Genomic DNA, 45,275 nt, shown 5'->3' on the forward strand with positions numbered 1-45,275 from the left:
ACGACCAGGACATCGCCTTCGCGCAATTCGCCGAGGCATGCCTTCAGACCCGGCCGGTCATCACGCGCTCCGGAAGCGCGATCCTGATGGAGATGGCGCTCATCGACCCCGGCCGCGAGCAGGGCATCGCGCTGCAAGGCAACCGACTGGCGCTCGTCACTACTCGATACCCGCATGTAACCGATCAACATGTGCGACAAACCTCAAATCAGGTGTTGCCGCACAGCCTAACATTCCGACAGGGTTTGTCGCGCAAAAAATGGCCCTATTGCGTGGCCAGTTTGCCCCGCGATCACGGTGAGCGGAAATCATGTGTTTCCCGTCACCTGCAAAATGCCCTTAGCGTGTATTAATGTAGAAATGACCACAGAGCCCCGGATACGGCATCAGATGCGGCAAGGCGGAATTTCGCGGAGAGCTTCGGTCGCCTCGCGGAGCAAACAATCAGTCGCAATTTCAATGTCCAGCCAACACTGAAGATTCGGCCCGGCTACAGGTTCAACGTTCTTGTAGATCAGGACATCATATTCCCAGGGACATACCGAACCTAGACTTCGACGGTCGGCAAGCCGTGCGTGGTCCATGGCCGGAAGTGGAAGGACCGTTCCCTTATGCGAGTTCAGACATTCACGGCGACTATCAAAATGCGCCGCGCCTCGGCAAGCGGCTGGACGCTTTAGCCGACCCGCTCCACGGCCAGCGTCGCCGCTGAAAACGACCTGATTAGCGTCTTCACAAAACCGTTGGGTCGAGCAAAACGTCCCAAACGCTGCGCTCAAGGATCACCTATCGACAATCAGTAAATCAAGAGCCGAAGCGTTCGCTGATTTTAGGGGCGGGCGAACGGGTCGGTGGTTCGAATCCTGTCAAGGCGATCGATGATTTTAGAGTTCCTTACTCATCGACCAAGAGGTGCGCTCGGCGATGAATTCCGCGAACGGTTTGACGTTCATATGGACGCTCGCCTGTTCGAGGCCGGCCAAATAAGTTGACCGATCCTCAACCCTAACCACTGCCCATGGAAAACCACCCGAGGCGAACATGGCATTCATCAGGAAGCGCGCCATCCGTCCGTTGCCGTCAGGATAGGGATGAACATAGCCTATCAACCAATGGCCAAGGACTGCCCTAACCGCCGGCTCGCTTTCCTTCTCCAGTAGATCGAACAGGGTCTCCATTCCATCCGGAACTGCTTCGGAACGCGGTGGTACATGCCATGATCCGCGGAGATATACAGGGTGGTTTCGATAGCCCGCGAGGGCGCTGGGTTTCAGGATACCTGCGGCTACGGAGGGACCGAACAGTTCGCGGTACCAATCCCTATGTTGCTTACGGATAACGGCTCCAGCCGGTGCACCGCGGAGAATCTCCGCAACAGATTCCTTCACGCTCTGAAATGCCTGCCAATAACCGCGTGCTGCCAGGGCGTCCCGGTTTTGCCTATCCTGCTGATCCACATCCGGATCCCACGTACCAGCGCGCACGCGATCAATGAGTTCCGGAGTAACGCTGTACCCTTCGATCGAAAGTGAATGGTATGCGTCGTTCTTGTATATGTCCTCGACCGATTTCATGAAAGCGACGGTGTCCGAGGGAAGTCCGGGTGCAGCAGGAAAAACATCGAGGACCGCCTGACGCTGGCTTTCCCATATAGCATTGAGACGCGCCACAATGGGAGATCCACCGACAGCTAAGGTGGATACTCGCTGGTTTTGATCGAACGGGTCGGTCTCTCTAACGTCGTACATCGCGCCTTTCATCGTTTTCAAGATATCGTCGGCGAACTCGCCTTTTCCTATGCGCCGAAACGCCCCGGCCAGACGGCCTGCCACGGCCGAATGCCCTCCGTCGAGTAATCGACCGAGGACACCCGGCACATCGCGCATGGAGTTCAGCACGATCTGGGCTTCGATAGGTGATCTTTTGAAAAACGCTTCAGCAACTTTTACCAGGGCGGCGTCCGCAGTATAGAACCTCAATCCGTTTTTCTCGACAAGATCCTCGCGCGGTGGCATTTGCTTGGTCTTGAGATCGTAGATGGATGTGCCAAAAAGCAGTGATAAATTGTTGCCCATTGCCTTTGGGCTGTTGACAATCACCTGGGGCGGAATCGCAGTTGCTTCTGCGTGGAGTAGCATCGATTGTTCCGGTGACAGATGCCATTCCCGTCCAAAGCGGTCGTTGCAGTAGAGGGAGCAGAACTCCCAGAATGAAGCGTACCAAAGGGTTGTGTCGCCGTCTTGGGACTGGGGTCCCGTTGACATTTGCCATCCGCGGATGACTTCTTGGAGAAATCCGCTCCGTGTAAGGCGCTCTCGGTGTAGTCGGCTGAACTCGTCGGACTTGAATATTCGACGCCCGCCATCCTGCAATGTTTTGAGGGCTTGCAGGGCGTCAGCCAACTTTTCATTTGGTGTAGCCATTTTGGTTCTCACGACCTCGGTGTTCTTGCGCAAACTCACAATGCCGCGTCTCATAAGGCAATGCCTGCATCATTGCACGTTTTTGATGTCGTTTATATGCGCGTTTTGAACGTCGACTCAATACACGTTCAAGGTGATGATTTAATAAACGTTTTTGATGATGAGTCATAACACGTCTTTGGTGTCGTGACTCATCACAGCATTTCGTGTCGAGCTAAGCAGCCTGCATCAAGATGCAAAGGTGAGTTGGTGGTGATTGGATTCTTACGGCAGGATCGAACATCGGCGAGCTATCCGCCGCCGTTGGCGGGCAGATGCTAGGCGGCTTGCCGCAACGGACCCGGTTGGTGCCTATTACGAGGCGCAGCGAAGAGCCGCCCGCAGCCGAGCGCAAGGTAATGTCGGTGAATACTGGCATTGGGCCAAGGTTGCCAGCGAAGTCGCCCGCATCGAACCGCATGCCGAGATGGACTTCGAGGTCGTCAAGGCGATTGCCGATCAGGAAAGCGCCGGTCGCCGCTAAACACCTGCATGGCGCGTGATGGAAAGAACGCCGGGTCGTGGCTGTCGCTGCGGAACCGGTGAAAGATCTGTGCCGGAAAAACCGCCTGGCCCTCCGAAGCAAACCAACCCCGCTCTTTATGGATGGCGTCCTGGACCAGGTCCGGATCTCCGTCGATCAACCCGTTGAGGGTCGGCTAGCAAGCTGCCGCCGCTCGGCTTCGCCTTCGCGGTGATCGCGACCGTCCCCGGTCCTTCGAGGAGCCATCGAGCGGGATCGGCCCGCTCCGGACGGAGGTTTCTCACATGGCACAGGATCTTGCACTCGCTCAACGCCACGCATTCGCACTTGCCCGCACTCTGATGGTCCCGGTCACGCTCTTCAGGTCCGGAAACGAGTTTGGCGTTCTCCCGAGCGACGAACTCGATGACGGCGAGGTCGAGACCATCGCCGAATTCGATCCCTTCGAATACGGGCCGGCTCATTGAGCCGGCTTTCCCCTTTTTAGGTGCCGCTTGCGAGCGGCAGGCGGCAAGGGAAGCTTCGCCGCGGCTGGCACGGCCAGCTCGGCAAGGTGCAGATCTGCACCTTGCCGGCCGCGCCCTTGCCCCCTTTGCTCTTCGCGGGCCGCCGGAAAGGGGTCCCGCAAACTGCGGGGAGAAAGGAAACGGACAAGAAGGGCGGACGTGCGAGCGCCGACAGAAAGCATGGAGAAAAAAGAACTGGAAGACTTGCGGGACCGTGTTCTCTGCGGCGTCGTGTTGGAGCAGTCCGGCTTTGCGGTCGACGTGAAGGAGAGCACCCGCAAGGCGGTCAAATATCGGCGCGGTGCGGAAATCGTCATCGTCATCCATGACGGGCGGGGTTGGTTCGATCCCCTGTCCGACGCGAAAGGCGACGTCTTCAGTCTCGCCGCGCATCTCGAAGGAGTGTCCTTCGTCGAAGCGCTCGACCAGGTCGCCGCATTGGTCGATTTTGTCGCCAAAGAGCCGGTGTGGACCCGAAAAGCTCGAGATCCCGTTCCGGCCGCGACCATCCCCGAGCGGTGGGCAAAACGCCGCAAGCCTTGGCGAGGGTCGATGACGTGGCGCTATCTGCGTGCTGAACGCTGCCTGCCGGAGACCATCATCCGTGCCGCCCTCCAAAGCGATGTGCTGCGGGAAGGTCCCTACGGCAGCATGTGGGCCGCCCATGTTGATGCCGATGGCGGCGTCACCGGCTGGGAGGAGCGCGGCCCCGACTGGCGTGGCTTCTCGACAGGAGGGTCAAAGGTTCTGTTCCGGTTCGGCGCCCTCGACGCCTCACGCCTCTGCGTCACCGAGGCGGCGATCGACGCCATGAGCCTGGCCGCGTTCGAAGGAATGCGAGAGGGAAGCCTCTATCTCAGCACAGGCGGGGGATGGTCGCCGACGACAGAAGCCGCGGTTCGCGTGCTCGCCGCGCGCCCCGGCGCGCAGCTCGTCGCCGCCACGGATGCCAACAGTCAGGGCGAGGCCTTTGCCGGCCGCCTGCGCGACATCGCAGAAGATGCCGGCTGCGACTGGTTCCGCCTGACGCCGCCGGCTGAGGACTGGAACGACGCATTGCAGGAGAGAAAAGGAGAAGAAAAGGAAAGAAGGGTGGGTAGGGGAGGCCTGCCGCATGCCCGCCGGCCGCGTCAAGGGTGAAGCTTCGCCCGGCTGAAGCCGGCCCTTGACCCGACCGGACGGAGAGGCGGCCGCGGGGGAGGGGTCAGGAAGGGCTGAAGAGAAGATGGAGTCATCGCCAAGATGAGCCGCGCTTCAGCCCGACGAGGCTGAAAGGAGCCCGCTCATGAACCTCTCTCCCATCCGTAAAGTCTATCAGGGCATCGCCGATCGCCGCCAGATGTTCCGCATGTTCGACCGTCATGCGCAGCGCCCGAACCGATGGGAGTGCGACGACAGTGCGCTTTATCGCGGCGAATGGTTCGAGATCGGGGAGGCTTGCCACGATTACATGTTCGAGATCCTGCCGCCCCTCTGGATGCGGGGTGAGATGTTCGCGATGCGCGAATTCCTCACCGGCTCGATCACCAGCATCTTTTTCACGCTGTCGATCGACGGGCGAATCCGGCACTTCCACGGTTATTGCGACCTCGCCGACAAGGGCTCGCCCCAGCGCATGCGCACGGCGATCATCGAGCGTGAATCCCGTCCTGTCCGGGCGATGACGCGCGAGGAGCGTCTGGAGCACATCTGGAGCAGCACGGCTGACGACTATCGCGGCTATGCCGGCGAGCGTTGGCCAGAGGATGATCGTGGCAAGCGCACGGTGATGTTCTTCGCCAGACCAGGCGGCACCACGCTCAAGGTGCTGGAGGATCTGACCGACGCGGAGGTCGCGGCGAAGCTGCCGGTCCATCTGCGTTACCTGCCCGACGCGATCGCAGCGTGAGGGAGAGCGGCATGTTCACCTTCTCCCTCACCGACATCGGCGCTGTGCTCGCCCGCGGTCGGGCCGACGCGGCCGCAAACGGCGGATTTCGCCTTCCGTATCAGGGAATATCCCCTGAAGCCGAGGCCAGAGCCGGCCTGTGGCTGGTCGGTGACGAGAGCGTATATGTTCTCTCGAACGGGCAACTCGCCGAGGGACAGCGTCCGCTCGTCATCTATGCCGAGGAGTGCGATCCGAAGACCAATCCGGATTACTGGCATTACAAGCGACGATATTTCGGTGGCGATGACGGGGTCGAATTCATCGACGCCGTCGAACTCGAAAAGCTCGTCCCGGCTCAGCCCGACGCGACGCATCTGCAGATCGTGATGGACGACGCGTCCATATCCATCAGCCTGATCCGCCGCTGACGCGGCGTTTGCCGCACCCTTCCAACAACTTCGCGACCGCCCCGCCCAGAGGCTCATCTCCAGCGGAACGATGGCGCTCGCCACTTTTCCAAGGAGAGCATTTTCATGTCCAACGATCCATTTTCGCTTGATCCGTCTGGCACCCTCGACATGTTCGGGAATACAGCCCTGTCGTCCGGGCTCGGCCTTGGCGTCACGGCCTTCGGTGATTTTGCACCCGAGACGGCCCCCGAACCTGCGAATGACGACGATCCCGATCCGACGCCGCCGGCGCCCGCACCGGCGCTGCCGATCGCGCTGCCCCAGAGGTCAGCACCACGCCGGCAGGGCGACCGTGCAAACTTCTATTTCGATGTCGGCGAGGATCGCGGCCTTGCTGCGTCCTGGAAGGAACGCGCCAGATTGAACGTGGCGGCCATTTTGACCGCGAACGAGATCGAGCGGCACAACATTCCGGTCACGCGCGAGCATCAGAAGCGATTGATCCGCTTCACCGGCTTCGGCGCCTCCGAGCTGGCCAACGGCATGTTTCGCCGTCCGGGTGAAGTAGAGTTTCGGGACAGCTGGGACGATCTCGCCCGTTCGCTCGAAAGTGCCGTCTCGGAGAGCGACTATTCCAGCCTGTCGCGTTGCACGCAGTATGCGCATTTCACGCCGGAGCTCATCGTTCGCGCGATCTGGTCCGGATTGCTGCGCTTGGGCTGGCGCGGTGGTCGCGTGCTGGAACCGGGCATCGGCACGGGCCTGTTTCCGGCGCTGATGCCGAGGGTGTATCGCGACAACAGCTATGTCACCGGCGTCGAGCTCGATCCGCTCACGGCGCGCATCGTGCGGCTGCTTCAACCGAAAGCGCGGATTATCGAAGGGGATTTCGCGCGAACCGATCTCTCGCCGATCTACGATCTCGCCATCGGCAATCCACCGTTTTCCGATCGCACCGTGCGCTCCGACCGGCAATATCGCTCGCTTGGTCTCAGGCTGCATGATTATTTCATTGCCCGGTCGATCGACCTTTTGAAGCCCGGCGCCTTTGCGGCCTTCGTCACCAGTTCCGGCACGATGGACAAGGCCGACGCGACAGCCAGGGAGCATATCGCCAGGTCCGCCGACCTGATCGCGGCCATCCGCCTGCCCGAAGGCAGCTTCCGCCGGGACGCCGGTACGAACGTCGTGGTCGACATCCTGTTTTTCCGCAAGCGCAAGGTCGCCGAGCCGGAGGGCGACCTGTCGTGGCTCGATCTGGAGGAAGTACGTCCGGCGACAGAGGACGAAGGCGCTATCCGCGTCAATCGCTGGTTCGCCGAACATCCCGGCTTCGTGCTCGGCGCCCACGCGCTGACGTCAGGCCCCTTCGGCGAGACTTATACCTGCCGCGCTCGCGCCGGCGTCGAGCTCGAAACGGCACTGAAGGCCGTCATCTCTCTCCTTCCGGAAGACCTTTACGACGGCGAGCCGACCAAGATCGACATCGACCTGGAGGAGGAGCTCGGGGAGATCGTTGATCTTCGGCCCAGAAACGAGAAGGTTCGTGAAGGCAGCTTCTTCATCGACACCAGGCACGGCCTGATGCAGATGGTCGACGGTTCGCCGGTCCAGATCAAGGTGCGCAAGGGTCGCACTGGCGAAGGTCTGACGGAAAAGCACGTCCGCATCATCAGCAAGCTGATCCCGGTTAGGGATGCGGTGCGCGAGGTGCTGAAAGCGCAGGAGCAGGACCATCCCTGGAGGGATATGCAGGTCCGCCTGCGCATTGCCTGGTCGTCGTTCGTCCGCGACTTCGGTCCGATCAACCACACGACGGTTTCGATCTCGGAGGACGAGGAAACCGGCGAGGTCCGGGAAAGCCACCGCCGACCGAACCTTCAGCCCTTCCTCGACGATCCCGATTGCTGGCTGGTCGCTTCCATCGAGGACTACGACCTCGAAACGGATACGGCCAGACCGGGGCCGATCTTTTCCGAACGGGTGATCTCGCCGCCTGCCGCGCCGGTTATCACCAGCGCCGCTGATGCACTGGCGGTCGTGCTCAACGAGCGCGGCCGCGTCGATGTCGACCACATCGCCGAGCTGCTGCACCGCGATCCGGAGGTGGTGATCGCCGACCTCGGCGAGGCCATCTTCCGCGATCCGACCGACGGTTCGTGGCAAACGTCCGACGCCTACCTCTCCGGCCCGGTCCGCACCAAGCTTGCGGCCGCGGAGGCCGCCGCTGCGCTGGATCCTGCTTTCGAGCGTAATGTCGCGGCACTTCAGGAGGTTCAGCCGGCCGATCTGCGTCCGGCCGATATCACCGCACGCCTCGGTGCGCCGTGGATCCCGGCGTCCGATGTCGTCGCCTTCGTCAAGGAGATAATGGGGACAGACATCCGCATCCATCATATGCCGGAGCTTGGATCATGGACGGTCGAGGCCCGGCAGCTTGGTTACACTGCCGCAGGCACCTCCGAATGGGGCACCAGCCGCCGCCATGCCGGCGAACTTCTGGCAGATGCGCTGAACAGCCGCGTGCCGCAGATCTTCGACACCTTCAAGGACGCCGACGGCGAGCGCCGGGTGCTGAATGTCGTCGACACGGAAGCGGCCCGCGACAAGCTGCAGCGGATGAAGGAGGCGTTCCAGAATTGGGTCTGGTCAGACCCTGATCGCACCGACCGGTTGGCGCGGGTCTATAATGACCGCTTCAACAACATCGCGCCGCGCAAATTCGACGGCTCCCATCTGAATTTACCCGGCGCCTCTGGCGCCTTCGTTCTTTATGGGCATCAGAAACGCGGCATCTGGCGGATCATCTCCTCCGGCTCCACCTATCTCGCCCATGCCGTGGGTGCCGGCAAGACGATGACGATGGCAGCCGCCATCATGGAGCAGCGGAGGTTGGGCCTGATCGCCAAGGCGATGCTGGTCGTTCCCGGCCACTGCCTCGCACAGGCGGCACGCGAGTTCCTGGCGCTCTATCCCTCGGCGAACATCCTCGTCGCCGATGAGACCAACTTCACCAAAGACAAGCGTCAACGTTTCCTGTCGCGGGCTGCGACGGCTGTCTGGGATGCGATCATCATCACGCACTCCGCGTTCAGGTTCATCGGCGTGCCATCCGCCTTCGAACAACAGATGATCCACGACGAGCTGCAGCTCTACGAGGACCTGCTGACCAAAGTTGAAGACGAGGACCGGGTCTCCCGCAAGCGGCTCGAGCGGCTGAAAGAGGCCTTGCAGGAGCGGCTGGAATCTCTCTCCACCCGCAAGGACGATCTTCTGACCATCTCTGAAATCGGCGTCGACCAGATCGTCGTCGACGAGGCGCAGGAGTTCCGAAAACTCAGCTTCGCAACCAATATGTCGACGCTGAAGGGCATCGATCCAAACGGTTCGCAGAAGGCCTGGGACCTCTATGTGAAATCCCGTTACATCGAGACGAAGAATCCGGGCCGGCCGCTCGTGCTTGCCTCCGGCACCCCGATCACCAACACGCTCGGCGAGATGTTTTCGATCCAGCGCCTGCTCGGCTACGAGGCCTTGCGTGAGCGCGGGCTTCACGAGTTCGACGCCTGGGCGAGCAATTTCGGGGATGAACGCACCGAACTGGAGCTTCAGCCATCCGGCAAATACAAGCCGGTCAGCCGCTTCGCCAGTTTCGTCAACGTCCCCGAACTGATTGCTATGTTTCGGGCCTTCGCCGACGTGGTGATGCCGGAGGATCTTAAAGCGCACGTCAGGGTGCCGGAGATCGCGACGGGCAAGCGGCAAATCCTGACCGCCGCGCCAACGCCTGCCTTCAAAGCCTACCAGCAGATCCTCGAAACCCGCATCAAGGCGATCGAGATGCGCGAGGGGCCGGTGCAGCCCGGTGACGACATCCTGCTGTCCGTCATTACCGACGGCCGCCATGCCGCGATCGACCTCCGCCTGGTCATGCCGGCCATGGATGACGAGGCGGAGAACAAGCTCAATCTCCTCGTCCGCAATGCCTTCCGTATCTGGAAGGAAACTTCGGAGAACAGCTATCTGCGCCCGGACGGCAAAGCCTACGACCTGCCCGGCGCCGCGCAGATGATCTTTTCCGATCTTGGCACGATCAATGTCGAGAAGACCCGTGGCTTCTCGGCTTATCGATGGATCCGCGACGAATTGATCCGCATGGGCGTGCCGGCGACCGAAATCGCCTTCATGCAGGATTACAAGAAGACCGAGGCGAAGCAGCGCCTGTTCGGCGACGTCCGCGCCGGCAAGGTCCGCTTCCTGATCGGCAGTTCCGAAACGATGGGCACCGGCGTCAACGCCCAGCTTCGCCTGAAGGCCCTGCATCATCTCGATGTGCCGTGGTTGCCGTCGCAGATCGAGCAGCGGGAGGGCCGCATCGTGCGTCAGGGCAACCAGCACGACGAGGTCGATATCTATGCTTACGCCACGCAGGGAAGCCTCGACGCGACGATGTGGCAGCAGAACGAGCGCAAGGCCCGGTTCATCGCCGCGGCACTCTCTGGCGATACCTCCATCCGCCGGCTCGAAGATCTGAACGAAGGTCAGGCGAACCAGTTCGCCATGGCCAAGGCGATTGCCAGTGGTGACGAGCGCCTGATGCAGAAAGCGGGCCTGGAAGCCGATATTGCCCGACTTGAGCGCCTGCGCGCCGCCCATGACGACGACCTGTTCGCCGTGCGCCGGCAGCTTCGCGATGCCGAGCGTGAGATCGAGACGGCAAACCGCCGTATCGGCGAAATCGGCCAGGACATCGAACGGCTGGTTCCGACCTCCGGCGATGCCTTCACCATGACCGTGATGGGCAAGCCATACACGGAGCGGAAGGATGCCGGTCGGGCGTTGATGAAGGAGATCCTCACCCTCGTCCAGCTCGGACAAGAGGGCGAGGTTCACATCGCGTCGATCGGCGGCTTTGATATCACCTATGAAGGCGAGCGCTTCGGCCGGGGTGACAACTACCACTACCAGACCCTGCTTCAGCGCACCGGCGCGGATTATGAGATCGATCTGCCGGTGACCGTCACGCCGCTTGGGGCCATCTCCCGCCTCGAGCATGCACTCGGCGGGTTCGAAGAGGAGCAGGAACGTTATCGCCTGAGGTTGGATGAGTACCAGCGGCGGCTTTCCTCCTACCAGTCGCGTCAGGGTGGCACCTTCGCCTTTGCCGACGAACTGGCTGAGAAGCGCCAGAAGTTGCGTGAGGTCGAGGAGGCGCTGGCGAAGTCTGCGCGCGGTGATGCCGAGGCCGAGGAAATTGCCGCTTAGCACGTTTCTGACGTGGCTTCTGACCTTGCCCTGTCTCGCTCTCGAAGGATAAGGATGGGCAACGCAGGAGCGCCTCAACGGAGAGCGGAAATCTGCTGTCAAGGATGCCAGGATCAGTCAATGGCGTGGATAGAATATTCGAAACTCGGCTTCTGCGACGCACTACCCGAGGAAATTCGCGGGACGATCGAGATGATGGCGCCGCAATTCCTTGCCGAAGCCTGGCCCGTGCGGTTTGTCGCGCTGCTGTCGATGTTGGAGGAGATCACAGCTCAGGTGGAAGAGGCTGGTCGTCCGTTTGTCGTCAACAATTGGGTGATCATCGTCAGCGGCTTGCTGGAACATCTGCCACGCGATCTGTCGTCGCCTGAATGCCTGGCCCTGATGCGCCACAGCGCCCTCGAGTCATTCCGGCAAAGTGCTATGCGAGAGTCACCGTGCGTGGACCAGCACGATGAACTCTTGCGGAGCAAATATCCGCAGTGGTCGGTAGTCGAGGACTTCCTCCGGGAATATGAAACATGGGCTGCGAAACAATCGCTGATAAAACCCCACTAGCAGTGATACGGATACGCAGACAGGCAAGGTCAAGTGGTTCCGACGTCTTCCTGCACCTGAGCAATAAAGCCGATCCCGCCTGCCCGGTAATTCAGCCCGGCTTTGCGCCTTCAGTATGTGGTGGAGTGCAAGGACAGCACGGTCACAGCTAAGGATGTCCGCTCTTTATCGGCCACCATGCCCGGCATGGAGACGGATATCAACGACGAATCCGAGAGGGGATAAATCCCTACACCATGGGCCAGGCAGAACCTGCAGGCGCCTTCGATTGTCCGTGCTGCCTCGCGTTTCCCTCACCCGTCTGAAAAAGTAAGAGGAGGAAAGCAAGGAGAAAACCCTTTCGCAGACCGGTCGACCCGTCGCCGCTGGCGCTCAACCGCCCCCTCCTCATCCCTGCCGGTCGTTCTCGCAAGGCTTCGCCCCGCTCGCCCTGACCGGCAGGGCCGCTCGGGCGCAGTTGCGCCGGTCTGCCCGCCCTGCGGTCCGGGAGATGTCTTCGGAAAGAACTGAAGGCGGACAAGAGCCGGCGATGTGCCGGTTCCGAAACCCCGGAAGGAGCAAATCCCATGCAGATCCTCAAACTCGATCCCCGCGCGCTGAAGGACAATCCCGACGACGCGCGCCGTTCCAAATCGTCGCCGCAGGCCGACGCACTGCTTCTGGCGACGGTGAAGGCGGTCGGCATCATCCAGCCGCCCATCGTATCGCCGCAGACGGATGGTGGGAACGGCTATATCATCCAGGCTGGCCATCGCCGTGTCCGGCAGGCGATCGTCGCCGGCCTCGAGGAAATCGAGGTGATCGTCCGCGAGGCGGCCAACGATAACGGTGCCATGCGTTCGATGGTCGAGAACATCGCGAGAGAACCTCTCAACGGGGTGGACCAGTGGCGCGGCATAGAACGGCTCGTTGCGCTGGGCTGGACGGAGGAAGGGATCGGCGTTGCGCTCGCCCTGCCGGTTCGCCAGATCAGGAAACTCAGGCTACTCGCCAATGTGCTGCCGGCCATGCTCGACCATATGGCGCTCGGTGACATGCCGAACGAGCAGCAGCTCCGCACCATCGCCGCAGCCTCGCTCGACGAACAGAAAGAGGTGTGGAAGGCGCACAAGCCGAAGAAGAACGAGCGGGCGGACTGGTACAATATCTCCCGGGCGCTCTCGAAGACGCGCATGTATGCGAAGGATGCGAGCTTCGGTGACGATCTCGCCGCCGCCTACGGCATCGAGTGGGTAGAGGACCTGTTTTCGCCGGCTGACGAAGACACGCGCTATACCACCAATGTCGAGGCTTTCCTTGGCGCCCAGCAGGAATGGATGACCAACAACCTTCCGAAGAAGGGCTCGATCGTCGAGGTCAACAACTGGGGTCAACCGGAACTGCCGAAGAAGGCCGAACGCGTTTACGGCAAGCCTTCGAAGTCCGACCATGTGGCCATGTATCTCGACCGCGACGGCAAGGTGCAGTCAGTTGCTTTCCGCATGCCGGAGGACAGGCAAGCGAAGGGCAAGTCCGGCGTCTCCGCGACAGGCGGGCAGGGCGATGTCCATGACGGCAGGATCATCGACACGCCGAAGCCGCGTCCCGACGTCACGCAGAAGGGCCATGACATGATCGGTGCTTTCCGCACCGACGCCCTGCACGAGGCGCTCGGCCGCGCGCCGATCGAGGACGACATGCTCATGGCCTTGCTCGTTCTCGCTTTTGCCGGCCAGAATGTCCGCGTCGACTCTGGCTCCAACGACGCCGTGTTCGGACCGAAGCGTTTCCGGCGCCATGCCGCACGTCTGTTTTCCCAGGACGGAAAGCTCGCCTTCGATACGGAGACGGTGCGCGTCGCCGCCCGCTCCATGTTGATCGACGTCCTGTCGTGCAGGCGCGGCATGTCGAACAGCGGTGTCGTTTCCCGCATCGCCGGTGAAGCCATCGGCGCCGACGGGTATCTCACGAACATGGGCTCGGAAGATTTCCTGTTGTGCCTGTCGCGGCAGGCACTGGAAGCGGCGGCGAAGGAGGCCAATGTGCTCCCCCGCCAGAAGGTGCGGGAAACCCGTGCGGCCCTGGTCGACCACTTCAAGGAAGGTCATTTCGTTCATTCGTTGGCGCTTTTCGCGCCCGATCCGAATGATGTCGCCGATCTGATCAAGCATGCCGACACCCTCGACGACGAGGAAGCCCAGGTTGACGCCGCAGAGGATGGCCTCGACGCGCCCGTTGAGGGCGCCGCGGTCGATACGGAGACGGGTGGAGATACTGGTGAAGGCGCTCCGGGCGGTGGCCGCCCCGCCGCTGAAGGTGACGGTCTCGGTCCGTTCGAAGGCGGGGACGATCTGCCCGACACCTTCGACGATGCTCCGGCGACAACCGATCCCGACGATGAGCAGGCCGCCTATCGCGTCGCGGCGGAATAGCCGCACGCCCCACTTTCCTTCCGAATGATGTTCCGCCGCCGGTGATCTCCATCGGCGGCGGTTTCGTTTTCGCAACCCCTCGAAACTCAGGGAGAACTTGCATGTCAGCGCATATCGCATTTATGGCACCCATCGGCTCCTTCATCGCCTGGTCGGATGGCACGCCGCAGCCACCCGAACGCCATCGCAGGAAGCTGTCTGCATGGCAGAGCAATAACAGCAGCGGCCGGTTGATCCGCAAGCAGGACGAACGAGCCGCCGGCAACATCATCCTGCCAGCTAATTTTACGCTTCATGAGGCCGACCACGGCGCTGGTGGCGTCATCGCCATCCGCGTCCACCGCAGCTTTTCGCTGGAAACAAGTCTGACGTTCACGATCGTCGAACGGCCTGCCATCGGCAGTTGCCGGGTCTTCGACCGCGCCGGCGACAATGCCGAGCTCGTCCATCTCGCAGCGAACCGCCAAGTCGCAGAGGAATGGCTGTCCCGACATGGTTATCCTCATGCCGTGCTGGAGGTCGTCACTGCGGATGAGGTCGCAGCCGCCGTCGTGGAAGGGAGGGCGGCAGCATGAACACCAGCCCTGTCATGACCGAAGCCAATGATACCTCCCGATATCCGGAGGTCTCTTTTGGGCGATCCGCCGACGGGTTTCCGGTCGCCCGCTTGCACGACACGGCGTTCGCGATGTTGCCTAGCCGTGAAGGCCGGCACTATCTTGCCACTGGCTGGAAGATCGCCCGGCCGTTCGCCGAGTGGCGGCGATCCGACTTCTACGGTCATTCCGGCGAACTCGCCGACGAGGCGGCGTTTCGTGCACGCGTAATCGAGAACGCCGAACATCAACGCGAACGGCAGGCACTTGGCCGCTGCGAGATCTTCACCCGTGTCCATACGCCCTGGGGAATGTCGCAGCGCACGATCGTCTATGCGGAGGGCGTCGAGTGCCATTCCACCGCCGGGCACGGCGGCTTCAAGCTCTCGGCTGAGCGCAACCGAAAGGTTCACCCGCTGCTGCGGTCGAAAGACGGCTTCTATGAGGAGGACTCCGCTTGGGCGATCGTCGCGATCACCTTCCCCTTCCTGTTCACCGCGTTCGAACGCCGCTGCGCGGAACGGTCGATCAAGGATTGGTGGCCCGACGCCTGGGAAACCATCTTCGGCACGACCCTGGCGCCCGGTGAATCTCATGTGAAGGACCGTCGCGCTTTCGAGGCGGCCCATGCCGGTGACTGGATCGTCATCTCCGCCCTTCGCTCTGATCATCATCCCGGCATGACCGAAGTGATCGCCACGCGCGGCGGGAAGCGGGAGCACAATACCGGGGAACGACGTTTTCTCGTGCCGTCTGCCGAATACGAACCGGGCCGTTTCGGTTTCGTCATCGATGTCGATCGTCATCGGTCCTATGACGGGCCGTCGAGCTTTGTCGTCTGGCAGGGGAGGGAGACATCATGACCCGGTCCCCGGAACGTCAGGCGTTGCTTTTCCGGATGGAAGAGGCCCGCCGCCAGACTCAACGCCAGCTCGACATGATCGACCGGCAGATTACCGCCAAGATGACGGCTCTCGTCCCGTCGCTCGGGCGGCGCCGAAGCGGATACCGGCGGGGTAAACCGCCCGCGCCGGAAGCCTTCCTCGCCCGCTATCGCTCCAGTCTGGCGGCGATCACCGCGGAACGGCAGCCGGAGATCGATGCTCTTGCCCGCAAGCTCACGCGCCAGGAGGCGGCCATCGCCGCTTTCCAGGCGCGACCGGAATTCAATGCTTCCGCCCGGGGCCCGGAACGAGAATGTCGTCACCACCGTCGTGAGAGGAGCGCGCCATGAGGCGCGTTGACGCCGAGCCGCTTCCACCTCTGACCGAGGAAGAGGTGAATGCCCTTCAGGATTATGCCGCCAGACACGGCCGCTCGTGGAAGCGCATCCTGAACCACGCCTGGATGGGCGAAGCGCCCCATGACGATGTCGGGATATTGCGCCGACTTCGCAACACGCACGGCCCCACCTGGCTTGATCGTTACCGCTTGCCCAAACGGTAGCGCACCCCGTCAACGCTTGCGCACGAATTCCGTGCGCAGGACCAGCCCCTTGATCGCGTCGTGGCGGCAATCGATCTCTTCCGGATTATCGGTGAGCCGGATCGACCTGATGACGGTGCCCTGCTTCAGCGTCTGGCCGGCGCCCTTGACCTTCAGGTCCTTGATCAGCACGACGGAGTCGCCGTCGGCGAGAACATTGCCGGAGGCATCGCGGACTTCGGCTGCCTTCGCCTTCTCCGCGGCAAGTTCGGAGGCCGGCCGCCATTCCCCGGTTGCTTCGTCATAGACGTAATCGTCGTTGCTCTGGTCGCTCATCTGTTGTGCCCCTTCCGTAGGAGACCTTGCAACGGCCCCGCATGTCAGGAGCGCATCTATCGCGGAAAGCCGCCGAGAGCAAACCGCCGCCGCTTTCCCATCGAGAGCGCCTCGCAGACCAGCGGACATCAGGAGGGCGGCAAAGCACTCCGAACCTGGTGATCGAAGCTCTTCCGGCAGATGGGAACTGGTTTGGCGCGCGCCTTGCCTGATTTCCTCTTCGGCTCTGGCATCCGATGTCTATCCCTTTGCCGATCTGCCCTTCGCTTTCGTTGCGGTCTGAACCGGCTGCCGGTCGTTTCAAGGCCGCTGTCGCGCCGCGGGGCGGCCGGTCATGCCGCTTGTCGCAGAGCAGGAACGCGGGCCTCGCAGGTCTCAAAGACCCGCTTGCCCGCGCACCGGCTCCGCTCGATCTGGCCTGACCGGACCCTGAAACGCCCGGCTTGCGCCGGCTCCTCTTGACCGCACCGAAGGGCAGAACGGCCAAGGGGCCGGAACCGCTTCGGGAAAACCGAAAAAGGAAACCATCATGGCAAAGCCCGCAACCCAGTCCCGCCAATCCGCCCGCGTCCTCCAGCTCCGCAAGGGCGCCACCATCGAAATGGTCCGCCTGACATGCCCCGATGAAACGCAGGCGCTCCGGATCGCCGAGAGCTTCGGGACCGCCATTCTCGACAGCGACGGCATCCGCGACATGCATGAGCGCCTGATCGTCGAGACCGCCACGGGCCTTTCCGAGGGCTTAAGCGAACGGGCGATGCAGATCCATCTGCAGCGCATCGTCGGCGCTTATGTCGGATCCGCTCATGGCGCCGGCCAGTTCTACTCGCGCGCCGTCACTGAGGCGCGTGACGCCACCGCCAAGGGGGCCGCCGAAGCGCGCGACGAGGATCTCGACGGTCCTGTCGGCTATGACAGTGCCGCCCAGCGCAAGCGCGAGTTCGCGGCCGACATGGGCGTTCAGGCGCACGCGCTCCGGATGGCCGCCGAAGGTGCCGTCGCCGCCTACGAACAAATCGTCGGCGAGGCATGGAAGCCCTTCGACCGGCCTGTCGACAATCCGGGCCAGTCCCTCGACCGCAAAGCGGCCGCGGCGCAGATGTCGGCCTTCGATTGAGGCCGACCTGGCGGGGCTTCGGCTCCGCCTTCATCGTATCCAGGAAGAAGCCGTCTCCTCGCGGGGCGGCTTTCCGTGTTTCTACGTCGCGGCGAAGTCGCATCAGGAGAGGTGAGAGAGAAAGAAATCGGGGCAAGAGAAAGCCGCCATCGCGGCCCGTCCCTTCTGTCGGTCCTGCAGGAGCCGACGACAGGCGCAACGGCTACGCCGTCCTTCTCTTCGTTCCGGCCGTTCCGGTGCGCATGCCGCCTGACTGCTCCTGCCATCGGCCCTCCGCGACGGGCCGCGATGGGCGCGGCCGCACACGGAGGTCAGAAGAATGAGCAGGAAATCAGAAAGCGCGAGGATTGACATCTATGCACGGATCACGGAGCGGATCATCGCTGATCTGGAGAAGGGGGTGCGCCCGTGGGTGCAGCCGTGGAGTGCCGGCAACATGTCGGGCCGGATCACCCGGCCGCTGCGCCACAACGGACAGCCATATACGGGGCTGAATGTCCTCCTGCTCTGGTCCGAGAGTATCGCCAGCGGGTTCATGTCGGCGACTTGGATGACGCTGCGCCAGGCGAACGAACTCGGCGCCCATGTGCGCAAGGGCGAAAGCGGCGCAACCGTGGTCTATGCCAGCCGCTTCACGAAGACAGAAAAGGATGCCGGCGGCGGTGAAGTCGAGCGCGACATTCCGTTCCTCAAGGCGTACACGGTGTTCAATTGCGATCAAATCGAGGAGCTTCCGGGTCACTACTATCGCCGCTCTGAACCCGTCGGAGAGCCGCTCGAGCGCATTGAGCACGCAGATCGTTTCTTCGCCAATACCGGCGCGGTGATCCGGCATGGTGGGTCACAGGCCTTCTATCAGCCATCCAGCGATAGCATTCAGATGCCGGGTTTCGAGACGTTCCGGGATGCCGAGAGTTACTACGCCGTCCTCGGACACGAGGTCACCCACTGGGTCGGCGCAAGCCATAGGCTGAACAGAGATCTCAGCCGCTACCATAAGGATCGCACGGATCGCGCGCGCGAAGAGCTTTGTGCCGACATAGGGGCATGTTTCCTCTGCGCCGATCTCGGGATCGTCCCGGAACTGGAGCCGCGGCCGGATCACGCGAGCTATGTGGCCTCGTGGTTGAAGCTGCTCGACGGTGACCGCCGGGCAATCTTCCAGGCGGCCGCACATGCGCAACGCGCTGTCGCCTATCTTCATGACCTCCAGCCGAATGCGGAGACCGGGCGGCAGGCCGCCTGATGCTTTCCGCCTCGGAGATCGACGGGGAGGGCGAGACGCCTTCCCCGTCGGCCGCGCGACCTTCGTGTCACCCGTTGGAGAAACCTTGCAGATATGGGCGAGGCGATCTACATTACTTCCTGAATTTATCTACATGGAGTGACCCATGCCGATCAACGTCAACAATCCTGAAGCGGACGCGCTCACGCGCAAGTTCGCGCATATGGCTGGCGTCAGCATTACCGACGCCATCGTGATTGCCATGAAAGAGGCGATCGAACGCCGCCGTCACCAGGAGACGCCGCTGCAAACCGCTGCCCGCCTCCGCGAACAACATGGCATCAAACTCGATGAGGCTCAGAGACAGCCGCTTCCGCGCGAAGCCTATGACGAATTGTGGGAAAGCTGATGTTCGTCGATGCCTGCGCCATCATCGCGCTGCTCTCCGACGAGCCGGAAGCGGAGCGTGTCTCCAATGCGATCGCGTCCGCGAATGCCGCCTTCACATCCCCCGTTGCCGTGCTTCAGGCGGTGCTCGGCCTTGCCCGCCCCGACAAGTTCGGCCTCGCCGTGGCGGAGGTGGAACCGATCGTCATCGAGTTCCTCGATGAGCGCGGGATCGAAATCCGCGATCTTCCGCCTGCGGACGCGACGACCCGGATCGCGCTTTCCGCCGCGCATCGTTATCGCGCAGGCCGCCGGGGCCTCAATCTCGGCGACTGCCTGCATTACGCATGCGCCAAATATTACAACGTGCCCATTCTGGCGACGGCAGATGAGTTCAGACAGACAGACATCGAAACCGTGCCCTGATGCGGCCAGCCAGGGCGGCTGGTTCCGGGCGAAGGTGCAGGAGGCCCTGGAAGATTCCCGGCCAGACACTCCCGACGAGAGGGCCGAAGCTCATTTCGCCGAGCGACGTCTAACGGCGCGTGCAGTGTCGGCGATCATCACGTGTAGGCCCCTCTGATCGAGCGGGCGCAGTCGGCAGGCACGCGGAACGAGCCCCGCCGCGCGACGGCGGATCAGGTGTGGTCGATATAGGCACGCCGCGAGCCTGTTGGTTTCGAAGCGCTCCCATCCTTTCTTCTCGACCGGCCTCCAGGGAGGTGCGGTGAGACCTCGGTCGCCGGCTTGTCCGAGAATACGCGGCCGATGCAAGAGCCGCCATGCGATCGGTGCCGGTCAGCGCGTTCGCCGGTGAGATGACGCGGATGGGGCGTCGGTGAGGGATCGACTGACACGGCGGGCTGTGCAGACGGGAGCCATCGTGAGAGAGCGGTGCCATCACCGCGGTCGCCGTCGGGGATCGCCGATGAACTCCGGGCCTTAAGCCGGGTTCCTTCCCGATTGAAGCGGGGCGCACCCGCGCAGACCTCGATGAATCTGGTGTGACCGAAGGACGACTTCGTCTCGATCGCCATCCCGCAACGGCCATCCGCAACTTTCTTCCCCTGCGAACTGCGTTCGCATTCCTCGCGGTCCAAGAAAGCCGCTCCCGGCCGCCCTCCACTTCGTTTCGGCCCAGAGGGTGCAGTGTCGATCGCCCCCGGTCCTTACACCGCCATCGAGGCCGCGACAGGTGCGGCCCGAACAAACCGAAAAGGATCACGACAATGGCAGTCATCGGCGAATTCACCACCAACGGCAACAACTCGATCATCGGCAACGTCCGCACGCTCACGGTCAGCATGAAGGCCCGCCTGAACCCCATCGAGCGCGTCTCGCGCGACGCCCCGGACTTCCGCATCACCGCCGGCAACGGCGTCGAGGTCGGCGCGGGCTGGAAGGCGGTCTCCAACGACGGCGAGGAATACATCTCGGTCAAGCTGGACGACCCGAGCTTCAACGCCCCGATCACCGCGGCCCTTTGGCCGAGCGAGAAGGAAGGGGAATACGCCCTCATCTGGAACCGCCCGAAGCGGGAGGCCTGATCCCCACCCCGAGGGGCTCCGCCAAATGGCGGGGCTCTTCTCCTTGCGCAAGAGGAAGCCGGTCGCGGGCGTCGAGCCCGCTTCCGGCTTTTCGGGTGTGATACGGAGAGGTGGGGGTCTGCTCAGAGCGCCCGAGGATGCCATGGCGGACCGAAGGCGTCCAGCACGAGCGGTACCCCCAAAATGCTGGCGCATTTCGGCTCCCCCACTCGCCGGCTCCGCCGGTCGCGTTCCGCGCTCCTGGACTCCTCCGCTCCGCCATGACGCGCGGCGTCGTCTTTCACAAACGTCAAGGAGACGACGATGACGATTTCTCTCGAAATGCAAATCGAGGAATTGAAAGCTGAACTCAGGGCCGTTCTGGACGCGAGCGAGCGCCGCCAGATTGCCGCGGAGCTGGAGATGGCGCTGGCCGAGCTTGCCGTCATCGAGCCCGAGCAGGACGGCCGCATCGGCGGGGAGCCTCCTTTCTAGGAGACTTCCATAGTGCTGCCGATCTCAGCAGCCCACTCGTCTCAGCCGTTTAGTGCGTCCTTGACCGCCTTGCCCGGCGTGAACGTCAGCTTCTTCGAAGCAGCGATTTTGATCGTTGCACCGGTTGCGGGATTGCGGCCATCGCGCTCCGGGGTCTCCTTGACCTTGAACTTGCCGAAGGAGGGAATCGATGTTTCCGCGCCAGCCTTTGCGGCCTCGGCGATCTGGCCGAAGACGCTTTCGACGATTGCCTTGGCCTGTGCCTTGGTCAGGTTCTGCTCAGCGGCAATCTTGTCGGCGATTTCGTTGGTGGTGGTCATGAAGGCCAGTCTCCTCTGCTTGTGGATGTCCTTCAGCTATGACGATGAAGGTGTGGCGCCGATAGAGGTCCGAATGCTGGAAGTGTTGCCAGATGCGAGAAAACCACAGGAAACAGCAGCCTCGGGATGTTGAAGGTGTGTCATTCGGCGCAGCGAACGTTGCGATAACCCCGCTTTCGTTTCGTACGTTCGAGGCGCGACAGCGCTGTATCCGCATCTTCTTGAGAGTCGAAGGTTTCCATCATCGTCTGACCGTTAGATCCGATCCGGCCCCAGTTGCGGATGACGGAGGCGCCACCAAACAGGGTCGGCTGGATCGCGAGCATATAGAAGCGCCGCATATTCTGTGTAGCGTCGATACGGTGAAGATGAACCAGGCGTGTTTCCTCGTTTTGCATGCCCGGATTCTCGCGTCTTTGCGAGCCCGCGTCCAACGACTTCCATGAATCGGTGCGGTGTGATCGATTCATCTCGCTGATGGTTTTCCCTTCCGGAGGAAGAGGGGCGTGGGCGAGGCGGCTTTGCCGCACGGCTCTATGCGCTGGAGCGCACCGAACCCGCCAAGCGGTTTCGTCCCATGCGGGTTGCGATCCTCTCGCGGATCGGCTTACGCCGGCATCAGACAAAGCCCGTTTGAGCGCGGCTCTCATCCACCTCTCTCTTCTTCGCGATGGAACCTGTTCTGCCCGACGCAGGCCTTCATGTCGTCGCGCCGGAACCAGATGGCTCGACCGCATCTGAGCGGCGGATTGCCTGATGTGAAGACGATCTGTTCGTCGCTGCGCATGCGCAGCACTTCGTGCGGCATGATCAGTGGCCGACGGCTGAGCTGCTTCGATCGCGATCGCGACGATCCCTTCATCCCGGTCGAATGGTTTGTCTGGTCGACCTCGACCGTCGTGTCGCCGCAGCGTTTCGAGATGTAGTCGGCCGTGTCCGGATCATTGATCGCGGCGAACGAGATCCACGACGCGGACTCGAACCATTTGCTGGTCGCGTCACGGCCGCCATAGGCTTCGCGCATCTGGCCGATAGACTGGAAGATCATGGTGAGCGTGATGCCGTATTTGCGACCGGCGTCGCGCGCGGTTTCGAGGATGCGCAGATAGCCGAGGCGCGCGACCTCGTCGAGCAGGAAGAGCGTGCGTCCCTTGACCTTGCCATTGCGGTTATAGATGGCGTTCAGCAGCGAGCCGATGACGACGCGCGCCAGTCCCGGATGGGCTTCCAGGACCTTGAGGTCGAGCGCGATGAACAGGTCCGCTCCGCCCTCCGCGAGATCATCGGTCGAGAAACTGTCGCCTGACACGAGCGCCGCATAGTTCGGATAGGACAGCCAGTGCGTTTCCTTCACCGCATTGGCGTAGACGCCGGAAAACGTCTCCGGTGTCATGTTGACGAACACGGCAACGTTCTCCTTCACGAACTCGGATTCCGACTGCTCGTAGATCCGCGTCAGGCGCTCGCGCAGCTTCGGCTCCGGCTCGGAAAGATTGGCCCTTACTCGGCGCAGCGTCTGGTCCTTCTCGTCCGTGTGGCCGGAAAGGCAGACGTCGGCGATCAGCGCCGTCAGGAGCTGCATGGCGGATGCCCGGAAGAAGTCGTCGCGGGCCGACGCGGTGCGCGCATTGTCGGTCATGATCCAGGTCGCGACCGCGACAATATCCTCTTCCTTCGTGTTGCCGTGACGGCCGATCCAGTCGAGCGCGTTGAAACCGATCGCGGGCGTGGCGGGATCGAGCACGATCACGTTGCGTCCAGCCTTGCGCCGGTGATCGACAACCATCGGCGCAACCTCGCTCGACGGGTCGAGCACGACGAGGCCGCCGCCCCATTTGAGCGCGGTCGGGATCGTCACGGATGTCGTCTTGAAGCCGCCCGAGCCGGCGAAGACGATACCGTGCGACGAACCGAACGAGCCGTCGAAGCACAAAAGTGGAGACTTGCCGCCGGCGCCCCAGCTCCGCGCCTCATCGGCCCGGAACGGCATGGCCGCTACGCTGTCCTTGTCGACACGGTAGCGTTCACCGATCACGATGCCGCCGGCATCGGGAAACAGCCTGGCGGCGTCAGCCACCTTCATCCAGTCGGCCTCGCCGTGCACGGCCCGCTTCCCCGCGATCCGCCGCGGCGTTGCTTTCGCGAAGGCGCCGTTCCCCCTGATCGCGACGCGCAGTGCGAAAATTCCTGTGAAGACGGCCGCGCATGCGCCAAGCATCGCCGATGGATCAGTGTAGGCGAACACCGACTGGCCGTGAGGCACCCGATCGACGAGAGCGTGGAGCCGCCACCCCTCGCGTGCGATCGCTGCGATGCAGACGACGGAAGCACCAGCCAATACGTTCAAACCGGCAGTCTTGATGTTGGCCGCGCCCGCCGTCGCGAACAGGGCAATCACGCCGATCGCGGCCGCGGCCGCGTAGGGCAGGGCGAGACCGATCCGCCCGAGCATCAGTTTCGCCTGAGGCGATGCTCCGAAATCCGAGAGCCAGGTCTCAATGCCCAGCATTGCCAACATGGTGGTGATCATCAATGCCGCGGGCAGGGTCGCAAGAAGGAGCCTATTCACCGTCAGGACCAAACGACTCCGCACCGATTGCGGTCAGGCGCGAGCGCTCCGTTTCGTCACCGCGGATACGCCCGGCAGCATCGATCAGCAGCCCCAGCAGCAGCGCCCGTTTTTCGTAGCGCAGGCCGGCCTTCACAATCAGGCCGCCCAGCTCGATTTTTTCGCGCGTGTCCTTCTTACGGGCATCGGTCGATGTCGTTCGCCGCATCCGCTCAAGCCTCGCCAGAGCCGCCCGCATCCGCGCCAGACGCGACCGCCGTGGACGTGTCGCCGCCGGTCCTGCCGTCGCCGGCATTCTTCTTTCCGGTCGTCTGTCCCTTGCCTCCGCGAAACCGTCCGGCGATGTCCTCGAACGCCGCCTGAAGTGCGGCTTCCTCGATCTCGATCTCGCCGAGACCGGCCTTCAGCGCGATTCTGCCGATGCGCTCGGCCTCGCGTGTTTCTGCTGCTTTGAGCTGCTCCTGGAGCCTGGCGATTTCTTCCCTGATCTTCGATGACGGTTTCTTCATGCCGGTGGCACTCCCTGGCTGTCTTGGCGTTGCATGCGCGACGCCAAAACTCCTCCGGATGCCCTTGGAAGGAAATGTGCAGATTTGCACGTCGGCAAGGCCTACACTTTGGAGGATGATCCCGGCCGTTCCGAAGGAGCGGTTCCAAGGGCGCAATTATACGTCGCTGACGCGACGCCTTGCGTTGGGCTCTGAATGGCCTGGCCAGCTCCGACGAACGAGGTTCGAACCAGGAGCTTTTGTCGCCGTGGCCATTGCCCACTTCTCCGTCAGCATCGTCAGCCGCGGCGACGGCCGCAGCGCCGTGCTGTCGGCGGCCTACCGGCACTGCGCCAGGATGGAATACGAGCGCGAGGCCCGCACGATCGACTACACCCGCAAACAGGGGCTCCTGCACGAGGAGTTTGTCTTGCCCGTCGACGCCCCGAAATGGGCGCGGATGCTGTTAGCCGATCGCTCGATTCCGGGAGCCTCCGAAGCCTTCTGGAACAAGGTCGAGGCCTTCGAGAAGCGCTCCGATGCGCAACTCGCCAAGGACCTGACCATCGCGCTGCCACTGGAACTGACGCCCGAGCAGAACATCGCGCTCATACGGGATTTCGTGGAGAAACATATCCTCGCCAAGGGCATGGTCGCGGACTGGGTCTATCATGACAACCCCGGTAATCCGCATATCCACCTGATGACGACATTGCGGCCGCTCACCGAGGACGGATTTGGCGCGAAGAAGATGCCGGTTCTCGGCGAAGACGGGCAACCGTTGCGCAACAAGGCGGGAAAGATCGTCTACGAGCTCTGGGCCGGCGGGACGGATGACTTCAGTGCTTTTCGTGACGCCTGGTTCGAGCGTCTCAACCATCACCTGGCGCTGAACGGGATCTCGCTGCGCGTCGACGGCCGCTCCTACGAGAAGCAGGGCATCGATCTTGAGCCGACCATCCATCTCGGCGTCGGGGCAAAGGCCATCGAGCGCAAGGCGGAGAGGCAAGGCGTCCGGGCGGAGCTGGCACGGATCGAGCTGAACGAGAAACGCCGCAGCGAAAATACCCGCCGTATTCTGCGCAATCCCGCGATCGTGCTCGACCTGATCACGCGGGAGAAAAGCGTCTTCGACAGCCGGGATGTCGCGAAGGTTTTGAACCGGTATGTCGACGATCCGGCCGTGTTCCAGCAGCTTCTGGCTCGGATCATACAGAGCCCGGAGGTGCTGCGTCTCCAGCGCGACACAATCGATTTCGCGACCGGCGAAAGAGTGCCGGCCCGTTACACGACGCGCGAGCTGATTCGGCTCGAGGCGGAGATGGCGCGTCGATCGAGCTGGCTCGCGGCAAGCGCGTCGCATGGCGTCTCTGACAAGGTGCTGGAGGCCACCTTCGCCCGTCATTCGCGTCTGTCGGAAGAACAGCGGACTGCCATCGAGCATGTTGCGGGTTCCGCGCGCATCGCGGCCGTGGTCGGCCGCGCAGGTGCTGGCAAGACCACCATGATGAAGGCGGCCCGTGAGGCGTGGGAACTCGCCGGATATCGCGTGGTCGGTGGTGCCCTTGCCGGCAAGGCGGCCGAGGGACTGGAGAAGGAGGCGGGCATCGTCTCCCGCACACTCGCCTCCTGGGAGCTGCGGTGGCAACAGGGGCGTGACACGCTCGATGCCAGGACCGTTTTCGTCATGGACGAGGCCGGCATGGTCGCCTCGAAACAGATGGCGGGATTCGTCGAAGCCGTCGTCAGGGCGGGGGCGAAGATCGTGCTCGTCGGCGATCCCGAGCAACTGCAGCCGATCGAGGCGGGTGCTGCCTTCCGCGCCATCGTCGATCGCATCGGTTACGCCGAGCTCGAGACGATCTACCGCCAGCGCGAGGAGTGGATGCGGCATGCCTCGCTCGATCTCGCGCGCGGCAACATCGAACAGGGGTTGCTGGCCTATCGCACTCGCGGTCATGTCGTTGGAGAAAACCTGAAATCGGAAGCCGTCGAGAGCCTCATCTCGGCCTGGAACCACGACTACGATCCCGCCAGGTCGATGCTGATGCTGGCGCATCTGCGCCGCGACGTCCGCATGCTGAACATGATGGCGCGCGCAAAGCTGGTCGAGCGCGGTATCGTCGGAGAGGGACACGTCTTCAGGACCGCCGACGGCACCCGCCAGTTCGACGCCGGCGACCAGATCGTTTTCCTGAAGAACGAGGGTTCGCTCGACGTCAAGAACGGGATGATCGGCCGTGTGATCGAGGCCGCGCCCAACCGCATCGTCGCGGTGGTGGGCGAGGGCGATCAGCGCCGGCAGGTGAGGGTCGAGCAGCGGTTCTACAACAATCTCGACCACGGTTATGCCACCACGATCCACAAGAGCCAGGGCGCCACCGTCGATAGGGTGAAGGTACTGGCTTCCCTTTCTCTGGATCGCCACCTGACCTATGTCGCGATGACGCGCCATCGAGAGGACCTTCAGGTCTATTTCGGTCGCCGCTCCTTCGAGATGAACGGCGGGCTGGCCAAGATCCTATCGCGGCGAAACGCCAAGGAGACGACGCTCGACTACGAGCGCGGTACGCTCTACCGCGAGGCACTCGCCTTCGCCGAAAACCGAGGGCTGCGCATCTTGCAGGTGGCGCGAACATTGCTGCGCGACCGGCTCGACTGGACGCTGCGCCAGAAAAGCAAGCTCACCGATCTCGCGAGCCGCCTTCGCGCTCTCGGCGAACGGCTCGGCTTGCGGCAATCCCCGCCAACCCAATCAGCTAAGGAGTCGAAACCCATGGTCGCCGGCATAACTCGGTTCGAGAATTCCGTTGCGGACGCGGTCGGGCAAAAGCTCGACGTTGATCCCGCATTGAAGAGGCACTGGGAGGAGGTTTCGATCCGGTTCCGCTATGTGTTCGCCGATCCCGAAACTGCCTTCCGGGCGATGAACTTTGACGCCGTGCTGGCGGATAAGGACATGGCGCGACAGGCGCTTCAGAAGCTTGAGGCCGAGCCGGCGTCGATCGGTCCTCTCAGGGGCAAGACCGGCATTCTCGCCAGCAAGGCGGAGCGCGAGGCGCGCCGTATCGCCGAGATCAATGTGCCGGCGCTCAGGCGTGACCTCGAACGCTATCTGCAGATGCGCGAGAGCGCGGTGCAACGGCATGAAGCCGAAGAGAACACGCTGCGCCAGCGTGTCTCGATCGACATACCGGCGCTGTCTCCGGCCGCGCGCGCCGTGCTGGAGCGCGTACGCGACGCGATCGACAGGAACGATCTGCCGGCCGCACTTGCATATGCGCTGAGCAATCGCGAGACGAAGCTGGAGATTGACGAGTTCAACAAGGCTGTGGCCCAACGGTTTGGCGAACGCACCCTGCTGACCAATGCCGCACGTGAGCCATCGGGCAAACTCTTCGACAAGCTCTCCGAGGGAATGCAGCCACAGGAGAAGGAACGCCTGAAGGAAGCTTGGCCGATTATGCGCGTGGCCCAGCAGCTCGCCGCCCATGAACGTACGACCGAGACCCTGCGGCAGGTAGAGGAATTGCGTCTCGCGCAGCGCCAGACTCCGGTTGTGAAGCAATGAGGCGGCGCGGCGCGATGATGCTGCTGAGCGCGTCAATGGTGGCTGTCACTTGCTTTATCACAGCGGCGTTCGTCGGCGGTTATAGGTTGAACCTGACGCCGAGCGAACCGGTCGGGCTCTGGCGTATCGAGAAACTCGATCGTCCGCTCGAGGCCGGAGATCTCGTCTTCATCTGCCCGCCCCCGACCGCAATATTCGAGGAGGCACGACGGCGAGGGTATCTCCGACGAGGCTTGTGCGCCGGTGGGTTCGCGCCGCTGATCAAGATGATCGCAGCACTTCCCGGACAGCATGTCGAAATCACGGATCACGTCGTGATCGACGGCGGTTCCCTTGCCGCATCTGTCGTCCGGAAGACGGACGGGGAGGACAGGACGATCACGCCATTTCCTGGTGGCATCGTGCCATCAGGACATCTCTATCTCTACTCTTCTTTTGCGAGCTCCTATGACTCCCGATACTTCGGGTCGGTCCCCGACAGCGGCCTTCTCGGCCTTGCCCGGCCGGTCATCACCTTTGATCCGTGACCACATTTCTGACCATTGGCGGTCTGTGTTGCTCATCCTCGCATCCGTTGCCTGCGGCTCACTCGGCTGGAGCGGCAATGTGCTCGCCCTTCCGCTTGCGATGCTCTTCCCGGCGCTTTGGGCGATGTCGCCGTCGCGCAGGGTCGCGGCACTCGTGTCGGCCGGCTATTTCCTGGCGGCCTCGCGCGGTCTGCCGCAGGGCGTCGCCAACTTCTATGCTGCCGATCTCTGGCCCGGCCTTCTGCTTTGGCTGGCGGCCTCGGCCTCCTTCGTCGCCGTGCATGCGGTCGCGTTGACAAGGCATCCGGGAAAAGGAAGGGCGTTCCGCTATCTGGTGGCTGCGGCGCTGACGGGGCTGCCGCCCTTCGGCATCAGCGGATGGGCGCATCCGCTGACCGCAGCCGGCGTACTGTTTCCCGGATGGGGATGGTGGGGCCTAGCTGCGGCTGCGGCCGGCTTGCTCGTCATGGTGACGAGATTTTGGTCGGCTGCCGCCATTGGCCTCGCAGGCTTCTGGCTCTGGTCCACTGCCACGTGGACAGGGCCGAATCTACCGGAAGGATGGATGGGCGTAGACCTTGAATTGGGACGAAGCCTTGGCCGGGACGGGTCGCTCGAGCATCACCGTGGCCTGATCGCCACAGCGCGCATATCCGCAAGTAAGGGCGCGCAAGTTGTCGTTTTTCCGGAGAGCGCGCTCGGCTTCTGGACGCCGACGGTCGCTCGCCTTTGGCGGGAGGGGTTGAACGGGCTCGACCTCACGGTCGTCGCCGGCGCAGCCGTCATCGATGCGCAAGGCTACGACAACGTCATAGTGGCGGTTGGTTCCGGCGCCGCTGGCATCCTCTACAAGGAGCGCATGCCGGTTCCGGTTTCCATGTGGCAGCCATGGTTGCGATGGACAGGGCAGGGCGGCGGCGCCAAGGCGCACCTGTTCGCGAACCCGGTCGTGGAGGTTGGGACAACGAGGATTGCGCCGCTCATCTGCTACGAGCAACTCATCCTCTGGCCGGTCCTGCAGTCGATGCTGCATTCCCCTGGCGTCATCGTCGCAACGGGTAACGGCTGGTGGACCGAAGGCACCTCGATCGTTGCTATCCAGAAGGCGAGCGTGACCGCCTGGGCTAAGCTCTTCGACCTGCCCGTCGTCATGGCCTTCAACACATAATGGAGATCGCCAGATGGTCGATGCTGCCCTCATCAAGCAATGCGCCGATCCGGGCTTAAAGCCCGCGATTGTCGAACAGTTCATCGAGCGGGCGGGGTCGCAGGAACCACTCGCGATCACGGTTCGATCCGGGAACCGCATTGTTCTGGTGCCGAAGCCCGCCACGTCCGGCGAGGCGATGGAACTGATCCGCCAGCATGTCGGCCGCAACATCGTGCGTGTCGGCGTCACCCAATATCCGGCGGGTCTTGGCATCATGGAGGCCGGAGCGCTGAAACCGGACCTGGTCGATCCTTGTGAAAATCTCCGCATGGGCTCGGCGCTCTTCGCCAAGGTCTACCGGATCGTCATGAAATGGTATGGCGACCCGACGGCGAAGGAAGTGCTGCCACAGGTATTCGATGATGCGATCATCGCCTGGCAGACGGGGTATTTCGAGGGAGTGGCCGTATTTCGCGCGCAGGACCCTGGTGAGGTGAAGGCCCCTGAACGTGGTAGGGACGAGCCCACGAGCGACGCTATCGAGGAGTTAGCAGATTCTGCTGGATTGGACGCGAGCAAGCCCTCTGAGGACGCGGCCCACAGCGACGATCCCAACAAGGCGGGTATTCGTGTCGATCTCTCCGGGATCGGTGCCAAATGACATTGATGCTCGCGAAGGTCAGTATGCCACAGCATGATCATGTGCATGTTTGCACTGGCGAATTCAGCGTCCGCCATCTATAAGGGCGGGCAGGGCAGTACGCGCTGCCTCGGGGTGTGGAAACCCCTGCTAGCAGTTGATGTCGGCTGTTTCGACATCAGAATCCTCTGACCATTGTGGCCGGGGGCCTGTGACGTATGTCCAGGTGCCTCGGTACTAAAGGTCGCAGGACTGTCTAGCACAGTTTCCAACCCCCGGCTTGGGATCAGGGATTAACGTTTGCGGGGGCGCACCGCGGACAAGCCGGAGATTGGATTGAATGACACCGGACGCGCCGACATCGGAAGACAAACTGGAAATGCGTCCCGTGTACGGGCTGACGCAGGGTCTGCCCAGGGCAGACCTGGAGAGCTTGACGGTGGATGCTATCCGGACCCATCGGCGTCTGGTCGACGATGCAGACCGGCTGTTTCAGGCTCTGCCCGACACCTACAAATCCGGTAAGGAGGCGGGCGGTGCGCAGCACCTCACTTACATCCAGTCCTGCATGGAGATGCATGCGCAGATGTATGTGGTGAACACGCTGGTCACCATTCTTGGTCATATTCCGAAAGTGTCGGTGAACTGAGGCTCAGATCAGCTTCCTGCGGATAGCGACGGCAGTGAGATGGGTCAGTGTGTGCACGTCAAACCGCTTCTTCGTTTCGGCGATTTTGACTCGAACGCTGTTGTATTTGACGCCCTCAAGGTCCGCTGCCTCCTCCATGGTCTTCCCGACAGCTATCCAACTCAGATAGGCCGCCCCTTTGGGATCCAGAGCAATCGGCTCCTCGATACTCGGGGTCGAATCAGCAAAATTGATGCGGGCGTGGAGTTGCGCAACTGCGGATGCAGCTTCGACAGGGTCGATCTCGCGGTCCAGGTCGATGGCCGACTTCTCCGAGGCAAGCGTAAACATCGCCATGGACCCATGTGCGGCCCTGACGGGTACCGTGATGCCGGAGCGAATTCCGAAATCGGCTGCATGGGCAAAGAACGAGCGTTCAGCTTTGGTCAGTCGTTGATTGTCCTGCTTAATGCTCCAGGTGAAGGCTCGCTTCAGGGACTTGGCGCGTCGAATGACGGGGTCTATCGCAAGATAGCCTCGCGCGAAGTAGTCGGATTGAAACTCACGACGATAGTTCGAGATTGCGAGTGAGCGTCCTGGCTGGATGTTCAGATAGGCATAGCCTATAAAACCGATATGTTCGGTAAAGTTTGCTAGCGCGTCCTTCAATATGCTTTCATCGCCAGGAATGGCGGCGAGGTCGGTCAGCTTGTCCAGCCAGTGTCGCATTTAAAATTCCTTGTGGATCGTCAGTTAGAACAGATCATGTGATCCCTTTATATGTAGGCATTCTTCAATGCAACCTTTGATTGCATAAGCATAATTATGGAACTCTAGACGCTCATACTGCCAATTCCAATCGAGAACCTGGGAAGCCTTGTACAAGAAGCTCAATTTGACTTACGTCGTTGAGAAGGCAAGCAGTCGTTGACAGCGCATCTGCAACTGCCGCGTTGGGTGCTGAAATCGACACAGCGCGCCAAATCGCCGGTGCCGGTGTTCCGCTGACGGGATCGAGAATGTGGCTCTGCCGTCCGGCACCATCGAATGTTGTACCAAGAGGAGAAGATGTGGCGAGAGCGCGTTGTCGTAAGCCGACAAACTCACCGCCTTCTAGACGAACCGGCCAGTCGTCACCAATCGGCCTGCCGCCAAGGGCGCGCAATTCGCCAGTGTCGATCAGTATGTCCGACAGCCCTTCGGCTTCCAGCAACGAAGCCACACGGTCGGCGACGTAGCCTTGGCCAATACCGTTTAAGGTTAGTGCCATTCCCGGCCGAAGCCTGATCCTCGCTGAAACCATCTCGACCTTCTCCCAGCCAACAAACTCTTTCGCCGCAGCGATCGCTCGCGCGTCCGGTTGCGTGCCTCGAGCCGCCGCTTCGGCCCAGACTGCCCAAAGCGGCTGCACAGTCGGATCAAACCTTCTGCCGCTGGCACGGTTCATGGCGCTGGCAAGCGACAGGCATTCAAGAAGTTCGAAGGGCGGATTGTCGAGCTGGCCCTGCCTGTTCAGGCGAGCTAGCGCACTATCTGCACGATAAAGGCTGAGAATGTCCTCCAGCCGATCGATTTCGGCCATGACGCGAGCGGCAATCGCTTCCCCGTCTGGATGGTCGATCCGGAGCGATGCGCGGGCGCCAAGCGCTTGTCCGGTCCAACGTTTCGAATTGTGCTGTCTTGCACGTGCGGCGGTCGGCAAAAGCGCAAGCGCGGCGGAAATCGCAATTAGTCGGCGACGTGTTGTCAGCATAGCTCAGCCTCCAGCATTGTTGGGCAGGGCACGCAAGCGGTTCTGGAGTTCGGCATCACCGTCCCCCGAGTTCGAATTGGGTTCGATGTCGACCGGGGTCAGCACCATGTCGTCGGTAATCTCGTCAAAGGAGAGTACTTTGCCGCCTTCGGCAAGAGCAAACAGCAAGGCCTTCTCGCGGCTCGAAAACGGCACGGCCTCCGGCGCTCCCATGCCGCCTTGCCGGACCGAACCGATCACATAGACGGCCTTCTCGACGGCGATCCAGTTGCCGTCACCTGGATTATCCCAGGTCGCGCCTGTGGCTCCCATATCGTTGACGTAGACGGCAACGATTGGCGCCATCTGCTCTGGCCCCCGCATATAGGCGATGGCATCACGCACCTGGCTGAAGAATAAGGGGGCAGGCATGCCCTCAAGAAACACCTGGCCCTTTGGGCCGGGATGCTCCAGCAGATTCATCTGGCAGTAATGACCTAGAGTCTCGACGGTCATATCCTGCGGTGTCGTATCCTGAGCAGTTTTTTCCTGACAGGCCACCAGCAGCGAGAGCGAGCCAAGGATAATGATGGAACGTAGCAAAGATCGCATGCGCAAACTCATGGCGTCACCTTTCTGAAAGCGGCAAGCGCCAGTGTGATAGCCAGCAGTGGCCAGACAAATAGTGAAGCTGCGGATTGCCAGAGTGGGATAGCCCCTGCAGCGCCGCCTATACCGCCTGCAACCGCGACCGCCTGCCCAGCCGACAGGTTGAAGACGCGAAAGGCATCCGCCGGATTGGCAAGCAGAGCAACTGGCAAAGCCCGCGTGGTAAAGACGCCACCGCCATCGGTGACAATCAGAGCCAAAAGCGCGAGATCATAAAGCACAACGGCGACCAGCCAGAGTGCGACCGCAAGACCCGCTGCCCCAGAGGGGCGCTGTGCTAGGGCAGACAGCGCATACCCCGCGCCAAGGAAGGTCGCGCCCAGCAAAACCGAAGACCAGATCAGTCGGACCATGGAGCCGATGCCCTGAATCGCACCCGGATCGGACCAGACCGCCATCACCAGCGCTGCGCCATAGCCGAGCGTTACCGCGAGCGCGAGGATCGCCAGGTGCGCCAAAAGTTTGCCAAGCAGGATCTGAAGGCGCGAGACCGGATAGGTGAGCAGCAGTGGCAAAGTACCGCGCTCCACCTCGCCAGCCACCGCATCGAAGCTCATTAGCAGCGCCAGAAGCGGAACAAGGTAGACGGCAAGCGAAGTCAGCGAGGCGACCGTCACCGAGAGCCGGTCAACGTCGACATCACCCGTGGGCGCTGACCCCGCAGCCGCCAGTACGAGCGCGAAAAGCACCATCATGCCGGTCGCGATCAGCACCCAACGATTGCGAAACGCGATGCGGAACTCGCTTGCCGCGGTGGCGAGGATACAGCTCATTGCCCGTCCCTCCGGCTGAAATGGCTATAAATGTCCTCCAGGCTGGGTGGGATCACATCAAGGTCCGCAACTTCCGGGCCGAGCGCGGTGATGCTGGCAAGAAGCGGCAGCTTGTCCGCCTGCGGGCAGGAGAAGCGCAGCATGCCGTCAGAGCCGATAGTGGCTTCCGGAAATACCGCAGCGAGCGAAATGGCACGCCCTTCCGCCGGACGAACGAGGAGCGTGATCGGCAGGGCAGCCTGTGCACGCAAATCGGCAAGCGTACCTTCCGCCACCAATTGCCCTCCCGACAGGATGAGAATGCTGTCGGTGCGCGCCTCGACCTCGGTCAAGACATGCGAGGAGAGCAGGATCGCCGTGCCATCGGCCGAGAGGCCATCGAGCAGGTCGTAGAAATCCCGCCGCGAGACCGGATCAAGGCCCGAGGTCGGCTCATCGAGCACCAGAAGACGCGGGCGGCCGATCAGGGACTGGGCGAGTCCCACGCGCTGGCGCATGCCCTTGGAATAGGTGCCGATCCGCCGTCGCGCCGCATGCGCAAGACCGACGCGGGCCAGAAGCTCGGTCGCGAGGCGGGGATTCTCTCCACGTAGTGAAAGATAGTGGCGGATCTGCTCTTCGCCGGTCAGTGCCGGATGAAAGGCGACGTTTTCCGGCAGATAGGCCACCTGCATGCGCGCGGCAGCCGAACCCGGCGCTTCACCGCAGACTGTGACTTCGCCACTGTCGAAGGGAATAAGGCCAAGAATGATCTTCATCATTGTCGACTTCCCAGCGCCGTTGTGGCCGAGCAGCGCAGCACGCTTTCCAGGCGCCAAGGTCAGCGAGACCTGTTTCAGTGCCTCTACGGACTGGAAGCGCTTAGTGAGCTGAGAGATTGTCAGGGTCGGTGTCATCATAGTTTCCTGTTGCCCAGCGGCCGGCGGCCTCGGCTTCAAAGCGGAGAACGTCGTCGGGCACGGCGATCGTCAGCGGGCGCATCAATGGGGCACTGTCGCGCACACCGCCGGGGAAGGTGGCTGGAAAATCGCGCTGGCTCCAGCGCACAAGCTGGACCGCCGGTGAGCCTATCAGCAGGCTCGCAGCAGGCTGCGACCAAAGGATCTGGTCCATCACGTCATTGGGGCGATAGAAGCTGTCGGCGATGCCGTCACCATTAAGATCGAAGGCCGGATGGTCTGACCAGAAATTGCCCCTGCCCTCATGGCTCCATTCCATGTTTCGGGTGCCCACATATTTCACCTGCTCGCGGTTGGCGATGAAGGCATTGCCGGTCAGCACATTCTTTTCCGAACCGGCCGTGAAGTGGATGCCAATGCCGCAGCCATCAAAGCGGTTGTCCCAGATCAGGTTTTTGTGGGCGTTGTAGATGAACAGACATTTTTTTGTGCCGCCACGCACCAGATTGCCAGTGACATCGGCATTGTTGGCATAATTCAGCATCAATCCGTGTTCACGATCGCCCAGGCTCAAATTGTTCAGGATCCTGGCCTGGTTCGAGAACATGATGGCAAATCCAAGATGATTGCCGATCGAGACATTGCCGGAAATCTCGGTGTTGCGGGTGTACATAAAATGCACGGCAAAACGAAGGTCGCGCATGACATTGCCGCGATAGACGCTGTTGGAGCTGGCGTTGGAAAAGATGCCGTCACGACCAAAGCGAATACTGTTGTTCTCCAACAAGGTGCCGGGGCTGTTCCAGACATAGATACCATTACCGCGCTCGTTCATACGCGGGCTGTCGGTCCCGATGATCTCATTGTCAGCAACCACGACATCCCGACCGCCATGCACGTCGATACCGTGCATATTGCCGGTGACGAGCAGCTGTTCGACACGGGCGCGGTCGGCTCCTTTTTCGATCTTGACCCCAGAATCGAGCTCCTGGTTGACCCGGCCGGAACCGGTCACCGTAAAACCTGTAAGTCGGACATCGGGTGCGGTAATCGTCAAAACGCTGCCTGAGCCCTGGCCATCGATAATCGCGCTGCGCGGGCCAGTGATGACCAAGGGGCGGTCGACGACGACGGGGCCGAGATAGGCCCCGTCGCTCAGTGTGAGGACATCGCCAGGTGATGCCTCGGCGATGGCTGTAGCAAGACTGCCGGTGCCCGGCGCAACCATGCGCTCCGCAGCCGAAAGCGGCGAGTGGAGAGCAAGGATGAGAAGGACAACGGCCAGCCGCATGGATCAGGCCTCCTTCGGTTCGACGAACATGCGCCCGCGCATTTCCATGTGCAGGGCATGGCAGAACCATTGGCAGTAATACCAGTAGACGCCGGCATTGGCGGCAACGAAGGTGACTGAGCTCGTCTGCTGCGGCCCAATCTCGATGGCGACACCGTGATTGCCCATGGTGAAGCCATGCGTCAGATCATCGATATCGTCGAGATTGGTGACGATGACCGTGACCTCGTCACCTTCCTTGACCGTGAAGCTTTCCTGGCTGAACGCCGGAGCCACGGAGGTCATATAGACGCGCACCTTGTTGCCATCGCGGATGACGGCATCTGTCCACTCGTCGATGTTGACGCCATCGGCCTCGGCCTGCTTTCGGGTGTCCGCCCACATCGGATCGTTACGGTCCCAGGTGGAGCGAATGTTCGGCAGGATCGAGGGCGCGACCGCGATCGCATCATGCGGCTCTGCGAATGTCGGGCCGTCATGTACAAGCTTCATCTTGTCGCCAGAGATATCGATCAGCTGATCGTTTTCCGGCTTAAGCGGCCCGACGTTCAGGAAACGGTCCTTGGAGAACTTGCACAGGCAAACCATCCAGTCATTTGAAGCGTCGAGCGTTTCACCCATGACCGTCTTCAAGTGACCCGGCTGGTACTGGACGTCGATTTTGTCCTTGATCGGATTGATCTTCTCGCCGGCATAGGCCTTGATGGCGTCCTCGATGTTCCACTTGGCCACCTGGCTGTCGAGGAATAGTGAAGTGTAGGCATTACCGCGACCATCGAAGGCGGTGTGCAAGGGCCCAAGGCCCAGTTCCGGTTCGGCGACGACGGCGCTACGCGGCTCGGCGTTGTCATAGAACAGCGCGTCGAACTTGGTCACGTCAAGCACAGTGACGGTGGGCGAAAGCTTGCCGGCGATGCACAGGTGCTTCTTGTCCGGCGCCATGTTGCAGCCATGTGGATTGTTGGCGATCGGGATGTATCGCGTGAAGAGCGACTTGGCTTCCTTGCGGCCGTCGACAACTTTAACGCCGTTGACTTCCTCATACTGACCAGCGGCGATCGCCTTTTCGATTTCGGCCAGGTTAAAGACAACAACGTGGTCCATCTCGGACTTGGTCATCTCCTCCAGGTTCATGCCCATTTCGGAATTGTAGCTGGTCGAGAAGGCCCATTTGCCTTCGTAGTCGGCATCGCAATTGTCGAGATTGCCCGACACCTTGACCTGCCAGGCGACATCCCACTTCTCGGCATCGACGGCAGTGAAGATGTTCACATAGGTCGACACATCCGTCATCGTCGAGCCGTCATTGACAAGCGGCGCTTCGTCCTCGCCGTTGCAGAAGACGTAATTGGTCTTGGGCCACTTCTGCGGACGCATGCCATGGATGCCCTTGGCATTCGGGATTTCCAGGATGGCATCGGTCTTCATGACATCGCAACGAACGCGGGCAACTCGGGTATTGGCCTTGTCGTTCATGAACAGGAAGCGGCCGTCATATTTTCCTTCGGTGAAGGACATGTGGACGTGGTGCAGGTCGCCATTGTCATGGATCTTCTTGCCGTTGGCGGCGAGCTGCTTCTTGGTCTTCTCGGACATCGTCCGCTGATGGATGCGGATCGATTCATTGGTCTGGCCCCAGCCGGTAGCCGAGCAACGGTTGAACACGGGCACGCGCATCAGTTCACGCATCGACGGGATACCGAGAATGCGCATTTCGCCGGTCTGACCCGAGGACCAGAAGCCGTAGTAGTCGTCGAGCTTGCCGGGCGCGACGGAGCCATCCCCTTCGGCGGCTGCAAGCGCCGGCGTCGCCATGACGCCGGCCCCGATGCCCAGCGCACCGGCTCCCATGCTTCCGGCCAGAACGGCAGTGCCGGCCGTTGCGCTGAACAGCTCTCGCCGGCTCAGGCCCTTGGTTGCTTTCGTTTCCATCATCGATGTCCTTCTTCAGTTAGACTATGACTTCGTTAGACTTTGGCGGCGGTTGGGTGGGGTGGCGCGCCGCCGGGGCTTGCCGCGAGTCTGGCCCTCGATTTCATCTTCTTGATCACGACGGGACAGACTGTTTCGGACTGGTAGAGCACCTGACAGTGCAGGCAGTTGATGCATTCGTTCGGATTGATCTCGCCGGTCTTGTGGATGGCCTGGACCGGGCACTGGTTGGAGCAGGTCTGACAGGGATTTCCGCACTCGTGGTAGCGCTTCAGCCAGTCGAACATCCGGATACGGGCGGGGATTGCGAGTGCCGCCCCCAGTGGGCAGAGATAGCGGCAGTAAAAGCGCTCGACGAACAGGCCGGCGACAAGAAGCGCGACCGCATAGGCAACGAATGGCCAGGCGCGGATGAACTTCAGGATGATCGCGGTCTTGAAGGGTTCGATCTCGGCCAGATGTTCGGCCTGCTCGACGCTCATCAGGGAGACCCCAAACAGGCCAAGAAAGATCATGTATTTGAGAGGCCAGAGGCGTTCATGCAGTCCCCAGGGCAGGGTCCATTGCGGAATGTGGAGCTTGCGTGCGACCTGGTTGGTGAGCTCTTGCAGTGCACCGAATGGGCAGAGCCAGCCGCAATAGGCGCCGCGCCCCCAGAACAGCAGGGCTGCCGCCACCGAGAACCACAGGATGAAGGTCAAGGGATCGAGCAGGAAGGCCTGCCAGCTGAAGCCGGTGACGAGGCTGCCGAACAGCGCCATCAGGTTGACCACGGAGAGCTGGGCATTGGCATACCAGCCGAGGAAAACCAGCGTGACCGTGAGGAAGGCAATCCTGAAGATGTAAAAGGCCCGGGCATTCCTAACGGCATAGGTCTGGAAGAAGAACACCGCCGTCAGCACGAACAGCATGGTGCCAAGAACCGCGATCTCCAGCGTCTTTTCGCGCCAGATGCGCTTCCATAGATCCGCCTGGGCGGAACCCTCGTCGCGATCGGCGACGGCGGCGACCTCGACGGGAGGAGCGGCGACGGGCTTCAGGTATTTCTGCGGCAGTTGGTAGCCGAGGTCGAAGGTATGGAACACCTTCTCGATCGGCCCGACCTCGCGATGCGCCAGAAGCTGGATGCGGAACGGCTTGGCCGGATCGAAGCCGACATTGGCGGGTATGCGAAAAAGGTCCATCTCGGTGAAATCGGGCGCGCCGGAGAGCGCGATGTCCCCAAGTCGGCGATGATCGCGGTCGCGGAAACGTACCGACACGTCGTCCTGGATCAGCACGATGCGGTCGAAAATGCCGCCGCGCACATAGCCGGAACCCTTGAACGAATAGAGCCCCCTGCCGACGATGGCGATGGCGCTTTCGCCGTCCTTCAGCCAAGCCGTCAGATTGGCCTCCTCGGCCGGCCCCAGCAGGGCCTTGCCAATGGCCGGCACCGAGACCAGCGCCGCATGCATGTCGATGAAGGTCGTTTCCGGCGGCTCGGTCAGCGCACGCTCGCGGGCACGCGCATCGGCATGTTCGGCAAAGGCCGCATTGACTTGAGCGACATCGAGCGACAGTCGCCGGATTGTGCCGTCCCCTTCTGCTTCCATCCAATCGGCCGGCGCGATGGCCTGCGCATCCAGCGTAAAACGCGTGCCCGCCTGTTCGCTTTCGGGGGTCAGTCCGCCAAGCCCAAGCGCCCGCGCCACCTTTAAGCCGGAGCGGACAATTGAGTCGTCGATAACCATGACGGTAACGGTGGCGCCGGAGATGATGTCCACATCATGTGCGGTACCGCCGGATTTCGCCTCCGCGACGAGGTCCAGTCCAGCATATGCGGAAACCAGGCCCTTGACCTTGGCTTCCGGGATGCCGATCAGGACGATGGGTTCAGAATGCTTAACCAATTTCACGCCGATGATCTTGGCGTCGAGACCAACCGCCACCAGCGTGTGGATCGGCTTGCCAGAATAGCCAGTCGTGCCGACGAAATCAGAGGTGGCAAACACCCAGCCCACAGTCTCGCCGCCCTTCAACACGGGCGCGGCCGCCAGGTCCGCGCGGATGGGACCGAAACCGTCTGCGTCCGGCACGAGATCAGAGACCTTGGCCGCAGGCAGATACTGTTGCAGCACCGATGCCGCGCTGGCTGAGTAAGCCAGGCATAGGGAGGCGCAGAGCAGCATGACCAGACGGAAGAGTTTCATTCCAGATTTCCCGCAAATCGTTGCAGGAGCATTGGCGTCTTCCGGGCGCAGGATCCTTGCGCTAGATCAAGCATCCAGGCAATTCGCGAATGATTGCATGCGACTGACAAACGTCGGTCAAGTGCGCAACGAGACAGCGGCAGACTGCTACTGCCGGACCGCCGCTCAACCTCTCGACTTCCCCGGCGAACAGTGACATTGCACGCTTTGGCGACGACCAGAGCCGGGTCCCATCCAAGGTTTAGACAGTCAGTGGTGGTGGCACATGAAGGATGAGAGCAGCGTGAACCAGGAGCAGTTAGACCGCCCTGCCATCGGCATCATTCTGCGCATTCTCTCAGGTGCGCTGTTTGCGGCTATGGCTATATTTGTCAAAGCGGTGTCTGCCGATGTCCCGGTAGGACAGATCGTGTTCTTTCGGTCAGCGTTTGCGCTCATTCCGCTCGTCGTTTTCCTCTGGATGAGAGGTGAGTTTCCTGGCGGGCTAGCGACAAGGCGGCCGCTCGATCACCTGCTGCGATCGGCACTCGGCGCAGCGGCCATGTTTGCATCCTTCGCCTCGATTGCCCGCCTGCCACTCGCGGAGGCAACCTTGCTTGGGTACCTCTCTCCGATTTTCACAGCGATTGCGGGCGTAGTCATCCTTTCAGAACGGGCCACGGCCTGGCGGGCAGCAGGGGTGATACTGGGAACTCTTGGCGTGGTGGCACTTGTATGGCCCGAACTTGGTCAATCAACGGCGCACGAAACCCGCCTGATCGGTTTCGGCTTTGGTCTGCTAATGGGTCTGCTCACCGCATTCGCCTTGATCATGGTTCGCAGCCTAAGTCGGACAGAAAGTCCAGGCGCCATCGCATTCTATTTTGTCGTGGCCTCCATGATCGGCGGCATCGCGACGCTGCCATTCGGCTGGGCGGCGCCGAGCCTATCTCAATTTCTCTACCTGGTAGGTGCCGGCATTTTCGGGGGCTTTGCACATATCTGCATGACGCTGGCCTTTCGCTATACTGAAGCCTCGCGTCTTGCCCCTTTCGAGTATCTGGCAATCCTGTGGCCGATTCTGGCCGATCTCATCCTGTTTGGTGAGCCACTGACACATCCCTTTCTCCTTGCCCTGCCACTGGTTCTGGCAGGTGCCGTCGTTGCGGCGCTCGAGGCAAGTCGGCGCGCCTCGAGCCTCAAGGACTAAGCCGAATTGGAGCCACTGACCCTTCGCGCACCCGCGCCAGCGGGACGATGACCGAGCCGGTCCTGCAGGAGGTTAGCACCTCCGCTTCGACACCGTAGACTGAACGAAGCACTTGGGGCGTTACCACGTCATCAAATCGGCCTGAGCCAGCCAGTCCGCCATTGCGCAGCAACATGATGCCATCGGCGTGACGGGCAGCCAGGTTGAGATCATGAATTGCAATCATCACCAGAGCACCCGTGCGCTCGACATAGGCTCTGAGTATTTCGAAGACCCGCAATTGATGCGCCAGATCAAGCGCACTCGTCGCTTCGTCTAGCAACAGCAATCTCGGCGCACGCAGCAGTCGTTGCGCCAGTAGCACCAGTTGCTGCTGTCCACCCGAAAGCGCGTGGATAGGACGCGATGCCAGATCCTCGATACCAAAGGAGCCGAGAATACCATAAGCCGCCTCCAGCACATCGGCGCTCACTCTCCATCCGAGCTGCTCATGCCGCCCGAGCAACACAACCTCAAGCACCGAAAGGCTGGCGCGGATCTGGCTGTGTTGCGGCATGTAACCAAGATTTTGAGCATCGACACCACGGCCGTTGAAAGTAATCTCGCCGCGATGAGACAATAGTCCCGCGACCGCACCGAGCAGGCTGGATTTGCCACAGCCATTGGGTCCAACAAGACCGATGATCTGACCGGGAGCAAACTGGGCTTCAACATCGCTCAAGACGATGCGGCTTCCGAACTGGACACCGACCCGATCAAAGATAAGACCTTCACTCACTTGACACCTCCCTCAGCGCCGCGAGACAGGATCACGGCAAACAGCATAGGAATGCCTGCGATCGCAGTGACGATACCGACCGGGATGACCGCGGCCGGTGAAATGAATTTTCCAAACACGGATGCACCCACGAGGATCACTGCACCGATAACTGCAGACAATGGCAGGGCAAAACGATGATCTTCACCGGCGATGAGTCGGCAGACATGCGGCGCAATCAGACCGACGAATCCGATGGTGCCAACAAAGGAAACAGCCGCTGCAGTGAGCAACGCCACGAGAAGAAAGGTTTCCCGCCTCACTTTTTCGACAGATAGGCCAAGACTGCGAGCATTGCCGTCGCCAAGTTTCAGCACGGTCAGTGCCCAGCAGTTGCGGGCGACAAACGGCAGGCAGAACAGCAGGATTGCACCACTGACCGACACGCTCGTCCATGTCGCCTTCAGCAGGCTGCCAAAAAGCCAGAAGACGATCTGCTGCAGCACCTCCGGCGAGGCGAGAAACTGCAACAGCGACTGGATCGATTGAAAGAAAAATGAAACGGCAATCCCGCCCAGCACAAGGATTTCAGGCGATGCGCCGCGCAAGGTAGCAATGAGGTAAACCAAGCCGCAGGCCACAAGTGTCATGGCAAATGCTGAGATTGGAACGACGAAATAGTCCGGAATGGCGAGAGCCCCGCCAAACATGATGGCAAGTGCGGCACCAAACCCTGCTGCGGCCGAAAAGCCGAGCGTGAACGGGCTAGCCAACGGATTGTCGAGGATTGTCTGCATCTGAAGGCCGGCAAGCCCCAGACATGCTCCAACCACCAGCCCCATCACCGTCTGCGGCATTCTCAACTGCCATAGAATGGTTGCTGTCATCCTATCCTCACCGGCTGGCCCTGCAATAAGGCCCTTCAGCACATCGTTGAGAGGCATCCCGGATGGACCCGTCGTCAAATCTAGCAGCATCAGAGCGATCAAAGCCAAGACGGACAGGGCGAGGCCCAACTGACGATACCGGGAGGCGCGGCGATAGTCGCCGCGCACGAAGTCAACCTTTCTGATAGCAATGGTCATTGGCCGACAGCCTGATACGACAAGACGAAGGTGCCATCAGCTTCGATAGGCAGCCAGGCTTTGTAGTAGTCCTTGAGGTTCTGCTCCGGATTGACATCCTTGAAGGCGTCGGGGTGCAATTGCTTGGCGATGTATTGCGCAAAGACATAGTCGGACAAGGTGCGCGCGCCACCATGATAGATGGCATGAACATCACTATTCTTCACAGCGGGGAGTTCTGACCAGCCAGGGCGCCCCAGATAGGCTTTCATCCGTTCGCGGGCGAGTTCGTTGGACGCACCAAAACCGACTGAGACCGACTGTGGCTTGTTCAACCACTCCGAACCTGCCAGAAAGATGAGATCCGGCTTTTGCGCGAGAACATATTCGGGGCTCAGCGGACCCCAATTGCCGATCTGACCCTTAGCGATGTTGTCGCCACCAAGCTTGTCGACCAGCGCTCCCCACATGGTATCACCATAGGAGTTTCCAACCTCCGAAGGCCCCTTTTGAGCGAGTTCCACATAGACCTTCTTGTTTGACGGGCCCGCAGCCTCGACGCGGGCTGCGATATCCGCCATGGCATCCTGGTAATTATCCGCCAGCTCCTGCGCCCTGTCCTGTGTGCCCATCAGCGTGCCGAGCGCCAGCGTCGACGCAACATGCTTCTCCACGGACTGGGCATTGTAGTCGAGGGTCACAACCGGGATCCCGGCGTCGTCGAACTGTTTGACGCTTTCGCCGAGCGCGTCGTAGGACCAAGCAGCGAGGATGACGAGATCTGGCCGCGCCGCGATCACCTTTTCAATCGAGAAGGTATTGTCTTCCGTGTTTCCAACATCGGAAATGGAGGCGAGTTTCGGAAGTGCCTTTTCATAGGCAGCAAATTGGCTCGGCCTCCAATCCTTCCAGGTCGACAGCGACAAGGCCACCACCTTGTCGATTGCGTTCGGACCGACGATTGCCAGATAGTCTTCATAATAGAAGCCAAGGACGACTCGATCGGGTGTCTTGGGAACCGTGACACTCCGCCCCTTCACGTCGGTTACGGTGATATCGGCCATGGCCTGCCCCGCAAGAGCGATCAGGGCGCATGTGCAAAGCAACAGGTTTTTCATAAGACTTTCCTTATGGTTATAACGGGTCGACCATATTGACCCGCAGGGGGATGGAAAAACTGGGTGACGACGTCCCGCTCAGGCAGATGCGGCGCCGTCTGCAATCGCTTGGAGTGCCGGAGTATTCAACAGGGTGACGATTTCGGGCTCATCGAAATCGATCAGCCCAGCGCGTTTGAACCGGGTAAAGCAGCGGCTTACCGTCTCAAGTGACAAGCCCAACCAATCAGCCAGATCACCTCGCCCGAGATAGAGGTTGAAGACAGGGCTCTCGAAATGCGCGCGCTGCGGTCGTGAAAAACGTTCTGAAAGATCGAGGATCGCGCTCGCCACTCGTTCAGGCGCTGTCTTCCGCCCCAGGAGCACGGTGTGCGCTTCGATCCGCTTCATGGCCTCGCAAATCGCGCTGTAGGTTTTATCGACATCGTCGCCATGTTGTCGCTCGATGTGACAATAACTCAGCGTTTCAGCGGTCATCCGGTTCTTGTCGCCGAGAACAATGCCAACCAACGCGCCGGGTCCGACGATGTCGACGATCTGGCGACGTCCGTCTGCAAGAGTCTGGGAAAGAGCGATACAACCTTCAGACAGTCGAAACTGATGATGTGGACGGCCCTCCGAACCCGTCGCGCGAGATGCTAAGATCATTCTGCGCAACTCAGAGAAGGAACCGTGTCATGACTTTCGAGAAGA

The 45,275-nt window shown here is 61.5% G+C and carries 44 protein-coding genes and 1 pseudogene; 25 read left to right on the top strand and 20 right to left on the bottom strand.

Features of this window, described 5'->3' with window-relative positions; genetic code table 11:
• Positions 1 to 191: recombinase family protein (locus CRO48_RS28205; protein WP_176526928.1), on the bottom strand; the 191-nt coding region annotated here is incomplete at its 3' end.
• 186 nt (positions 192 to 377) lie between these two features.
• Here CRO48_RS28205 and CRO48_RS28210 point away from each other — a divergent pair.
• Positions 378 to 551: pseudogene (locus tag CRO48_RS28210) on the top strand (TrbI/VirB10 family protein); the annotation flags it as partial.
• Between the two features lie 333 nt (positions 552 to 884).
• Here CRO48_RS28210 and CRO48_RS28215 read toward each other — a convergent pair.
• Entirely contained in the window at positions 885 to 2,477 is a 1,593-nt protein-coding gene (locus CRO48_RS28215) for a Fic family protein (protein WP_245423699.1), read from the bottom strand.
• Positions 2,478 to 2,679: 202 nt separating this feature from the next.
• Between CRO48_RS28215 and CRO48_RS28220 the strand changes: the two genes are divergently transcribed.
• The 12 genes from CRO48_RS28220 (at position 2,680) to CRO48_RS28280 (ending at position 16,008) form a co-directional block, all read left to right on the top strand.
• Entirely contained in the window at positions 2,680 to 2,946 is a 267-nt protein-coding gene (locus CRO48_RS28220) for a hypothetical protein (protein WP_245337580.1), read from the top strand.
• 284 nt (positions 2,947 to 3,230) lie between these two features.
• Positions 3,231 to 3,413: a hypothetical protein gene (locus CRO48_RS28230; protein WP_003501420.1), complete on the top strand. Its 183-nt coding sequence runs from the start codon at positions 3,231 to 3,233 to the stop codon at positions 3,411 to 3,413.
• 219 nt (positions 3,414 to 3,632) lie between these two features.
• Positions 3,633 to 4,592 carry a DUF3991 and toprim domain-containing protein gene (locus tag CRO48_RS28235; RefSeq protein WP_097143024.1) on the top strand — a complete coding sequence of 320 codons (960 nt, stop codon included), beginning with the start codon at positions 3,633 to 3,635 and terminating at the stop codon, positions 4,590 to 4,592.
• A gap of 145 nt (positions 4,593 to 4,737) precedes the next feature.
• Positions 4,738 to 5,340, top strand: coding sequence for a DUF1419 domain-containing protein (locus tag CRO48_RS28240; protein WP_064334936.1), 603 nt, complete (start codon positions 4,738 to 4,740; stop codon positions 5,338 to 5,340).
• A gap of 11 nt (positions 5,341 to 5,351) precedes the next feature.
• Positions 5,352 to 5,750: a DUF3085 domain-containing protein gene (locus CRO48_RS28245; protein WP_097143025.1), complete on the top strand. Its 399-nt coding sequence runs from the start codon at positions 5,352 to 5,354 to the stop codon at positions 5,748 to 5,750.
• Between the two features lie 105 nt (positions 5,751 to 5,855).
• A complete protein-coding gene (locus tag CRO48_RS28250) occupies positions 5,856 to 10,997 on the top strand; it encodes a DEAD/DEAH box helicase family protein (RefSeq protein WP_097143026.1) in 5,142 nt (1,713 codons plus the stop codon).
• A gap of 120 nt (positions 10,998 to 11,117) precedes the next feature.
• Entirely contained in the window at positions 11,118 to 11,555 is a 438-nt protein-coding gene (locus CRO48_RS28255; protein WP_097143027.1) for a hypothetical protein, read from the top strand.
• A gap of 566 nt (positions 11,556 to 12,121) precedes the next feature.
• On the top strand, positions 12,122 to 13,966 hold the full coding sequence (locus CRO48_RS28260; RefSeq protein WP_097143028.1) for a ParB/RepB/Spo0J family partition protein: 1,845 nt from the start codon (positions 12,122 to 12,124) through the stop codon (positions 13,964 to 13,966).
• 101 nt (positions 13,967 to 14,067) lie between these two features.
• Positions 14,068 to 14,541, top strand: a complete 474-nt coding sequence (locus CRO48_RS28265) for a hypothetical protein (RefSeq protein WP_064334941.1) — start codon at positions 14,068 to 14,070, stop codon at positions 14,539 to 14,541.
• Positions 14,538 to 15,425: a DUF7007 domain-containing protein gene (locus CRO48_RS28270; RefSeq protein WP_064334942.1), complete on the top strand. Its 888-nt coding sequence runs from the start codon at positions 14,538 to 14,540 to the stop codon at positions 15,423 to 15,425. Before CRO48_RS28265 ends, CRO48_RS28270 begins: the two co-directional genes overlap by 4 nt.
• Entirely contained in the window at positions 15,422 to 15,796 is a 375-nt protein-coding gene (locus CRO48_RS28275) for a hypothetical protein (protein WP_097143029.1), read from the top strand. The genes CRO48_RS28270 and CRO48_RS28275 overlap by 4 nt, the downstream gene beginning before the upstream one ends.
• Positions 15,793 to 16,008: a hypothetical protein gene (locus CRO48_RS28280; RefSeq protein WP_084438770.1), complete on the top strand. Its 216-nt coding sequence runs from the start codon at positions 15,793 to 15,795 to the stop codon at positions 16,006 to 16,008. The genes CRO48_RS28275 and CRO48_RS28280 overlap by 4 nt, the downstream gene beginning before the upstream one ends.
• Positions 16,009 to 16,017: 9 nt before the next feature.
• On the opposite strand, the gene CRO48_RS28285 is transcribed toward CRO48_RS28280, so the two are convergent.
• The gene (locus CRO48_RS28285; RefSeq protein WP_064334944.1) at positions 16,018 to 16,323 is read right to left on the bottom strand and encodes an alkylphosphonate utilization protein; all 306 of its coding nucleotides are present in this window, start codon (positions 16,321 to 16,323) and stop codon (positions 16,018 to 16,020) included.
• Positions 16,324 to 16,852: 529 nt separating this feature from the next.
• Between CRO48_RS28285 and CRO48_RS28290 the strand changes: the two genes are divergently transcribed.
• The 6 genes from CRO48_RS28290 (at position 16,853) to CRO48_RS32520 (ending at position 21,073) form a co-directional block, all read left to right on the top strand.
• Complete coding sequence (locus CRO48_RS28290) at positions 16,853 to 17,440, top strand: hypothetical protein (RefSeq protein WP_097143030.1); 588 nt, start codon at positions 16,853 to 16,855, stop codon at positions 17,438 to 17,440.
• 319 nt (positions 17,441 to 17,759) lie between these two features.
• Positions 17,760 to 18,686 (top strand): ArdC family protein, encoded by a 927-nt coding sequence (locus CRO48_RS28295; RefSeq protein ID WP_097143031.1) that lies wholly within the window; start codon positions 17,760 to 17,762, stop codon positions 18,684 to 18,686.
• Between the two features lie 145 nt (positions 18,687 to 18,831).
• Positions 18,832 to 19,074, top strand: coding sequence for a type II toxin-antitoxin system VapB family antitoxin (locus tag CRO48_RS28300; RefSeq protein WP_097143032.1), 243 nt, complete (start codon positions 18,832 to 18,834; stop codon positions 19,072 to 19,074).
• Positions 19,074 to 19,478, top strand: a complete 405-nt coding sequence (locus CRO48_RS28305; RefSeq protein WP_097143033.1) for a type II toxin-antitoxin system VapC family toxin — start codon at positions 19,074 to 19,076, stop codon at positions 19,476 to 19,478. The genes CRO48_RS28300 and CRO48_RS28305 overlap by 1 nt, the downstream gene beginning before the upstream one ends.
• Before the next feature lie 803 nt (positions 19,479 to 20,281).
• A complete protein-coding gene (locus tag CRO48_RS28315) occupies positions 20,282 to 20,599 on the top strand; it encodes a DUF736 domain-containing protein (protein ID WP_064334949.1) in 318 nt (105 codons plus the stop codon).
• Between the two features lie 303 nt (positions 20,600 to 20,902).
• Positions 20,903 to 21,073, top strand: a complete 171-nt coding sequence (locus tag CRO48_RS32520; RefSeq protein ID WP_176526929.1) for a hypothetical protein — start codon at positions 20,903 to 20,905, stop codon at positions 21,071 to 21,073.
• A 41-nt stretch (positions 21,074 to 21,114) separates the two neighbouring features.
• On the opposite strand, the gene CRO48_RS28320 is transcribed toward CRO48_RS32520, so the two are convergent.
• The 5 genes from CRO48_RS28320 to traC all read right to left on the bottom strand — a co-directional run bounded on the left by CRO48_RS28320 (position 21,115) and on the right by traC (position 24,471).
• Complete coding sequence (locus CRO48_RS28320) at positions 21,115 to 21,393, bottom strand: HU family DNA-binding protein (protein ID WP_097143035.1); 279 nt, start codon at positions 21,391 to 21,393, stop codon at positions 21,115 to 21,117.
• A gap of 140 nt (positions 21,394 to 21,533) precedes the next feature.
• Entirely contained in the window at positions 21,534 to 21,791 is a 258-nt protein-coding gene (locus CRO48_RS28325) for a WGR domain-containing protein (protein WP_064334951.1), read from the bottom strand.
• Positions 21,792 to 22,039: 248 nt separating this feature from the next.
• Complete coding sequence (gene traG / locus CRO48_RS28330) at positions 22,040 to 23,968, bottom strand: Ti-type conjugative transfer system protein TraG (RefSeq protein ID WP_097143051.1); 1,929 nt, start codon at positions 23,966 to 23,968, stop codon at positions 22,040 to 22,042.
• The gene (gene traD / locus CRO48_RS28335) at positions 23,955 to 24,170 is read right to left on the bottom strand and encodes a type IV conjugative transfer system coupling protein TraD (RefSeq protein ID WP_176526930.1); all 216 of its coding nucleotides are present in this window, start codon (positions 24,168 to 24,170) and stop codon (positions 23,955 to 23,957) included. Before traD ends, traG begins: the two co-directional genes overlap by 14 nt.
• A gap of 4 nt (positions 24,171 to 24,174) precedes the next feature.
• Complete coding sequence (gene traC / locus CRO48_RS28340; protein WP_064334954.1) at positions 24,175 to 24,471, bottom strand: conjugal transfer protein TraC; 297 nt, start codon at positions 24,469 to 24,471, stop codon at positions 24,175 to 24,177.
• A 247-nt stretch (positions 24,472 to 24,718) separates the two neighbouring features.
• Between traC and traA the strand changes: the two genes are divergently transcribed.
• From traA to CRO48_RS28365, 5 genes are all read left to right on the top strand, one after another.
• Positions 24,719 to 28,021 carry a Ti-type conjugative transfer relaxase TraA gene (traA, locus tag CRO48_RS28345; protein WP_097143037.1) on the top strand — a complete coding sequence of 1,101 codons (3,303 nt, stop codon included), beginning with the start codon at positions 24,719 to 24,721 and terminating at the stop codon, positions 28,019 to 28,021.
• A gap of 35 nt (positions 28,022 to 28,056) precedes the next feature.
• Complete coding sequence (gene traF, locus CRO48_RS28350) at positions 28,057 to 28,548, top strand: conjugative transfer signal peptidase TraF (RefSeq protein ID WP_407071962.1); 492 nt, start codon at positions 28,057 to 28,059, stop codon at positions 28,546 to 28,548.
• Entirely contained in the window at positions 28,469 to 29,716 is a 1,248-nt protein-coding gene (locus tag CRO48_RS28355) for a conjugal transfer protein TraB (protein ID WP_097143039.1), read from the top strand. The genes traF and CRO48_RS28355 overlap by 80 nt, the downstream gene beginning before the upstream one ends.
• 13 nt (positions 29,717 to 29,729) lie before the next feature.
• Positions 29,730 to 30,359, top strand: a complete 630-nt coding sequence (locus tag CRO48_RS28360) for a TraH family protein (RefSeq protein ID WP_097143040.1) — start codon at positions 29,730 to 29,732, stop codon at positions 30,357 to 30,359.
• 319 nt (positions 30,360 to 30,678) lie between these two features.
• Entirely contained in the window at positions 30,679 to 30,987 is a 309-nt protein-coding gene (locus CRO48_RS28365) for a transcriptional repressor TraM (RefSeq protein ID WP_097143041.1), read from the top strand.
• 3 nt (positions 30,988 to 30,990) lie between these two features.
• Here CRO48_RS28365 and traR read toward each other — a convergent pair whose 3' ends face one another.
• The 8 genes from traR to CRO48_RS28405 all read right to left on the bottom strand — a co-directional run bounded on the left by traR (position 30,991) and on the right by CRO48_RS28405 (position 40,454).
• Positions 30,991 to 31,695, bottom strand: coding sequence for an autoinducer-binding transcriptional regulator TraR (gene traR / locus CRO48_RS28370; RefSeq protein WP_097143042.1), 705 nt, complete (start codon positions 31,693 to 31,695; stop codon positions 30,991 to 30,993).
• A 112-nt stretch (positions 31,696 to 31,807) separates the two neighbouring features.
• Positions 31,808 to 32,719, bottom strand: coding sequence for an FAD:protein FMN transferase (locus CRO48_RS28375; RefSeq protein WP_097143043.1), 912 nt, complete (start codon positions 32,717 to 32,719; stop codon positions 31,808 to 31,810).
• A gap of 3 nt (positions 32,720 to 32,722) precedes the next feature.
• The gene (locus tag CRO48_RS28380) at positions 32,723 to 33,322 is read right to left on the bottom strand and encodes a nitrous oxide reductase accessory protein NosL (RefSeq protein ID WP_210202039.1); all 600 of its coding nucleotides are present in this window, start codon (positions 33,320 to 33,322) and stop codon (positions 32,723 to 32,725) included.
• Positions 33,319 to 34,140 carry an ABC transporter permease gene (locus CRO48_RS28385; RefSeq protein ID WP_054149282.1) on the bottom strand — a complete coding sequence of 274 codons (822 nt, stop codon included), beginning with the start codon at positions 34,138 to 34,140 and terminating at the stop codon, positions 33,319 to 33,321. Before CRO48_RS28385 ends, CRO48_RS28380 begins: the two co-directional genes overlap by 4 nt.
• Positions 34,137 to 35,036, bottom strand: a complete 900-nt coding sequence (locus tag CRO48_RS28390; RefSeq protein WP_097143044.1) for an ABC transporter ATP-binding protein — start codon at positions 35,034 to 35,036, stop codon at positions 34,137 to 34,139. Before CRO48_RS28390 ends, CRO48_RS28385 begins: the two co-directional genes overlap by 4 nt.
• Positions 35,002 to 36,330 (bottom strand): nitrous oxide reductase family maturation protein NosD, encoded by a 1,329-nt coding sequence (locus CRO48_RS28395; protein WP_097143045.1) that lies wholly within the window; start codon positions 36,328 to 36,330, stop codon positions 35,002 to 35,004. The genes CRO48_RS28390 and CRO48_RS28395 overlap by 35 nt, the downstream gene beginning before the upstream one ends.
• A gap of 3 nt (positions 36,331 to 36,333) precedes the next feature.
• A complete protein-coding gene (nosZ, locus tag CRO48_RS28400) occupies positions 36,334 to 38,265 on the bottom strand; it encodes a TAT-dependent nitrous-oxide reductase (protein WP_210202040.1) in 1,932 nt (643 codons plus the stop codon).
• A gap of 32 nt (positions 38,266 to 38,297) precedes the next feature.
• Entirely contained in the window at positions 38,298 to 40,454 is a 2,157-nt protein-coding gene (locus CRO48_RS28405) for a NosR/NirI family protein (RefSeq protein ID WP_097143046.1), read from the bottom strand.
• Positions 40,455 to 40,719: 265 nt separating this feature from the next.
• On the opposite strand from CRO48_RS28405, the gene CRO48_RS28410 reads away from it, so the two are divergent.
• On the top strand, positions 40,720 to 41,643 hold the full coding sequence (locus CRO48_RS28410) for a DMT family transporter (protein WP_097143047.1): 924 nt from the start codon (positions 40,720 to 40,722) through the stop codon (positions 41,641 to 41,643).
• Here CRO48_RS28410 and CRO48_RS28415 read toward each other — a convergent pair.
• From CRO48_RS28415 to CRO48_RS28430, 4 genes are all read right to left on the bottom strand, one after another.
• On the bottom strand, positions 41,633 to 42,421 hold the full coding sequence (locus CRO48_RS28415; protein ID WP_054149276.1) for an ABC transporter ATP-binding protein: 789 nt from the start codon (positions 42,419 to 42,421) through the stop codon (positions 41,633 to 41,635). The genes CRO48_RS28410 and CRO48_RS28415 overlap by 11 nt on opposite strands.
• Positions 42,418 to 43,485: a FecCD family ABC transporter permease gene (locus tag CRO48_RS28420; protein WP_097143048.1), complete on the bottom strand. Its 1,068-nt coding sequence runs from the start codon at positions 43,483 to 43,485 to the stop codon at positions 42,418 to 42,420. Before CRO48_RS28420 ends, CRO48_RS28415 begins: the two co-directional genes overlap by 4 nt.
• Positions 43,482 to 44,582, bottom strand: coding sequence for an ABC transporter substrate-binding protein (locus CRO48_RS28425; protein ID WP_097143049.1), 1,101 nt, complete (start codon positions 44,580 to 44,582; stop codon positions 43,482 to 43,484). The genes CRO48_RS28420 and CRO48_RS28425 overlap by 4 nt, the downstream gene beginning before the upstream one ends.
• A gap of 78 nt (positions 44,583 to 44,660) precedes the next feature.
• On the bottom strand, positions 44,661 to 45,230 hold the full coding sequence (locus tag CRO48_RS28430; RefSeq protein ID WP_097143050.1) for a helix-turn-helix domain-containing protein: 570 nt from the start codon (positions 45,228 to 45,230) through the stop codon (positions 44,661 to 44,663).
• Positions 45,231 to 45,275: the final 45 nt, after the last annotated feature.

Origin of the sequence: Rhizobium subbaraonis (assembly GCF_900220975.1) — a bacterium.
Taxonomy (GTDB): Bacteria; Pseudomonadota; Alphaproteobacteria; order Rhizobiales; family Rhizobiaceae; genus Mycoplana; species Mycoplana subbaraonis.

Coding starts and splice junctions, on each gene's coding strand:
- CRO48_RS28305 (WP_097143033.1), top strand. CDS start 19,074: ATGTTCGTCGATGCCTGCGCCATCATCGCGCTGCTCTCCGACGAGCCG.
- CRO48_RS28420 (WP_097143048.1), bottom strand. CDS start 43,485: ATGACCATTGCTATCAGAAAGGTTGACTTCGTGCGCGGCGACTATCGC.
- CRO48_RS28290 (WP_097143030.1), top strand. CDS start 16,853: ATGGCAAAGCCCGCAACCCAGTCCCGCCAATCCGCCCGCGTCCTCCAG.
- CRO48_RS28375 (WP_097143043.1), bottom strand. CDS start 32,719: ATGCTGACAACACGTCGCCGACTAATTGCGATTTCCGCCGCGCTTGCG.
- CRO48_RS32520 (WP_176526929.1), top strand. CDS start 20,903: ATGACGATTTCTCTCGAAATGCAAATCGAGGAATTGAAAGCTGAACTC.
- CRO48_RS28395 (WP_097143045.1), bottom strand. CDS start 36,330: ATGCGGCTGGCCGTTGTCCTTCTCATCCTTGCTCTCCACTCGCCGCTT.
- CRO48_RS28355 (WP_097143039.1), top strand. CDS start 28,469: ATGACTCCCGATACTTCGGGTCGGTCCCCGACAGCGGCCTTCTCGGCC.
- CRO48_RS28240 (WP_064334936.1), top strand. CDS start 4,738: ATGAACCTCTCTCCCATCCGTAAAGTCTATCAGGGCATCGCCGATCGC.
- CRO48_RS28285 (WP_064334944.1), bottom strand. CDS start 16,323: ATGAGCGACCAGAGCAACGACGATTACGTCTATGACGAAGCAACCGGG.
- CRO48_RS28320 (WP_097143035.1), bottom strand. CDS start 21,393: ATGACCACCACCAACGAAATCGCCGACAAGATTGCCGCTGAGCAGAAC.
- CRO48_RS28360 (WP_097143040.1), top strand. CDS start 29,730: ATGGTCGATGCTGCCCTCATCAAGCAATGCGCCGATCCGGGCTTAAAG.
- CRO48_RS28260 (WP_097143028.1), top strand. CDS start 12,122: ATGCAGATCCTCAAACTCGATCCCCGCGCGCTGAAGGACAATCCCGAC.
- CRO48_RS28245 (WP_097143025.1), top strand. CDS start 5,352: ATGTTCACCTTCTCCCTCACCGACATCGGCGCTGTGCTCGCCCGCGGT.
- CRO48_RS28270 (WP_064334942.1), top strand. CDS start 14,538: ATGAACACCAGCCCTGTCATGACCGAAGCCAATGATACCTCCCGATAT.
- CRO48_RS28255 (WP_097143027.1), top strand. CDS start 11,118: ATGGCGTGGATAGAATATTCGAAACTCGGCTTCTGCGACGCACTACCC.
- traD (WP_176526930.1), bottom strand. CDS start 24,170: ATGCGGCGAACGACATCGACCGATGCCCGTAAGAAGGACACGCGCGAA.
- nosZ (WP_210202040.1), bottom strand. CDS start 38,265: ATGATGGAAACGAAAGCAACCAAGGGCCTGAGCCGGCGAGAGCTGTTC.
- traF (WP_407071962.1), top strand. CDS start 28,057: ATGGTGGCTGTCACTTGCTTTATCACAGCGGCGTTCGTCGGCGGTTAT.
- CRO48_RS28425 (WP_097143049.1), bottom strand. CDS start 44,582: ATGAAAAACCTGTTGCTTTGCACATGCGCCCTGATCGCTCTTGCGGGG.
- CRO48_RS28230 (WP_003501420.1), top strand. CDS start 3,231: ATGGCACAGGATCTTGCACTCGCTCAACGCCACGCATTCGCACTTGCC.
- CRO48_RS28215 (WP_245423699.1), bottom strand. CDS start 2,477: ATGAGACGCGGCATTGTGAGTTTGCGCAAGAACACCGAGGTCGTGAGA.
- CRO48_RS28390 (WP_097143044.1), bottom strand. CDS start 35,036: ATGACACCGACCCTGACAATCTCTCAGCTCACTAAGCGCTTCCAGTCC.
- CRO48_RS28410 (WP_097143047.1), top strand. CDS start 40,720: ATGAAGGATGAGAGCAGCGTGAACCAGGAGCAGTTAGACCGCCCTGCC.
- CRO48_RS28250 (WP_097143026.1), top strand. CDS start 5,856: ATGTCCAACGATCCATTTTCGCTTGATCCGTCTGGCACCCTCGACATG.
- CRO48_RS28315 (WP_064334949.1), top strand. CDS start 20,282: ATGGCAGTCATCGGCGAATTCACCACCAACGGCAACAACTCGATCATC.
- CRO48_RS28300 (WP_097143032.1), top strand. CDS start 18,832: ATGCCGATCAACGTCAACAATCCTGAAGCGGACGCGCTCACGCGCAAG.
- CRO48_RS28385 (WP_054149282.1), bottom strand. CDS start 34,140: ATGAGCTGTATCCTCGCCACCGCGGCAAGCGAGTTCCGCATCGCGTTT.
- traR (WP_097143042.1), bottom strand. CDS start 31,695: ATGCGACACTGGCTGGACAAGCTGACCGACCTCGCCGCCATTCCTGGC.
- CRO48_RS28235 (WP_097143024.1), top strand. CDS start 3,633: ATGGAGAAAAAAGAACTGGAAGACTTGCGGGACCGTGTTCTCTGCGGC.
- CRO48_RS28265 (WP_064334941.1), top strand. CDS start 14,068: ATGTCAGCGCATATCGCATTTATGGCACCCATCGGCTCCTTCATCGCC.
- CRO48_RS28275 (WP_097143029.1), top strand. CDS start 15,422: ATGACCCGGTCCCCGGAACGTCAGGCGTTGCTTTTCCGGATGGAAGAG.
- CRO48_RS28365 (WP_097143041.1), top strand. CDS start 30,679: ATGACACCGGACGCGCCGACATCGGAAGACAAACTGGAAATGCGTCCC.
- CRO48_RS28325 (WP_064334951.1), bottom strand. CDS start 21,791: ATGCAAAACGAGGAAACACGCCTGGTTCATCTTCACCGTATCGACGCT.
- CRO48_RS28405 (WP_097143046.1), bottom strand. CDS start 40,454: ATGAAACTCTTCCGTCTGGTCATGCTGCTCTGCGCCTCCCTATGCCTG.
- CRO48_RS28430 (WP_097143050.1), bottom strand. CDS start 45,230: ATGATCTTAGCATCTCGCGCGACGGGTTCGGAGGGCCGTCCACATCAT.
- CRO48_RS28280 (WP_084438770.1), top strand. CDS start 15,793: ATGAGGCGCGTTGACGCCGAGCCGCTTCCACCTCTGACCGAGGAAGAG.
- traC (WP_064334954.1), bottom strand. CDS start 24,471: ATGAAGAAACCGTCATCGAAGATCAGGGAAGAAATCGCCAGGCTCCAG.
- CRO48_RS28380 (WP_210202039.1), bottom strand. CDS start 33,322: ATGAGTTTGCGCATGCGATCTTTGCTACGTTCCATCATTATCCTTGGC.
- CRO48_RS28295 (WP_097143031.1), top strand. CDS start 17,760: ATGAGCAGGAAATCAGAAAGCGCGAGGATTGACATCTATGCACGGATC.